The sequence below is a fragment of the Cryobacterium lyxosi genome (assembly GCF_004403345.1).
GTDB classification, from domain to species: domain Bacteria; phylum Actinomycetota; class Actinomycetes; order Actinomycetales; family Microbacteriaceae; genus Cryobacterium; species Cryobacterium lyxosi.
The window spans coordinates 57,672-114,588 of record NZ_SOGT01000004.1 but is presented as its reverse complement, the minus strand read 5'-3'; the positions used below and the strand labels follow the sequence as shown (position 1 = coordinate 114,588).

Here is a 56,917-nt window from a genome sequence, read left to right as displayed (position 1 = left end):
TCCGCCCTTCGACGCCCGGCAGAGTTCGTCGAACACCTCGCTCGCCTGGGAGCTGAAGGTTCCGGCCGAGCCGAGGCGTCGCGCGATCTCCTGCCAGATCCACAGTTCGCTGCGTATGCCCTCCGGCGCATCGACGGCGAGCCGGCGACGGATGACGCGGCCCTCGAGCGAGGTCATCGTGCCCTCTTCCTCGGCCCACTGCGTGACCGGCAGCACGACGTCGGCGAGCACCGCGGTGTCGGAGAAGAAGAAGTCGGCGACCACCAGAAAGTCGAGGGTTTTCAGGGCTGCCCGCACCCGTTCGGCGTTGGGCGCGGAGACGACGATGTTGGAGCCGTGCACGAGAAGACAGCGGATCCCGCCCGGCTCCCCCAGCGCGCCGAGAAGCTCGACCGCGGGCAGGCCAACGCCGGGCAGGCTGTCGGGATCGACTCCCCACACCCCGGCGACGTGCGTGCGAGCGGCGGGATCGTTGATCCTGCGGTAGCCCGGCAGCTGGTCGCACTTCTGCCCGTGCTCGCGACCGCCCTGACCGTTGCCCTGGCCGGTGAGGGTGCCGTAGCCGCTGTGCGTGGTTCCGACGAGGCCGAGCACGAGGCTCAGGTTGATGGCGGAAGTGGCCGTGTCGGTGCCGTCGGCGTGCTGCTCGACACCGCGCCCGGTGAGGATATACGTTCCGCTGCCGGTCGCGGCCCCCCGTGCCGCACCGGCCGCGAGACGGCGGGCCAGCTCCCGCAGCTGCCAGACCGGAACACCGGTCTGTTCCTGCACTCTGCTCGGCCACCAGCGGCTCACGCTGCGGCGCACCGCGTCAAACCCCGTGGTGCGATTGGCGAGGTAGCTCCGGTCGGTAAGTTTCTCGGCGATGACGATGTGGGTCAGGCCGAGTAGCAGCACGAGGTCGCTGCCCGGGGTGGGCTGCACGTGCATTCCCGCGCCATCGTCGGTGAGCCGCGCTGTCGCTGTGCGGCGCGGGTCGATGACCACGAGGCCCCCGGCGGCGCGAGCACCCTCGAGGTGACCGATGAACGGCGGCATGGTCTGCGCCACGTTGGAGCCGAGAATCAGAATGGTGTCGGCCGTGTCGAGCTCGTCAACCCGAAACGGCAGGCCTCGGTCCAGTCCGAAGGCCCGGTTGCCGGCCGCGGCGGCACTGGACATGCAGAACCGGCCGTTGTAATCGATGCGGCTGGAGCCAAGCGCCACCCGGGTGAACTTACCGAGCTGGTAGGCCTTCTCGTTGGTGAGGCCGCCGCCGCCGAACACGCCGACCGCGTCGGCCCCGTACTCAGCCCGGGTGACGCGCAGTTTCGCGGCAACGAGGTCGAGCGCGTCGCTCCAGGAGGCCGGTTCGAAGGTGCCATCAGCCTGCCGCACCATTGGTTCGAGGATGCGGTCTGGCGAGACGAGCAGTTCGGCGGCGGTCCAGCCCTTCTTGCACAGGCCGCCACGGTTGGTCGGGAACGCCCGGCCGGTCACCGTCAAGGAGGCGGCCGAAGCGGCCGGCGAAGCGGATGCGGCGACATCCGCTTCACCCGGCGTCGTTTCACCGGGACTGAGGTTCATGGCGCACTGCAGGGCACAGTACGGGCAGTGCGTGGCGGTGGGCAACGGGCGCCTAGATCTTCTGGCCGGCGACGGACGAACCGCGGCGCAGGTAGACGAAAGCGGTGACGCACATCATGACGACGTAGGCGATGGCGAAGGCGTAGATCGCGCGTGAGTAGTCGCCGGTGGTGGTCTTGGAGAAGCCGAGCACCTGCGGAATGATGAACCCGCCGTAGGCGCCGACGGCGGAGATGAGGCCGAGGGCCGCGGCGCTCGTGCGCTGGGTAGTGACATCACCCGAGTTCTCGTGGGCGTCTTTCACCCCGCTGCGCGCCGAGAACACGCTCGGGATCATGCGGTAGGTCGAGCCGTTGCCAATTCCGGTGGCAACGAAGATGAGCAGAAAGCTGCCAAGGAAAGCCCAGAAGTTACCGAGCGGCAGCATGGCCGCGACCACGAGGGCGCCGGCGCCCATCACGCCGAAGGCTGCAACGGTGACGAATGCCCCGCCAAAGCGATCGGCCAGGCGTCCGCCGGCCGGCCGGGCCAGCGACCCGACGAGGGCACCGATGAACGCGAGGGAGAGCGACGCTGAAGCGACCTGAAAGGTGGAGTAGGCCGGGAACTGGTCGGCGATGAGCTTGGGGAACACGCTCGCGAAGCCGATGAAGGAGCCGAAGGTACCGATGTAGAGCACGGCCAGAATCCAGAAATGTGGTTCTTTCACCGCGGCGATGGAACCGGCGAAGTCGGCTTTGGCGTTGGTGATGTTGTCCATGTACTTCCAGGCGCCCCACATGGCGAGGAGGATGAATGGAATCCAGAACCAGCCGGCGAGGCTGATGTTGAGCGTGCCGACGGCGCCGAGGGTGATCACGATCGGCACGATGAGCTGGGCCATCGCGGCGCCGAGGTTGCCGCCCGCAGCATTCAAACCGAGCGCGTAGCCCTTCTGGCTCTGCGGGTAGAAGTAGGTGATGTTTGACATCGAGCTGGCGAAGTTTCCCCCGCCGAAACCGGCGAGGGCTGCGACGAACAGCATGACACCGAACGGGGTATCCGGGTTGCCGACGCAGAAGCCCAGGGCGATGGAGGGGATCAGCAGCAGGCCGGCCGAAACGATGGTCCAGTTGCGGCCACCGAATTTGGGCACCATGAACGTGTAGGGAAACCGCAGGGTGGCGCCGACGAGGCTCGGCATCGAGATGAGCCAGAACACCTCGGCGGTCGAGTAGGTGAAGCCGACCGCCGGCAACGACACGACGACGATGCTCCAGAGCTGCCAGATGGCGAAGCCCAGGAACTCGGCCAAGATCGACCACTTGAGGTTGCGAGCGGCGATGAGCTTGCCGCCCTGTTCCCACTGCTTCGTGTTCTCGGGGTTCCACTTGTCGATCCACCGACCAGGACGGTGCACCAGCACCGCGTCGTCGATCGTGGATGCGGTGTGGCCGAGCGCTGATCCCACTGTGCTGGATGTCATCGAAGTCCCCCTCGGGATTGGAATGAAATGGCGGTGCAAAAATCTGCAGGCAGCCGGGGCGACTCCCCTGCTTTGACGTTAGCCAGCGCGTGTTTCCGGCAACGCTGGCACCGGTTACCTTTCGATCACCAGATGATCACACGCCGTTCGATGGGGTGTTGGGGCGCTGTTACACGACGGACACAATCGGCGCTCTGGCCCCAGCAATACAGGTACCGGATGGCGGGGGTGGCAGACTGGTAGACCCGCGCCCGCGCATCCGCTGTTTGAAAGGCCCCACATGACAATCACCGCTGCCGCCGACGGTTCTGCCCTCGGGAACCCCGGACCAGCCGGCTGGGCCTGGTACGTCGACGACTCCTGCTGGGCCGCCGGTGGGTGGAAGCACGCCACCAACAATCAAGGCGAATTGAAGGCCGTGCTCGAGCTGTTTCGCGCCACCGCGCACATCGACGACGACCTGCTCGTGCTGTGCGACAGCCAATACGTGATCAACTCCGTCACCAAGTGGATGAAGGGTTGGAAGGCCAAGGGCTGGCGTAAGGGTGACGGCAAACCGGTAATGAACCTCGACCTGCTCCAAGAGATCGACGAGGTTATCGCCGGGCGTCGGTACCGATTCGAGTGGGTGAAGGGACACGTGGGGCATCCGCTCAACGAGGCCGCCGACGTGCGCGCGCGCGGCGCGGCCGAGGCGTTTCAGCGCGGCCGGCCGGCCCCGGCCGGACCCGGTTTTGCCGGGCTGCAATCAGAAGCTCAACCGGTTGGACGGGCGAGCGCTGCGGTATCCGGCGGGCTGCGTACCGCGGGTTCGCCGATTGCTTCGCCCCTGAGCACTGGCCGAAGCACGGAACGAGCGGTCGCCTACGCGCACGACGAACTGTTCTCGTTCGACGATATTGGCGACGATATTGGCGACGATATCGGCGAGGATCGCCGCGATCTCATCGATCCGAACAGCCCCAACAGCATGCGCAGCGGCGATGAGTTGCACCGGGTGACGCTCACGCTCAGCGCCGAGGAGCATCGGCGTCTAATTTCGCGGTCACAACAGCGCGGCGAGACCGTCGAGGATTACCTGCGCGGCCTGATCATCTAGCCGACGCTGCCCACTGGTCCGCTCGCCCACCCGTGTCGACGTCTCAACACTGCGGCCCCGGCCCGGTCAGCGCACTCCGATGAGAGACCGCAGGCCGAATTCGGAGACGATCGGAATGCCGTAGTCGCGGGCCTTCCCGGTTTTGCCGGTGATCGACGCGGGGTTGGCGGCAACGAGCAGGCGCGTGCGCAGGGTGACCGCCGTGCCCAGGGACAGACCCCGAGCAACCAGTTCTCGGCCCCAGTCGGAACGGGCCCGGGCCATATCACCGGTGAGCACGACGATGTCGCCCTGTTCCAGCAGCACAGTGTCGATCGAGGCGAGTGGCAGCTGCACCACCGAGGCGGGTGCTGCCAGTGCGGCGGCAACGATTTTCGGAGCGACATCGAGCATGCGGGCGACCGCGATCAGGTCGGCAGAATCTGCGACGCTGAGAGCGCCGTTCAACCAGGCAACCTGCACAAGGTCCTCAAAATAGCGGCGATGCAGTGCGATGCCCTCGGCGACCGTTACACCGCTGAATTCCGCCAAAACCCGAAGTTCACGTGTTTCCTGCGGCGAGAGAACATGATCGAGCAGGCACAAATCGAGCAGGGCGAGGTAGTCGAGATGTTCTTCGGGACCGGTGTAGTCGGGGAGTTTTACAGCCGCGCGGGCCAGGAAGCTCGGTGCCGGTGCTTCGTCGCCCGGCGTTGACGGGTCGCGCTGCACCCACTCTGCGTCGGTGGCAGCGGTGATTCTCGGCCAGGCGGATCGCTCGGCACGGTCAAGAGCGTTGATCCACGGCGTGACGAGGGGCGAACCCTGCACGTAGGCGGCGAGAAGACTCGCGCAGGCCACGGCCTGCACCAGGGCCCCCGGTCCTGGCTCGATTTCAATGTCATAGGCGGCGCAACAATCGACCAGCAGCCGACCAGCGCCGGGCAAATAGGTGCGGGCCAGGTGCATGGTGCAGACGGCCTCGAGTCCGCGGCCGGGGGCATAACCCATCAGCTCGAACTCGCGCATGAGAAATCCGGTGACGAACTGGGCATTGTGCGTCACCAATACCCGGCCCCGGAGCAGGTCGACCAGGCGCGGTGCAATCTGCTCGAACGTCGGCGCGCGCAGGAGTTCGGCGGTGCTGACGCCGTGGTTCGCCACGTCCCCGGCGTTGCTCCCCGGGTTCACAACGGTTTGCCAACGCGCAGCAATGCGACCGCCCACGTCGAGGTGCACCACAGCGACCTCGACGACCCGATCCCGTTGATACGGGAACAGTCCGGTGGTTTTCAAACTTATAACGGCGTATCCACGTTCGGGCATGGCCACACTCCACAATCTTGTCCTGTGAAGTTATCCACAAACCGGCCGAATCGCGACAACCCGTTCGGGGGCTTGTGGGTATCGCCAAATACTACTTAGATGCCTACTTGACGGAAGCGGCCTTCCGTGCAGAGTTCTTCGGCGGGAGCAGCGTGTCAGCCTCCTCCAGCGACATTCCATTGGTTTCGGGCACCTTGCGCAGCACGAACCAGAATGATAGTCCGGCGAACAGGGCATACAGGGCATAGGTGATCGGCAGGGAGGCATCCGCCATCGGCGGAAAGCTGACCGTGATCAAGAAGTTCGCGATCCATTGGGCGGCTGCAGCCAGCCCGAGGGCCTTGGCACGAATCGAGTTGGGGAACATCTCGCCGAGGAGCACCCATACAACCGGGCCCCATGAAGCTCCGAATGAGATCACGAACAGGTTTGCGGCAACGAGCGCGATCGGCGCCCAGGCACCCGGCAGGCTGAGCGCGCCGTCGACCGTGACCGACTGGCTGAACGCCGCCGCCATTGTCGCCAGCGACACCGTCATGCCGATGGAGCCGGCCAACAGGATCGGTCGTCGGCCGATCCGGTCGACCAGGGCGATCGCCACCAGGGTGACCAGAATGTTGGTGACCGAGGTGATCACCGAGATGGTCAGCGAATTGGATTCCTCGAAGCCGACCGCGCTCCAGAGGGTGGTCGAATAGTAGAAGATCACGTTGATGCCGACGAACTGCTGGAACACCGACAAGATGATGCCGACCCAGACAATCGGTTTGAGACCGAAGGCACTGCCACGCAGAGACCCCGCCTTCTGTGACCGCGCATCGACCTCGATCGATTGACGCATGTCGCGAATCTCCCGGTCGACGTCCCCGCTCGGCCAGAGCCGGGTGAACACTGCGCGGGCATCCGCTTCTTTGTCTTTGAGAATCAGGAAACGCGGGGATTCTGGAAGGATGAACGCGATGCCGCCGTACACGACGGCCGGCACGGCGCCGACGAGGAACATCCAGCGCCAGGCTTCCAGCCCGAACCAGAACTCACCAGCTGCTCCGCCAGCACTCTCGGCGAACACGGCGTCGGAAAGCAGCGCGGTGAAGATGCCCAGCGTGATCGCAAGCTGTTGCAGGGAGCCGAGTCGTCCGCGCATATGCCGCGGTGAAATTTCGGCGATATAAGCCGGTGCGACAACGGACGCGAGGCCGATACCGAGCCCGCCGATGATTCGCCAGATGATCAGGTCGACCACGCCGAACGCGAAACCTGAGCCGATCGAGCTGACCAGAAAGACCACGCCGCCGACCACCATCATGGGGATGCGTCCGTAGCGGTCGGCGAAGCGACCGCCGAAGAACGCACCGGCCGCGGCGCCGAGCAGCGCGCAAGCCACCGCGAAACCGGTAAGGGTAGCGTTCAGTCCGAATTCCTGCTGCACCGCGTTGACGGCCCCGTTGATAACCGAGGAGTCGAACCCGAACAGAAATCCGCCGAGGGCGCCGGCGACGGCCAACACGATGACTTTTCTGTTCGATCCGGGTGCCAGGTCAGTTGCCTGAGTAGACGCGTTCATCGTGCTGGGTATCGATTGTTCACCTGATCAGCCTACTTCGGGTGTCCGCAGATGCCGCGCCGAGCAGCCGAATAAACTGGTGTGCGTCAGTTCCGAACCGGCGTACCAGCTTCGGAGGACCGGCTTTCCGCGCAGCCGAAACGCAATTCATCATCCGTTCAACCGTCGCGAACGGCGCACCCCGTAGACCTGGTCAGCTAGCGTCTCCGCGCGTCATCTGCGACGACGACCCGCTAACCTGGCAGCCGCTTACGGCGGTCGTCCAGCGAGGCAGGGCTACCATCCGGATATGGGCAGATTCACGGATAGCTGGCGCTCGCATCTCTTAGTGACCCTCTCGGGGAACAGCGAGGGGCGACCGAAATGGGTCGGCCAGATTGCCACGGGAGACAACGCTGGCTTCTTCGGCCCGGGAAGTGCTGCCTGGACCGTGCATGGTGGCATGGCAACCATGGTCGCCGGCATTCGCGCTCTCCTCATGCAAACCCTGCATCCGGGCGCCATGGCCGGCGTGCACGACTGGTCGCGGTACCACGAAGACCCGCTCGGCCGCCTCTCCGGCACCATCCAATGGCTCATCACGGTCACCTTCGCCGATACCGTTGTCGCTGAGCGGGAATCGGGACGGGTCGCACACTTTCACGACCGGGTGATCGGCACCTATCTCGATGCTCGCGGCGAGGAACGGCCCTATGCCGCCGACGACCCCGAGCTTCTGTCGTGGGTACACGTCGTCTTCACCGACGCTTTTCTGCAATCCCACCTGCTGTGGGGCACAGCTATTCCCGGGGGCGCCGATCGTTACGTCGACGAATGGGCGACTGCCGGCGAACTCGTCGGCGTGCGGAATGCCCCGCATTCGGCGGCCGAGCTTGCCGCGCAGCTCGAAGCCTTTCGCAGCGCCGGAACGCTCAAGAGCGACGCCCGTGTGGCCGAAGCGGTACGGTTCATCCGTTACCCACCGCTCAGCCGCGGGATGCTGCCGTTCTACCGCATCATGTTCGCTGGCGCCGTCGCGTCGATCCCCCGCGAGTATCGCGACATGCTCGGCCTGAAACGATCTTTCCTGCCCACGATTTGGGGGACCCGATTGGTCCTCGGTGTCGTGGGCGCTCTGCTTGGTCCCTCGTCAACCTCAGAGGATGCCGCCCGGACGCGGCTCGCACGCATCGCCGCAACGAAACAGCTGGAGCGCCCCAGCGCGCCGTAACTCCACCGGTCACTCAATCGACAGCGCGTCCTGCCGTCGCTGGGCGCGACGCCGCACTCCCAGCAGCAGAATCACCGTGATGGCCAACGCTGCGCTCAGGTACAGCGTGACGGCGACGGTGCGCGGTCGCCCAAGACGGGGCCCTGCACAGATCAGACCTCGGGTGCGAAGAAAGCTGCGGTCGCTGCTGCGAGCGACTGCGGATCGTTGACGTGGCACATTTCCCGGGCCGAGTGCATCGACAGAAGCGGCACGCCGACATCCACGACCCGGATGCCCAACCGGGTCGCCGTCAGCGGCCCGATGGTCGAACCGCAGGGAACGGTGTTGTTCGAGACGAACTCCTGATACTCCACGTTCGCCCGGGCACAGGTGCGCGCCCAGAGGGCCGCGCCATGGGCATCTGTCGCATAGCGCTGGTTCGCATTGATTTTCAGTAACGGGCCGCCGCCGAGAATGGGCTGGTTGGCCGGATCGTGGCGCTCGGGGTAGTTCGGGTGCACGGCATGGCCGGCATCAGCGGAGAGGCACCACGATTCGGCGTAGGCCTGCAGCCGCTCCGACCCGGTCGCGCCGAGGCCGTGACCGATGCGGGTGAGAATGTCATCCAGAAACGGCCCGCTGGCGCCGGAGCGGGACTGCGAACCGAGCTCTTCATGGTCGAAGGCGGCGAGCACATTGATCGAGCCCCCCATTGTCAGGTGGCTGGTCGCGATGAGCGCGTGCAGGCCCGCATAGACCGACGAGAGATTGTCGAGACGGCCGGCGGCGAACAGTTTGTCGCCGAGGCCGAAAGCGGTCGGCGGGTTGGTGTCGGCGGTGAGAATGTCGTAACCGGCGACATCCGCTGCCCGAAGCCCGGCCAGGCCCGCCAGGTGGGCTACCAGGTCTGCCTCGGATTCCCCGCCGACTCCGAAGACGGGCGTGAGGTGGCGTTGCCGGTCGAGGGTCAGGCCATTGTTCACGTCGCGGTCGAGGTGCACGGCGAGTTGTGGAATGCGCAAAAACGGTCCGGTACGCACGAGGTGCTCGGTGCCCTGCCGGGTGACCAGCCGACCGGCGAGTTCAAGCTCGCGATCAAGCCACGAATTCTGCAGCGGCCCGCCGTAGACCTCGACTCCGGCCTGCAACCAGCCGTGTGAGTTGATCGTGGGTTTGGGCTTGAGCTTGAAACCCGGGGAGTCGGTGTGGGCGCCGAGAATGCGAAACGGTGTCGTCGGCCCGGCCCCGGCCGGCTGCGACCAGGCGATGACAGCGCCATCACGAACGACGTAGTATCCAGCGGCCTCGTCGATCGTCCACTTCTCCGGCTCATCCAGCCGGATGAAGCCGGCCGCGTGCAGCCGCCGGGCCACTTCTGCAGCGGCGTGGTACGACGACGGTGACGCTTGCAGAAAGGCGGAAAAATCGGCGATGTAGTCGAGTGTTGCGTCCATGCATCCATCCAACCACCCGCGCAGGGGCAGCGGATGCCGCGGGCTTGCTCCTACTCGGCGGGCGCGTCGGCCTGCAACGCAGCGCGCGCGAAAGCGGCGCCGCCGACGGTGACCGTGCCGCGGTCGCCGTGCCACGCCTCGGTCTGCTCGAACACTCCGAGTCGGTCGAGTAGGCGCCATTTCGTGTCGACGAGGTGCCAGACCGACTGCGTCGTCGGTTCCTGGCCGTCGAACTGTACCCAGCCGAGCGAACCGAGCGAGCGCGACAGGGTTGTGAGGTAGTCCTCGCGTCGCGCCAGGCCGCGGGTCGCAACGAACAACAGCAACAGACGGGTGGCGTCACCCACGGCCGGTGCGCGGCTGTGGTGAATGGTGCTGGCGAGGTACCACCAGAGTTCACGGGGGGTGCCGGAGAGAGAGCGACCCTTCTTGGTGAGCACGAGCGTCCCCTTGCTGACCCGCAGCAGCCCGACGTCGCGCAGGTGGCCGCGCAGTTCCTGCAACGGACGCAGGTGCGCCTCGCGGTTCACGCTGATCGGCCAACCCCAGTCGAGCTCGGCCGATGCTTCAAGGACGACCGAAGGCGGCAGGTTTCCCGCCTTGGTCAAACGGATGCCGTCGGCCCCGACCCGGGTCAGGATCCACTGCGCCGGGGCCACCATGCGGGCCATGGCCCGCTCCTGCAGCAGGATCGGATCTTTCACTCGAGCCTGCCCGATGAGTCGGCGAAAACCGACAACGGCCTGTTCCGGCAGCCGCGTTTCGATCTCCTGAATCACGTTCACCCACCGAGCCTACTGAGCGATCCCGCTCGAAGGTGGCGAATGCCCTGCGACACGCGCTGCAGACCCAGCCCGCGCCGCCATGCGCCCAGAAAGCACCACATGTACGTTGTCGAGCAACGGCGTTTCGGTGGGTAGCGCCAGGCGAGTCGACCAGCGATCAGTATCGCGAGAATACGGAACGGGGTTGTCGGTGGCATCTGGCACCCTTGAAGGATGACCGACACCCGCAAATCCGCTCTGGCCATTCTGCGCACCCTGGTGGGGCGAGCCGACGCCGACTTCCATGACGGACAATTCGAGGCCATCGAAACCCTGGTCGACCACCGTCGCCGCGCGCTTGTCGTGCAGCGCACCGGGTGGGGCAAATCGGCCGTGTACTTTGTCGCGACCCTGCTGCTGCGACGCCAGGGCGCTGGCCCGACCATTTTGGTCTCGCCGCTGCTCGCCCTGATGCGTGACCAGGTCGCCGCCGCGGCCCGTGCCGGGGTGCGGGCGGTGTCGATTAACTCGTCGAACGCGCACGAGTGGAACGATGTGCGGCTCCTGCTCGACGCCGACGAGGTCGACGTGCTGTTGGTATCGCCCGAACGCCTGAACAATCCCTCTTTCCGCGATGAGCAGCTGCCCGCCCTGATTTCCCGCGTTGGACTGCTCGTGGTCGATGAGGCGCACTGCATCTCCGACTGGGGCCACGATTTTCGCCCGGACTACCGCCGCCTGCGTGACCTGATCGCCCAGATGCCGGCCGGCGTGCCCGTGCTCGCCACCACGGCCACCGCCAACAGCCGGGTCGTGCAGGATGTCGCGGAGCAGGTTGGCATGGTCGCCACCGGCTTCGATGGCGCCATCGCCGGAACCGCTGAAGTCGTCACCATTCGCGGTCCACTCGCTCGCTCGTCGCTGCGGCTCGGTGTGCTGCGCCTGCCCGATTCGCGGGCGCGCCTCGCCTGGCTGCTCAGCCACCTCGGCGACCTGCCCGGCAGCGGTATCATCTATACCCTCACCGTGGCGGCTGCCGAAGACACCGCCCGGCTGCTGCGGGAGGCCGGTCACGCGGTGCGCGCCTACACCGGCCAGACGGACACGGCCGAACGCGAAGAATCCGAGGAGTTACTCAAGACCAACCAGGTCAAAGCCCTCATCGCCACGAGCGCCCTCGGAATGGGATTCGACAAACCCGACCTTGGCTTCGTGCTGCACCTGGGCGCGCCGTCCTCCCCCGTTGCCTACTACCAGCAGGTTGGCCGCGCCGGCCGTGCCACCGCCTCGGCCGATGTATTGCTGCTGCCCGGCGCCGAAGATGAGGCCATCTGGCACTATTTCGCCACCGCCTCAATGCCCAATCAGGCCAAGGCCCTCGCCGTGGTCGGCGCACTCGAAGCCGCTGGCGCTCCCCTATCCACACCGGCGCTTGAAGCCCGGGTCGACCTGAAACGCACGCCGCTCGAGCTACTGCTCAAGGTGCTCGACGTCGACGGCGCGGTGCACCGGGTCACAGGCGGCTGGCAGTCCACCGGGCAGCCCTGGGTCTACGACAAGGAGCGTTACGAACGCATCGCTGCCGCCCGGCTCGGTGAGCAGCAGGCCATGCTCGAATTCGAAACCACCAGTGGATGCCGCATGGAGTTTCTGCAGCGCGCCCTCGACGATGAGACTGCGGTGGCGTGCGGTCGTTGTGATAATTGCCAGGGCGCCTGGTACCCGACTGATGTGGCCGAGGGGGCCGTGGTGACGGCCACGCAATCGCTCGATCGCGTCGGCGTCGCCATCGATGTGCGTGCGCAGTGGCCCACCGGCATGAGCAGCCTCGGTGTCGCGGCCTCCGGCAAGATTGCGCTCGGCGAACGCGCCGAGCCCGGCCGCGCGCTGGCCCGCCTGACCGACCTCGGCTGGGGTGGTCCGCTGCGGAACCTATTCGACGCCCAGGCAGCGGATGCCGCCGCCCCACCGGCACTTCTGGCCGCCTGTGTGCGGGTGCTCGCCGAGTGGGGGTGGGCAGAGCGTCCGGCAGCCATCGTCTCGATGCCGTCGCGGCGGCATCCGCTCCTCATCGATTCGGTGGCACGATCGTTATCCGACGTCGGTCGGTTGCCCCTGCTCGGCGCCCTGGACTGGGTGAACGGAGGCCCCACCGGGGAGCCGGGCGGCAACAGCGCCTACCGGCTATACAGCGTGTGGGACCGCTTCGCTGTTGGCGCCGAGCTGGCTGAGGCACTCGCTGCGTTCGACGGCCGCCCCATTTTGCTGATCGACGATCTCGCCGACAGCCGATGGACCGTGACCGTGGCAAGTCGGGTGCTGCGACGGCACGGCGCATCGGCAGTGCTCCCGTTCGCCCTGGCCCTGCGTTCGTAGCCCCTATATTAGATGTAGCCGGAATAACTGCGCCTTGCAGCTCCTTGACAACCTACAGAAGGCGCTACCCGCGACTTCCGCAACTCCGGGGCAGCACCCGCACGACTCGCGCTCCCCATCTAGCTCGTTAGGCGTACTTTTCATGAAGCTCAGACTCATTCCGGCTGCCCTGCTCAGTGTCGTTGCCCTCGCCCTCACCGGCTGCTCCGCGCCGAGCGCCACCGACGAGTCGCTGAGCAGTGTGCTCGACTCGGGCACCCTCACGATCGGCACCGAGGGCACCTATCGGCCGTTCTCGTTCCATGAAGGCGGTTCGGGTGAGCTCACTGGCTACGATGTCGAGGTGGCGCGAGCTGTCGCCGCCGAGCTCGGCGTCGACGCCGCGTTCGAAGAAACCCAGTGGGATGCCATTTTCGCTGGCCTCACCGCCGGCCGCTGGGACATGATCGCCAACCAGGTGTCGATCACCCCAGAACGCGTGGGCTCGTACGAGTTCTCCACGCCCTACACCTACTCCACCGGCGTCATCGTCGTTCCCGCCGACAATACGTCGATCACGTCGTTCGCCAGCCTCAAGGGCCTCACCACGGCGCAGTCGTTGACCAGCAACTGGAACACGCTGGCCACCGAGAGCGGCGCGACCGTCGAAGCCGTCGAGGGCTGGGCCCAATCGGTCACCCTGGTCGAGCAGGGTCGAGTGGATGCCACGGTCAACGACAAACTGACCTTCCTCGATTACCAGAAGTCCACCGGCGCCGACAACCTGAAAATCGCCGCCGAGACGACGGAACGTTCGGAGAGTGCCTTCGCCTTCGCGAAAGACGGCACCGCGCTGGCCGAGGCCGTGAGCGACGCGCTCGCGACCCTCACCGCCGACGGAACGCTCGCCGAGCTCTCCGGCAAGTACTTCGGCGCCGACGTCAGCCAATAGCTCGACTATTCGATGATTCAGCCTGATTGGGAGTTGTTCGTCGGCTCGCTCTGGCCACTGCTGGACGGCGCCGTGCGGGGCACGATCCCCCTTGCCCTGACGTCGTTCGCGATCGGCCTCGTGCTCGCTCTCGTTCTCGCTCTCATGCGGTTATCGGCGAAGCGTTGGGTGTCGGGCATCGCTCGCGGCTATATCTCGATCGTGCGCGGCACCCCCCTGCTCGTGCAGCTGTTCGTGATCTTCTACGGACTGCCGTCGGTCGGCGTGACCATCGAGCCGTGGCCAAGCGCTGTAATCGCCTTCTCCATCAACGTCGGCGGTTATGCCGCCGAAGTCATCCGCGCAGCGATTCTTTCCGTGCCGAAGGGCCAGTGGGAAGCCGCGTACATGATCGGCATGTCCCACCGTCGGGCCCTCGCCCGCATTATCCTGCCGCAGGCTGCCCGGGTTTCGGTGCCGCCCCTGTCGAATACGTTCATCAGCCTGGTTAAGGACACCTCACTCGCCTCCCTGATTCTGGTCACCGACCTATTCCGTGAGGCGCAACAGATCACGGCCTTCAGTCAGAAATTCATGCTGATCTACCTCGAAGCAGCCCTCATCTACTGGGTTATCTGCCTGGTGCTGTCCACCGGGCAGAGTTTTCTCGAGAAGCGATTGGACCGCTATGTCGCCCGCTGATCCCCCCACGACGACCGGCCAAACAGAGGCTGCGGCATCCGCTGCCCTGCTTCGTGTGCGCGGGCTACAGAAGAGTTTCGGCAGCAATCGGGTGCTGGAGTCGGTCGACCTCACCGTAGGCCGCGGCCGGGTGCTGGCCCTGATCGGTCCGTCCGGCTCCGGTAAGACCACAATTTTGCGGTGCCTGAACGGACTGGAGCTTCCCGACGGCGGCACCATCGAGGTCGCCGCTGCAGTAATTGTTGACCGGGCTGGTGGCGGCACCGCTAGCGGCAGGGGCCCCGCGTCGTCCGCGTCGTTGACCATTGACTTCGCCGCGAAGACCTCGCCGAAAGCGCTCGGCGCCCTGCGTGACAGGTCGGCCATGGTCTTTCAGCACTACAACCTTTTTCCGCATAAGACCGTGTTGCAGAACGTGATCGAAGGACCGGTCATCGTGCAACGCCGCCCGGTCGCCGAGGTTACGGCCGAGGCGCTCGCCCTTCTCGCACGGGTCGGCCTGACAGACAAGCAGGGCAGCTTTCCGTTCGAACTCTCCGGCGGCCAGCAGCAGCGGGTCGGCATTGTGCGGGCCCTCGCGCTGCGCCCGCAGCTGCTCTTGTTCGACGAGCCGACCTCGGCCCTCGATCCGGAGCTCGTGGGCGATGTGCTGCGCCTGATCAAGGAGCTGGCCGACGAAGGCTGGAGCATGGTCATCGTCACGCATGAACTCGAATTCGCCCGCGAGGTCGCGCATGAGATCGCCTTCGTGGACGGCGGCGTCATCGTCGAGCATGGCGAGCCGAAGCAGTTGCTGCGGCACCCGGAGCAGGAACGCACCCGCCAGTTTTTGCACCGGCTGCTCCACCCGTTCTAGGGCGCAACAGCCGACACGGAAAGATCTATGGGTGTGGCGTGATGATCACAACGGTGATGCGGTCAAGGCCGGGGCCGTAGTGCCAGTAGATGCGGCCGGCGGTCGGGGTGCGATGTTCGATATACGAGTCCCAGACCGCCTCGCCCTTCTTACCCGCTAGCGACACGTATCTGTGCGAGCGCAATGCGGGATCGTCGGGGTTGAGCTGCAGCCGTCCGAGAGCAGTGCGCACCCGCTTCAGCCGACCGACCAGTTGAGGTTTCGTTTCGAGGATGGATAATCCTGACGCCGCTTCCCGTGTGAGTAAGAGCGTAAAGCTCATGACTGGGGCTCGGCGGGAGCGACTGACTCATCGACCGCGTGCTCCTCACCGGCGAACCGGGTGAAGTCGCCACCCTCGCTGGTGTCTTCCTTGCTGCTGTGTTCGAGGCCGCGCACCAGGGCGGCACGGATGCCTTCGTCGTCCCAGACCAGAAGCTCACGACGCGGGATAGACACGAGCGGGGTGAGCAGAATCTCACCCTCGGCGTTCACTGCTACGGCATACCGGTCGTCGCGGTGGACACCCGCCTTGCCGAAAGCCATTCTCGAACGCTCATCGGCACACACCTCGCCCATCGGAATGAAATCCGATTTGAGTTCCGTCGTCTTCTTCAGTTCCACCATCGTCTTCACCCGATCACTTGGTGGCCCACACCGGCCCGAGTAAATCACCGAGACCGATCCATGCCTGTCTGTCTGAAAGTGAGATTACCCCATATTCACATGTGGGTAAACCCCTAATCAAAAGATCGCGACTTAGTTTGGTGAGCCGCGAAACGTGATCGCCGGTCGAAATCGTGCAAAGCAAGAAGGACCAGTCCGTTCGCAAGGACACCAGGTCTGGTCAGAACAATTGTAGTATACAACGCCGCAGGCGGTCGCTCAAGGGCCACGTCAACCTTTTCCGTTGCGGGATTCACTCAAGCGGGTTGTGACCGGTCGGACGGCATGAGGATAGCGAGACAATCGCGGTTATCGAGAAAAAGCGGCTCCGCCCCGTATCGCCGGTCGCTTTCCGGTCCGGCGCGCCACGTCCGGGTACGGCGAGTTGCCGGCCCGCTCCAGCATATAGCGCGTCACCGTGTTCCAGTCGGGAAACAGTGGGGTCAGAAACTTGATCAATTCGCCCTCAAACCGGTCAGCGCCAACGGCCGATCCGTCGTCGACGAGAAAGTCGCCGCGATTGAGATGCTTGTGGTGCGACAGAATGAGCCGTTTGTAGGCCGGCCCACCGGCCTCTGCTCCGAGGTGTTCCTGCACCCACTCAAGCTTGTGTTGCCAGGCACTCGCGTTACCCCACGGGGCCATCGAAAGAATATACGTATCGAACGATTGGGCGAGGGTGTGAAAAGCGTCGATGGCACCGCTGATCGGTTCCATCCGGGCGAAAATTCCCGGCACTTCGTCGAGTCTTTTCTCATAGCGCGAGTACTCGGCATTGGTGAGTCGATCGATTCCCGACTGCACATTGACGAGGGTGTTATCGAGATCGATATAGAGGATCTTTTTCATTCGGGCTCCCTGGCAGGCTCGCTTCGTTGCGGTCACGCTCCGATCGTGACAGGCTCACCACTGATCGGCAATGGCCAAAGCCCTCCATTTCCTCAGCTCGGCCGCCCCGCACGGCTATTGGACAGCCAGAGTACGGCCTGTGAAAAGTCATTCGATCGGGGTGTCGGCCTCGATCCGGCTGTATCCCTGATCGGTGACCGAGATGCGCAGCGTCGCCGGAATCTGCTCTTTCATTGAGTCAACGTGGCTGATCAGGCCGATCGTGCGTCCGCCGGCGCGCAGGGTGTCAAGGGTACTCATGGCCGTCTCGAGGGTCTCGCTGTCGAGCGAGCCGAAGCCCTCGTCGACGAACAGGGTATCGAGGGTGATACCACCCGCTTGCCCGGTGACCACCTCGGCTAGCCCGAGCGCGAGTGCGAGAGAAGCAAGGAATGTTTCACCCCCGGATAGCGAATGCGTTGGCCGGGCGCGACCGGTGAACTCATCTCGGATCGCCAGCCCCAGCCCGGACCGAGCGCCACCCTTCACGCGCGAGTCATCGTGTTCAAGGGTGTAGCGTTCGCTTGTCATCGTGCGCAGGCGCACGTTCGCCGCCACGACGATTTCTTCCAGCTGGGCGGCCAGGACATAGGTCTCCAGACGCATCCGTTTCGTGTTCGGTTCGTCGCCCTGCACGACATCGGCTAGCGCACGCACCTGAAAGTGCTGGTCTATCAGGTCAGCGGATGCCGCAAATCGTGTCGTGACTCTCTGCACGAGCGCTTGCAGCTGGCCGGCACGTTCGGCGAGCGAGCTGTGCGAGCTCACAGCGTCATCGCGCGCGCTGCTCGCCGCTTCGAAGGCTCGCAGGGACGGCTCGAGATCGATCGGATCTGAGGGAAGATCGACCAGCTCAGGATCGGCCACAGCCGCCAGGGCTGCTGCACGTTGGTCGTCATAGGACCGCACGGCGTTCGCCAGCTGGATGGCCTGGCCCTCGTCAAGCCGCGCCCCGGACGCCGTCTCCTCATCGTCGAAGTCTTCCTCCGCCAGCTGGTTCGCGAGGTCGAGAGTGGACGCATCACGGGCATCGGCGCGTTGCCGGCTGAGTATGAGGGCGTCACTTAGTGCGCGCGCGCAGTCCAGCTCGTGCTGCAGTGCGCGTACTTGATCGGTCACGGTATCGCTTGCACCACGCTGCGCGCCCACGCGGGCCGTGAGCAGGTCGCGCTGCCCAGATCGCTCGCTATGGGTATCGGCCGCCATATCGCGCGCTGCACGGAGGCTCACCAACGCAGCCGAAGCGGTGGTCTGGGACAGCCGAAGGTCGACTTGTTCGTGCCGAAGCCCGCCGATCAGGTCAGCAGCCGTGCGCGCAGTGGCCAACCGGGCACGGGCAGCAACGCACTCGGTTCGCAGTTCACCGACGCTTCGCTGCCCGGCCAGCGCCTGCGCCTGCCCGAGACGATTCGTCAGCGACGTCGAGGTCTCCTGGGCATCGGTCAGCTCCTGTTGGCGGCCCTGCATATTCAGGCGGGCCGTGGTGAGGTCGGCTGGGGTGACCAGCTCGCCCTCCGCTGCTGCCGGAGCAGGGTGTTCGATGGCCCCGCAGACCGCACAGGGATGACCTTCGACCAGACGGCTGGCTAGTTCAGACGCCTGCCCGGCGAACCGGCGGGTCACGAGCGCCTCGTAGTCGACAGCGGCTGCCGCGTTGTCACGACTGCGCTCCAACAGTTGCGTGTCTGCCGTGGCCAATTCCTGCAGCAAAACCCCCACGTCTTCGGCGGCCGCAAACCCGATTTCAGCGCGGCGCAAGGCCTCAGCGGCGTCTGTCGTTCCGGCTGCGGCGAGGGTTGCCGCCGTGAGTTGCTCGCCGACGAAATCGATCTGCTGGGGCAGCTCATCGATTCGCTGCTGGGCACGCGTCAGGCTATCGGTGTGGCCGGCAAGCGCGTCAAACAAGGCTGTGATCTCTCGGTTCAGCGCTGGGAGCTGTTTTTCTTCCGCGAGCACCTCTGCCAGCGCTCCGAGCCGTCCTACGAGGGCATCCATGATCGGACGAAGCGCCCGCTGCGAATCGCCACCGCTGTCCCTGGCACCGTTATCACTGGCACCGCTGTCACTGGCACCGCTATCGCCAAAAGGCAACCAAGCGATCCTGGCCGTGGTTTCATCGGCCAGGGCTGTCTGCCATTCACGAGTCGCGGCCCGGCTAGTCCGAATATGCGGCCAGACCCGTGCCGCACGGGCCGCGCGCAGCAGCGTGCCGCGTTGCTCCTCGACCGCGGCGTGGCGGCTCTCGAGGGTGGCAAGAGCGGTGTCGGCCAGAACGCGACGCGCCTGACGTCGCTGGGTCTCCGTTGCCGCTCTATGTTCCTCGCTTACAGCGGACAGCCGAGCAGCCGCACGGGTCGCCTCCGCCGAGGCGATGTCGACTGCGCTATTCAGGCCGGCCAGAGCGTCACGGAACCAGCCGAGGTCGGGCGCGACTGGTGCTTCGGCAAGTCGAAGCTGATGCAGGGCAGCGGTGGTCTGTTCCGCGACATCACGCTGGACGTCAGCGAGCCGGTCGTCGAGTGACTTGCGGCGCAGCACGAGCGCGGTTTCCAGTCGTTCGAACCGGGTGGTTCCGAACAGGCTGCGCAGCACGGCACGCCGTTCATCGGTTTTGGCCAGGAGAAAATATTGGAACCGGTTCTGGGCGAGCAGGATCACTTGGAGGAATTGGTCGGCCTTCAAGGGCAGGATCGCGCTCAGTTCAAGGCCGACGGCTTGTACCTTGGCCGCACTCGCCCGCCATTCGGTGCCGTGCAGAACATAAAGCACAGCAGTGGCGGCTGCCGTGGTGGTTCCAGTGCCCTTCTTCTTAGCTCGTTCATACTCCGGGGTGCGGAACAGACGGTAATCACGCCCGCGCAGGCTGAAGTCGAGTTCGACATAGGTGGGATCATCGGGCTCACAGTAGTCGCTGCGCAACGGCTGCTTTCCGTCGGGAAACCGCGGCACCTTGTCATACAGAGCGAAACAAATGGCGTCGAGGATACTGGATTTACCGGCGCCGGTTTTACCGGTGATGAGGAAGATTCCGTCGGCATCAAAGCGTTCAAAATCGACGACCTGTTCGTTCTTGAATGGTCCGAACCCGGCCAGACGCAGTCGCTTGATCTTCATGCGTTCACCTCCTTCGCATTCTGTTCGTTCAGCAGTTCTGAGATCAACGCCCTTTCAAACTCGCTGGGCCCGACCCCATTGCGCACGAACGCCAAGAAGCCCGCCACGATCTCGGGATCACCCGTGGCCGCGCGAATACGCTCGGCGTAGGTGGAGCCATCCGCTTCGACGGTGAACGCTGGCCGGTGCTCGAGCGCAACCGCGTGCGCAAATCGGGAGTGAAGTGCGCGCATGGCGTCAAGCGGGCGCACCTGGTCGGTGAGGATGGCTTTGACCCAATCGCCCTCGTTGTCGGCGTATGCCTCGTCAGCGAGCAGATCAGCGAGTTCACCGGAAAGAACGACGAGTCGGCGCGGAACGGGCAGGTCGACCCACTCGATCGGGCCGAGACCTCCGGCATCGAGTTCGACCAGCCAGGCGCCGCGCGCCTTGCCGGCCTCGGCGAAGGAGTAGTGCAGCGGCGCCCCGGAGTAGCGCACCCGCTCGGTCAGAGTGGCCCGCCCGTGGATGTGGCCGAGGGCGACGTAGTCGCACCCGTCGAAAACCTGAAGCGGTACGACGTCGAGTCCGCCGGCGGTGATGTCGCGCTCCACATCGCTCGACTCGGTGGCCGGGGCGACGCCGGCCGCAAAGCAGTGCGAGAGTACGACGCTGCGGCCGCCGCACTCAGTGAGGCGGCGCAGTGCCAGATCGTCGCGAATCCGCGTCATGGCGAAATCGAGAACCTGTTCGTGCGTTTTCAGCGATACACCCGGGTGCAGGTGGCGAATGAGTGCGGGCTCGAGATACGGGATGCCATAAAAATGTACTGGGCCATGCTCGTCGGTGATAGTGATGGGTGAGGCGTATTGATCGGGCCGGGTCACAACGTGAATGCCGGCCAGTGCCGCCCACTCCGACTGGAAGCCGAGCCGAGTCGCCGAATCATGATTGCCGCTCGTCATCACAACGGAGGCCCCTGCCTCCTTCAACCGCCGCAACGTGTCGGTCAGCAGCGCATAGCTCTCTTTGGAGGGCATCGCGGAATCGAACACATCACCCGCCACCGCCACCACGTCGACAGCGCGTTCCGCCACCACCGCAACGAGGGCATCCAGCACGAGTCCCAGGTGCTCGAGCGTGGAATGGGTATGGAAGGTGCGCCCGATGTGCCAGTCCGAGGTGTGCAGGATCTTCATGCTATTTACGCTACCGGGGCCCACCGACAGCGCCGACCGGCGGAATCCGCTGGGCGCTGCTCGCGCCGAGTCGACCCTGCGGCCCATCGGCGATTCTTTGTTTTTCTTCTTTTTTTTTGACAAACAGAAATAAACGCAGGTAAAGTCAATGAAACCAAATTCGTGACTTCGTCACTCATCGTCGAGGAGGCTTTCGTGTTCGCCGAAGAACGTCAACTCTTAATCGCCGCTCTCGTGGCAACCGAGGGGCGAGTCAGCGTGACCGACCTCGCCGCGCGGTTCGCCATCACCGCTGAGACCGTGCGGCGCGACCTCGACACCCTTGAGGCCGCCCGACAGTTACGTCGCGTGCACGGCGGCGCCGTGGCCATCGATCGCCTGAGCCTGTCGGAGCCGAGCCTCGATGAACGCCAGACGCAGCGCCTCGACCAGAAGTCGCGCATTGCCGACACCGCGATGCGCATGATCCCCACCAGTCGCACCGGGTCGATCCTGCTCGACGCCGGCAGCACCACGGAGCGCCTCGCTGACCGTCTGGGTGGCTTCACGCCCGCGGTTGCTGGTGATCAGCTGCTCGTGGTCACGAATGCGGTGCCGATCGCCGGCAAACTCTCCCGCAACGAAGCGATCCAACTGCATATACTCGGTGGCCTCGTACGCGGATTGACCCGTGCCATCGTCGGTGCCGGCACCGTGGCGCAGCTCGGGGCACTGCGTCCTGATATCGCCTTCATCGGCACCAACGGCATCAGCGCAAGCTTCGGCCTGAGTACCCCGGACTCGGTCGAAGCGGCCGTCAAATCGGCCATCGTGCGGTCGGCCCGCCGCGTCGTCGTGCTCGCCGACTCCAGCAAACTCGACCAAGAGACGCTGGTCTGCTTTGCCGCCCTCGCAGCGATCGATACCCTGGTAACGGATGCTGCGCCATCCGCTCACCTGGCCGCCGCACTCGCCGCAGCCGACGTCGACGTGGTAATCGCATGATCGTCACCCTGACCCCCAACCCGAGCCTCGACCGCACCATCGAACTGGCCGGCCCGCTCGCGCGCGGCGAGGTGCAACGGGCGGTCGCCGCCCACGGCGAACCCGGCGGCAAAGGCGTCAACATCTGCCGCGCCCTCGAAACGAGTGGCATCAGAAGCCTCGCCATTCTGCCGGGCGACCCCGACGACCCGGTGCTGATCGCCCTGACCAGCCACGGGGTACCGCACCTCGGCCTGCCGATCGGCCAGCCGCTCCGCAGCAACGTCGCGATCACCGAACCCGACGGCACGACGACCAAAGTCAATGAACCCGGCCCGAGGCTGAGCCCGGACCAGCAGCGTGCACTCATCGACCTGGTGCTGGAGCAGGCGGTCGGCGCGAGCTGGCTCGTGCTGGCCGGGTCGGTTCCGCCCGGTGTGCCCGACGATTTCTACGCCCAGATCATTCGTGAGCTGCGCGCTCGGCTCGGCAGTGACGCACCGAAGGTCGCCGTGGATTCCTCGGGCGGCCCGCTCGCCGCAGCCGCGCTGGCTCACCCTGATCTGCTCAAGCCCAACGCTGAGGAACTCGCCGAGCTCAGCGGACTCTTCGACGGCGACACGCTCGAGGCGAACCCCGCGCGAGTGGTGGACGCGGCTCGCGTGCTCATCGCGGGCGGTGTCGGTGCCGTGCTCGCGACGCTCGGAGCGAAGGGTGCCGTACTCGTCACCGCCGAGGGCAGCTGGCTCGCTACCACTCCCCCGATGCGCGCCGTCAGCACTGTCGGCGCCGGCGACTCCGCCCTGGCCGGCTACCTGCTGCAGAGCAATCTCGGCGCGAGCGCCCCCTCCTGCCTGCGCCAAGCCACCGCGCACGGCGCCGCCGCAGCCTCCCTACCCGGTTCCACTGTTCCTGCCCTGCACCAAACCAACCCCAGCGCCGTCACCGTGACGGACCTTGCCCCAGCACCGGCCCCCCGGCTGGTACTGGCCACACATCCAAAGGAGGATGACCAGTGAGTGCACTGATCACCCCGGAGCTTGTCGCTCTGGACACCTATCTCGGTACCGAGCCGAAGGACGTCATTCGGCACCTGGCCGAGCTCGTCGTCGCGTCGGGTCGGGCCACGGAAATCGAGGCTCTGTACGCGGATGCCCTCGCCCGCGAGGCGAAGACCGCCACCGGCATCCCGGGGGGCCTCGCTATCCCGCACTGCCGCTCCACCGCCGTGCTGGAACCCACGCTCGCGCTCGCCCGCCTGTCGACCCCGGTCGATTTCGGCTCGAAAGACGGCCCGGCCGACCTCGTCTTTCTCATTGCAGCACCCGACGGCGCCGACCAGGAGCACCTGCAGATTTTGGCCAAGCTCGCCCGGTCGCTCATGAAGAAGGACTTCACCGCCGCGCTGCGCGATGCATCCAACACGCAGCAGATCGTCGAACTCGTCAACAACGTCGTCGCCCCGGTGGCCGTAGCAGCCGGCGCCCACGCCGCCACTGACAGTGCGAACACCGGTACCGGTTCAGCACAGACCGGCATGAAGCGAATCGTCGCCGTCACCGCCTGCCCGACCGGAATCGCGCACACCTACATGGCCGCCGATTCCCTGGTTGCCGCGGCCAAAGCGGTTGGAGTCGACCTCCAGGTGGAAACCCAGGGGTCAGCCGGCCTCACCCCGCTCGACCCCGCGGTCATCGCTGCGGCCGACGCCGTCATCTTCGCCGTCGACGTCGACGTGCGCGGCCGGGAACGCTTCGCTGGCAAGCCCGTCATCAACGCCCCGGTCAAGCGCGGCATCGACGAACCCGGCCGGTTGATCGAAGAGGCCCTCGCTGCTGCCCTCAACCCGAATGCCCGTCGGGTGAGCGGAACCGTTGACCAGAATGACGCGACGGAGAAGAGCGAGCACCTGGGCCAGAAGCTCAAGCGCGCGCTGCTCACCGGTGTCAGCTACATGATTCCCTTCGTCGCCAGCGGAGGGCTGCTCATCGCCCTCGGCTTTGCACTCGGCGGCTACGCGATCACGGAGGTAGCCGACGAGGTCGTGCTGAACAACAGCTTGTTCAATCTCCCCGACGGCGGCATGCTTACCTACCTCGGCGCTGTCTTCTTCAAGATCGGCGCCCTATCGATGGGCTTCCTCGTTCCGGCACTGGCCGGATACATCTCCTTCGCCATCGCCGACCGCCCCGGTATCGCACCGGGCTTCGTCGCCGGCTCCGTCGCCGGTTTCATGGGCGCCGGATTCCTCGGCGGCATCGTCGGCGGTCTGCTCGCCGGTATCGTGGCCGCGAGCTTCGCCAAGCTCAACGTTCCGCGCTGGCTGCGTAGCCTGATGCCCGTCGTGATCATTCCCCTCATCGCGTCGATCGTCGCCTCCGGTTTGATGTTCATCGTTCTCGGTGGGCCGATTGCCCTGCTCACCGTGGGACTGGGCGACTGGCTGAACGGCATGACCGGGGCATCCGCTGTGATTCTCGGTGTCATCCTGGGCCTCATGATGGCCTTCGACCTCGGTGGCCCGGTCAACAAGGTCGCCTACGCCTTCGCCGTCGCCGGCCTCGGCGCGGCCACCCTCGCCAACCAGGCGCCGTGGCAGATCATGGCCGCGGTCATGGCCGCCGGCATGGTGCCGCCGCTCGCGATGGCCCTCGCCACCGTTCTCGACAGGAAGCTGTTCAGCGTGACTGAGCGCGAGAACGGCAAGGCGGCGTGGCTGCTCGGTGCCTCGTTCATCTCCGAGGGCGCCATTCCGTTCGCCGCCGCCGACGTCTTCCGGGTGATTCCGGCCGCGATGCTCGGCGCCGCCGTCACCGGCGGGCTGTCGATGGCCTGGAACATCACGAGCAAGGCGCCGCACGGTGGAGTATTCGTGTTCTTCGCGATCGACAACTTCCTGCTGTTCCTGCTCGCCGTTGCGATCGGTACTGTTGTATCGGCGTTTGCCGTCGTCGGACTCAAGCGTTACGCGGTGCGGAAGCGCGCGGTCGATGCCCCGGAAGCCGTTCTCGTGAACGCGTAACCCGACAAGCATCAGACACGCGCGCGGAACGGCACGCAGTACAGTAACGCCAGCCGCCCGCTGGGGAGAAAAGGAATGAGGACGATCGTGCAGACGCTCCCAGGCAGTGCCAGTACAGACCAGTCCGAAATCGGCCGCACCTTCACTGGAGTCGGAGTCAGCCCCGGACGCATCATCGGCTCCATTTTATTGATGCCCCAGGCCGTGCGCGAACCCGCTGTGGGCGAGCGTCTGGCTGAGGGAACGTCGCCGGAGGAAGCATCCACCGCTCTGCGTACCGCCGCGAAAGCTGTGCAGACCAACCTCACCGCCCGCTCGGTCGGCGCCTTCGGTGCCGGCCGGGAGGTGCTGGAGGCGACAGCTCTGATGGCGAATGACCCGATGCTGGTCAAGGCCGCTATCAAGCTCATTACCAACGGTGCCTCGCCGGAGCGGGCCATTTGGGACGCCGCTGCGTCGGTGGCCGAGATGCTGCACAACCTCGGGGGCTACATGGCCGAGCGGGCGACCGATGTGCTCGACGTGCGCGGGCGCATCGTCGCCGAGCTGCGCGGCGTTCCTGCCCCTGGCATTCCCTATTCTGACACCCCGTTCATTCTGATAGCCGAGGACCTCGCACCGGCCGACACCGCCACCCTCGACCCGGCTAAGGTGATCGCGCTCGTCACGTCGAGCGGCGGACCGCAGTCCCACACCGCTATCATCGCCCGGGCTCTCGGGCTGCCCGCGGTGGTCGCCGCTGTCGGGGTCACCGCCCTCGCCGATGGCACCCGCATTTTCGTCGACGGGGCTGCGGGCACCATTCTGGTCGACCCTGGTGTCGACGAGGTCGCCCTCGCCAAAGCGTGGGAGACCAGCACCGCCGCCCTAGCCGTGTTCGACGGCACCGGGCGGCTGCAAGACGGCCACCTGGTTCCCCTGCTCTCCAATGTCGGCGGCTCGAAGGATGCGGTCAAGGCCGCGGCAGCCGGCGCCGAGGGCGTTGGCTTGCTGCGCACCGAGTTCTGTTTTCTGGAACGCGACACCGAGCCTTCCATCGCTGAACAGGTGGAGGCTTACCGCGGGGTGTTCGATGCTTTTCCCGGTAAGAAGGTCGTCGTGCGCACCCTCGATGCCGGCGCCGACAAGCCGCTACCGTTTCTGACGGATGCCTCCGAACCGAACCCGGCGCTCGGCGTGCGCGGCTACCGCACCGATTTCACCTCGCCCGGCGTGCTCGAGCGTCAGCTCACCGCTATCGCCCAGGCCGCTGAGGGTACCCAGGCGCACGTATGGGTGATGGCCCCGATGATCTCCACGGCGGAGGAAGCCGAGCACTTCGCCTCACTCTGCTCAGCCGCCGGCCTCGCGACACCCGGCGTTATGATCGAAGTGCCCTCGGCCGCGCTGACCGCCGCGAGCATTCTCGAGCACGTCGATTTCGTGAGTCTCGGCACCAACGACCTCACCCAATACGCCATGGCCGCCGACCGCCAGCTCGGCCCGCTCGCCGCCCTCAACACGCCATGGCAGCCGGCCGTTCTGCAGCTGATTCGTCTCACCGTGAACGGCTCGCGTGACGAGGGGCACGACAAACCGGTCGGTGTCTGCGGCGAGGCCGCAGCCGATCCCGCCCTGGCAGTCGTACTCGTCGGACTCGGCGTGGCCACACTGTCGATGACCGCGCGGGCACTGTCATCCGTCGCCGCGGTACTCGCGAGTGTGACGCTCCCCGAGGCGCAGCAGCTCGCCAAGGTGGCGTTGACGGCGCACTCGGCGACGGACACGCGTCGTTTGGTTCGCGAGAAATTACCCATACTCAATACGCTGGGTCTCTAACCCGTCGAACCCTTTTCATCCCGCCGACTTTTCACACGCTTACTCAGGAGGATCCCATGTCTGAACGAACCGCCGTCATTGCCAGTCGCGTCGGCCTGCACGCCCGCCCGGCTGGTATTTTCGTCGCCGCCGTTGGCGAATTACCCATCGAGGTCACCATCGCCATGGCCGGCGAACCGGTCGACGACGCCATGGATGCCTCGAGCATTCTCTCGATCATGAGCCTGGGCGCCTCCAACGGCGACACCGTGGTGCTGCGAGCAGAGGGCGACGGCGCCGACGAGGCTCTCGACTCCCTCGTCAAGATTCTTGAGACCGACCTCGACGCCGAGTGATACCCGTTCCCGTTTACGTGGAATCCTTTACGCCGCACAACTAGGTAGCTAAAGTAGGGAATCTCGAGGTTCGTCCTCGTGACCGGCGCAGTTACCGGAACCGGCAACACTTCCCTGCGAGCGAAAAGGAACCTACCGTGACCGAACGACAGACGTACCTGGGTAATGTCGAAAGCTCCCCTGACAACGCCGAGCGCACCATCACAGACTGGACCGACCTCGGGCAGGAGATGTGGTCGTACCTTACGGGCAAAGGCGCCGCTATCAACTACAGTTTCGTAGATATGGTCGTCGAGGTTCCCCGTGACATCGGCCCCGACGCCCCGCGAGCAGTGTGGAAATTCAACGGAACCCTGCGCGTCACAACCAGCGACGAGAAGACAGCCGGCTCCGACCCCTTTCGGAGCTGATGTGAACGCCGCAGCGGGCTCCCCAACCGGAAACTCGAAAGCATCGACCGCCAAACGGACACCGTCCCGCGTCAAGCTGAACATCGATCTCGGCTTCTCCCTGGTGGAGCCCACCGGCGCAGTCGGCGCTTCGAAGGCTAATCCTGATAACGATTCGACCGGTTCGGAATTCGGTGATTCCTTCGGGGCCGAGGATGCCATGCACGGCACGGTCACTGCCAACGGTACGGAAATCACTGTCTTTACGAGCAACCCCGAAATGTTCGTGCAGGGCCGAGCACTCAACCTGGAACCGTTACGCGCGCTCGCCTCCGAGTTGGCCAGTCGTGGTCTGACTGTCTCCATCACCGGTCCCGTCGGGCTGATCGCCCGGCTGGGCGACGTGCAGGCATCCGTCACGCAACGTCTCGTGACGCGGTCGCCAAACATCGTACTCGGGTCCCGCACGGCTTTGGGCCCGCTGGTACAAGCGCGAATGCGGGGACAGTCGCGGATGCCCGTGGCGATTCCGCTTCCGCCATCAACCGTGTTCCCGCTCGTTCCGACCTTCGACCGGCACAGTCGCCGCCGCGTCACGACGACTCACTACACGCCCGGTAGCGGGCGTCCTCGCCTCATTTTCGTCGTGGGGTCACAGAACTGGAACGGGCAGATGCCCCGTGAATTCGATCTACTGCCGGGCATAACAACGATCGGCTCCTCGGCTGCGGCCGACCTGCAATTGCCGGGATTGAAACCCCTGCACGCCGAGATTCGCCACGATGACAACGACGAGTACCGTCTGTTTGCCAGCGGTGACGTCGCGGCCAGCTCTCGACCGTCCGACGACGGTCACAGCATCCGCAACGGGCAGATTTTGCGCACCGGTTCACGACTTGAAATGGGCCCGTGGCGGATGGGCTACTTTCGCGAGGAGTTCGCCGACCACGGCCGTCCGTTCGGCGGACGAGTGGGGGGCGAACTGGCCGTGCAGAAACCCCAGCCGCCCCGGCGTCGCGCCTGACCAGCAGACGAGACAGGGGTGCCGCACTTTTGGGCGGCACCCCTACGAGGTGAAGAGGTCGGTCCAGACTGCCCGTGATCCCGATTCTCCAATGAGCGCCACTGTGACCACCGCTCCGACCGCGCTCACCACAACCACGAGATCGATAATGACAGGGACAATCAGGCGCCCGGTACGGCTGCGGAGAACAGACGCGGAACGGGCGCCGTCACCGTTGCTGTAGCGATACCAGCCCCATTGCAGCGCAGCCACGAGGAACAAAGCGATCACCCACGGCAGCAAGGTGCCACCCAGGGACGTGTGCGCACCGAGCAATGGTGTGATGGTGACGAGGCGGGACTGCAGCCATTCGCCCGCCTGCACCGCGAGGGGAACCAACACAAGCGCGGCGAGGGCGATGAGCGGCGTCACAATGCCCAGCCGCCGCCGAACGGCCGGCCAGAATGCGGTGAGCACCGCGCACAGCGCGGCCAACGGCACCACGATCACGACCGCGTGCACGATCAGCACGTGCAACGGCAATCCGTTGAATTCCCAGTCAAAGTTCATTTATTGTCTTTCCTCGTCTCGGGTTTGCGCAGCTGTCGGGTATAGATCCTGAACACAGCCTGCGACGACAGGCCCGCACACTCTTGGCCTGATCATCGCATGAATCGAGCCGATTCGAGGCAGGTAATCGAAGACATCCGGCGGTCGGCATCCGATCACGCCGCAACGACCCCGTGGTGGGCTCCAGGGGCGCACCGTGCCACCACTCGTGCAAGGGTGGGGAAGTGACCTACACCGCACCGAACGTCTTCACCACCCGTCCAACCCTGCGTGGAACCTTCGGAATGACCGCCTCCACGCACTGGCTCGCTACGGCCTGCGCCCAGGCCGTGCTCGAACGGGGCGGCAACGCCTTCGACGCGGCCGTGGCCGGTGCCTTCGTTTTGCACATCGTGGAACCGCACCTAAACGGACCCGGCGGCGATATGACCGGCGTCTTCGTGACAGCGAGTGAACCGGATGCTCCGCGCGTGCTGATGGGGCAGGGGCCGGCCCCACAGGCAGCCACCATCGACCATTACCGGTCCGAAGGCCTCGACCTCGTTCCCGGATCGGGGGCGCTCGCCGCAGCCGTTCCCGGCGCAGTCGACGCCTGGCTCGTGCTGCTGCGCGACTTCGGCACCTGGGAGCTGCCCGAAGTGCTCGCGTTCGCCCGCGGCTACGCCCGCGATGGGCATCCTGTTCTGGGCCGGGTCGTCGCCACGATCAGCTCGGTCGCAGCCCTGTTCTCCAAGCACTGGCCTACCTCGGCAGCACAGTGGATGCCAAATGATATCCTGCCTGCAGCCGGTGACCTGGTGACCAATGAAGCCTGGACGAGGAGTCTCGACCGCCTGATCGCGGCCAGCGCCACAACGACCGTCGCGACGAGAGCGGGACGCATCGACGCGGCCCGGCAGGAGTGGCGGGAAGGATTCGTGGCCCGAGCCATCGTCGACTTCGGGCAGACCCCGCACCGGCATTCCTCCGGCACCGATCATGCCGGCGTCATGACACTGGCCGACCTGGCCGGCTTCGAAGCGAGCATCGAGGAAGCCACAACGGTCGTTTTTCGCGGCCACACGATCGCTAAAACCGGCGCCTGGGGGCAAGGACCGGCGTTGCTCCAGACCCTGATGATTCTGGAGGGGTTCAGCGACGCCGAGCTCGACCCCTCTACCGCGCTCGGCGCGCACACCATCCTGGAGGCCCAGAAGTTGGCGATCGCCGACCGGGAAGCGTACTACGGCGACGCCGAAGGACCGCTCGATACCGGACCGCTCGATTACCTCCTGTCGGCGGTCTACGCGGCTACCCGTCGCGCGCTCATCACGGAGACCGCCTCGCACGAGTTTCGCCCTGGCCTCGTACCCGGCTACACCCCGTATTACCCGGTGCTGCGCACCGCGTACACGACCGCGGCATTGACGAAGCAGGGTGCGGAGGCATCCGCTGCAGTCGGTGAACCGACGATCGATGCACCGGCCGGCACCGAAGCTGAGCCAGAAGCCCTCGCGACCGGTGAAATGCGCGGCGACACCTGCCACATCGACGTCGTCGATCGCTGGGGCAACATGGTCTCGGCGACACCGTCTGGTGGCTGGCTGCAGTCGTCGCCCACCATTCCCGAGTTGGGATTCTGCCTCGGTTCACGCCTGCAGATGACCTGGCTCGAGCCTGGCGCACCGTCGGCGCTGACCGGCGGTAAACGCCCACGCACGACCCTCACCCCGACGCTCGTGCTGAAAGACGGGCAGGCGGTGGCGGCGCTCGGCTCCCCCGGCGGTGACCAGCAGGACCAGTGGCAGTTGCTGTATCTGCTGCGCACGATCGTCGGCGGGTACACTCCGCAGCAGGCGATCGATGCGCCCGCCTTTCACAGCACCTCGTTTCCGGGCTCGTTCTGGCCGCGTACCTGGGAACCCGGCAGCGCCGTAGTCGAGGATCGGCTCGGCGAGACAGTCATCGCCGAGCTGGAAGGGCGCGGCCACCAAATCACCCGGGCCGGCGACTGGGCGCTCGGTCGCATCTCAGCGGTCACTCGCGACCCGCGGAGCGGGCTGCTGCAGGCGGCGGCGGATGCACGCGGGGCACAGGGATACGCGGCCGGTCGCTGACCTGGCCACAAAATACCACCGTTTCGCGTATTTTTCTGTCCCACGAATGGGGAGGACATTGACTTGTCTATCCCCACTAGATTGAAGTTATCGAACCGATTACCCGAGTCGGCGATGGAACGGACAATCGTGAAAATGTTGCAGACAGAGTGCCCAGAATGCGAACAGATGGTGTGGATCACGTCGGATACCCGGTTTGCGACCTATCACTCGCTGGCCAACTCAACCAAGGATTGCCCCGGCTCCCGAATGAATGTTCCAGTACCGCCCAAGCAGACCGCCGCGAGCCGTCGACGCGCGCAGGCTGAATTGCTCGCCTGGGCTCACTCCACGACCGCAGTTGGCGCCGACAAACACCAGGCTGCCTGAAGCCACTTCTTGTCCCCCGACCGATGCCATTGACTCACCCAAGCAACTGCTGCCGTCGGTAAACCAGACGAGGCGATGCCCCCGAACTACCGGGACGGCACCGCCTCGTCTGGGTTAACGCGGCCCCCGACCATCCCCCGTGGGCCCAGAGCAAGACGAATCGGTCGAGCGGCGGTTACAACGGGTGCATAACAAACCGACCGACCGGGAGGCGCCGGTCACGCACTGGGGGTAGACTCCCGGATCCATTTTTATCAGCCCCTTCTCAGGCCATCCCCCGTACCGTTGCATACGGAGTTCCCCCACTCCAACGATTGGCCCCGGCATATTTCTCACCTCCCCCCAGGCGAGAAGTGCCGGGGCTTTTTCGTAGTCGGTACCGGCCAGGTGGTCACCCCCAACACGTAACGTTTCAATTTGGACGCTGCGCCGGGTCTAGCGTGGAGGGATGACCTCTCGCACCGAACCGATCCCGGCACCACGGCCGAACAAGCACGATCCGGCCACGCTTGGCTTTCAGACCCAGTCGGTCCACGCCGGCAACACGATCGATGTCGGGTCGGGGGCGCTCCGTACACCGATCGTGATGGCCAACTCATACGCGCTGCCCGACGACCCGTCGATGATGAGCTGGTCGGGCGCGACGCCCGGTCTCTACACCCGCAACACCGGCACAAATCAACAGGGCCTGCAGCAGAAGCTCGCCGTGCTCGAGCGCGGCGAAGACGCCGTGGTTTTGGCCAGCGGTGTCGCGGCCCTGCACGCCGTGTTCTTCACACTGCTCAAGACCGGCGACCACGTCGTCGTCGCCAACGTCACCTACGAGGCCTCGTATCGGCTCTTCACCGAGCTTTTGCCCAACAAATACGGAATCGAGGCCACCTTTGTGGACGCGACGGATCTGGCTGCGGTGCGGTCCGCCATCCGCTCTACGACGCGTCTGATTCACATTGAGACGGTCGGTAACCCCACGACCGCGGTGACGGATGTCGCGGGCGTCGCACAGATCGCGCACGAAGCCGGCGCCCTGCTATCGATCGACAACACATTCACGCCGCCGCCGCTGTTTCGCCCCCTCGAGCACGGAGCCGACCTTGTCGTGCACTCGTTGACAAAGTACATCAACGGGCACGGCGACGCGATGGGTGGCGCCGTCATCGGTAGCGCGGCGCTGATTCGCCGGATCAAGGTTGACGCGATGGTCGACGTGGGCGGTGTGATCAGCCCGTTCAACGCCTGGCTGATCATGCGCGGCTCGGTTACGCTTCCCCTGCGCATCCGACAGCACTGCGAGTCGGCGCTCGCCATCGCCCGTTTTCTCGAGGCCGATCCGCGGGTCGCGTACGTCGCCTACCCGGGGTTAGCCTCGCATCCGCAGCACGCCGTGGCCCTGCGGCAGCTGCCGCACGGTTTCGGCGGGGTGCTCGCCTTCGCCGTCACTGGCGATAAGGCGGCGCAGAACCGGTTCGTCGCGAACCTGCGCGTGATCACGTCGGCCGTGTCGCTCGGGCACGATGAGTCGCTCATCGTGCACGTCGACAACTCCGGGCCGCGCGTCGCGGCGTACCCGGCACCGTTTCGCGAATTCGGGCACCTCCGCTTCTCGGTAGGCCTCGAAGACACCATTGACCTGGTGGCAGATCTCGCTGCGGCCCTCGATGCCACGTTCGACGCCGCCGTTCTCTAGTCCGTCGCGCAGCTAAGCGGCCAGGGCGCTTGTGATTCGGGCCTCGACCCGCGTGCGGGCGTCGTGCTGAGCGGCCAGTCCGGCCAGGAGCAGAGCCAGCTGATCGGCCGGGGAATCGGGCGCTTCGGGGTGCCACTGCACACCAACGATCGGAGCGCTCCCGTGCTCGAGCGCTTCGATCAGGCCGTCCGGGGCGTGGGCCGCGGCTACCAGCCCGGCGCCGAGACCGTCGACGATCTGGTGGTGGGCGCTCTGCACCGAGATGTCCACCCCGCCGAGGACGGCCGCGATAGTGCTGCCTGCGGCCAGTGTGACGTCATGGGTAGAAAGGATCTGGTCGATCGGCACGTCGATGTTCTTGTGAATGCCGTCGTCGATATGCTGCACGAGGGTGCCGCCGAGGGCGACGTTGATGATCTGCAGGCCGCGGCAGATGCCCAGCAGCGGTGTGCCGAGCGCGAGCGCACGCTGCACGAGAGCGATCTGGCCCTCGTCTGCGGAAGCGAAGTGCACCGTCTCACCCTCATAGCCGGTTGTGCCGCCGTAATAGTTGGGGGAGATATCTTCGCCGCCGACGATGACGACAGCGTCGGCATCCACGGTACGGCGCAACAGTTCGGCAGGGGTGACGTCGGCGGCGGCGACGCGGGTGACAGACCAGCCACCTGCCTTGGCTTCAGAGACGACGCGAGAGTTGAGCACCTGTACCTTGGCGTGGTAGACGGGCCGGTCGGGACGCGCGGTCGTGACCTCGACGACGGCGAGCATGCGGTTCGTGAGTTCTTCGTTCATGCGGGGCTCCCGTCGGTGTCGATCGCGCTGCGCTCAACCAAGGCGGCGTTCATCCCATTTTGGGCGGCGCGCGCGTAGTGTGCGAGCGGTCCTGTAACACGGGGCAACATCGCCCTCAGGCAGATTTTTGGAGGTTCCCAGACTCGGGTCTACCGGTCACCCTAAACTTTGCAACAGACACGCACTTCTCTGGCGAAATCCTTCGGCCAGGGTCACTCTTTGTGAAAGGACCTCCGAATGACCAAGCAGTCCATCTTCGGCCGTATCTCCCAGCTTGCGAAGGCGAACATCAACGCCATCCTGGACTCGGCGGAAGACCCGGCCAAAATGCTTGACCAGATGGTGCGCGACTTCTCGAGCAGCATCTCCGATGCCGAGAGCGCGATTGCCGAGACCATCGGCAACCTGCGTCTGCTCGAAGACGACCACCGTGAAGACCAGGAAGCCGCCGTGGAGTGGGGCGACAAGGCCCTCGCTGCGAGCCGCAAGGCCGACGAGCTGCGCCTGGTCGGCAACGCTGCCGACGCCGACAAGTTCGACAACCTCGCCAAGGTCGCGCTCGGTCGACAGCTCACCTCCGAGAAGGAGGTCAAGACCGCCGAACCACAGATTCAGGCGCAGACCGCCGTTGTCAACCAGCTCAAGACCGGCCTGAACGCCATGAAAGAGAAGCTGGTGCAGCTCACCAACAAGCGCGCTGAGCTGATCGCGCGCTCCAAGACCGCCAAAGCGCAGGCGCAGGTGATGGACGCCGTCAAGAGCATCGACATGATGGACCCGACGAGCGAGGTCAACCGCTTCGAAGACAAGATTCGGCGCGAGGAGGCCCGCGTGCGTGGCGCCCAGGAACTCGCCGCATCCAGCCTCGATGCGCAGTTCGAAAGCCTTGACGATCTCGGCGAACTCACCGAAGTAGATGCCCGCCTCGCCGCTCTGAAGGCCGGCAACACCGCCGCCATCGAGGGTTAGGCCTGCTCACTCGCCACGTGCGAGTCGTGACGATCCGGTGTGTACCCGACACATTCGTCGAGTGACGGCATGGCGGCATTCGTTCTCCGGTCGGCCGCAAGAATTTTGTTGTCGGCAAAGCGGATGCTGCCTGCACGGTCGCTGGGCCATACTGAGGTATGGCTCCCACCTTCGTTGTAGTACCGCAGTGGCAGGGTTCGACTTCTCCGCGCGCAATGCGCCTGATCGACGGGGCGGCGGCTATCCAGGGCGACCTCCCCTTTTCGGCCACGCGCCTGGTCGATGTGCCGGTCGAGGCCGGTGATTCGCTCGATACCGGCGTGCGTCGGTTCTCGGCGATCCAACAGGTACGCGAACGACACACCAGGATCTTGCAGGACACCACCGATTGGGCCCTCTCGATCGGTGGCGACTGCGGCATCGCGTTGGCCGCGGTCGAACACGCGGCGCGCACGCATCCGGGCGATCTGGCCGTGGTGTGGTTTGACGCCCACCCCGACCTGCACACGCCGGAATCCTCACCGTCGGGCGGATTTTGTGGCATGGTCTTGCGCGCGATCATTGGCGAAGGGCCGGCCGAACTCGAGCTGGCCGCTGCGAGCAGCGTGCGGCTGCAGAACGTCGTTCTCGCCGGCATTCGTGACATCGACGATGCTGAGGACGTACTGCTGAACGAGCACGGCCTGGTGAGCGTGTCGTGCTCCGAGCTGGCCGACCCCGCCGCGCTCATCGCCGCGGTTGCTGCAATCGGCGCCACGCACGTTTTCGTGCACATCGATCTTGACGTGCTCGATCCTTCGGCGCTCGATGGCCTCAGCGATCTCATTCCGTTCGGGCTGAGCGTGGCTGATCTCGGCGGCGCGATCACCGCCCTGCGCGCCGACTTCACCCTCGCCGGCGCGACCATCACCGGGTTCGCGCCCGCGTCCCCGGCAGCGGCGACCGATGACCTGCCGAGTATTCTGCGCATCATCGGCGCGCTCACCCGCTAGCTGGATGCCCCGTCACTGCGCCCCGAGCCGGCCACAGAGCATCCGCTCGCCACTTCCGCCTGCAACGTCACCTGTACCGATGGAGGCCCCATGACCGACGAGCCCCGCATTCTCACCGAGCGTCGCGGCCACATTCTGCTGATCGGGTTCAACCGGCCCGAAAAACGCAATGCCGCCGATTTCTCGCTGTTGCAGCAGCTCGCGCTCGCTTACGGTGAGCTCGACCGCGACCCCGAGCTGCGCGTCGGCCTGGTCTACGCGGTCGGGGAGCACTTCACGGCCGGACTCGACCTCGCCGATATCGGCCCACGACTCGGCCCGAACGGGCTCGAAATGGTACCGGAGGGCGGCATCAACCCGTGGCAAGTGGATGGCCGATCCCTCAGCAAACCGGTCGTCATCGCTGTGCAGGGCACCTGCCTCACCCTCGGCATCGAGCTGATGCTGGCGAGCGACATCGTGGTCGCTGCCGAATCCACTCGGTTCGGCCAGATCGAGGTCGCCAGGGGCATCCTGCCGTTCGGGGGCGCGACGATTCGGTTTCCACGAGCGGCCGGCTGGGGTAATGCCATGCGCTGGCTGCTCACCGGCGACCTGTTCGATGCCGCCGAGGCGCACCGCCTCGGCCTCGTGCAGGAAATCGTGCCCGACGGCGCCCAGTTCGACCGGGCGCTCGTGCTCGCCGAGAAGATCGCTGCCCAGGCCCCGCTCGCCATCCAAGCCACCCTGGCCAACGCGCGCCTGGCCGAGCGGAGCGGTCCGGCATCTGCTGAAGTAGCACTGCAGCCGGCTCTCGCCAGCCTGGTGGCCACCGAAGACTCCCGCATCGGAATGCAGTCGTTCCTGACCCGGATTCCCGCCGTCTTCCTCGGCCGCTAGTACCCCACGCCCCATCCCGTGTGGACGTGGCCTGGGCCCGGAACGCGGGCCCAGCTTATAAACTGGGCCCGCGTTCATAAGGTGGGCCCGGGGTCACAGCGCTCGTTGAAAGCCAGATAATCGAATCCCAGTCGTTCGCGCAGGCGGCAACGTCGCAAACAAACTCACACACTGAATAAGAACGTCAGGGTAGGCTGCATTTAGCTCTCCATGTCCCGGCCAGCGACCACCAGCCCGAACAGCCGTGGCCAGTTTTTCGTCACCAGGCCGGTACACCCCGATTCAAGGAGATTCAATGTCGAGTCAGATCTACGACGTCATCGTCATCGGCGGCGGCGCTGTCGGGGAGAACGTTGCCGACCGCACCGCCCAGGGCGGACTGCGCACGGTCCTCGTCGAGAGCGATCTGGTCGGCGGCGAGTGTTCGTATTGGGCCTGCATGCCGTCGAAAGTGCTGCTGCGAAGCGGCGCCGCCCTCGCTGCGGCCCGCCGGGTTCCGGGCGCCGCCGAGGCCGTCACGGGAAGCATCGACGTGCGGGCGACCCTCAAGCAACGCGACTCCATTACGAGCAACTATAAGGACGACGGCCAGGCAAAATGGCTGGAGTCGGCTGGTATCGGCCTCGTGCGTGGCCATGCCCGTCTCACTGGCGTCAAAGAGGTCACCGTGACCGCACCGGATGGCGCGGTCACCGTTCTGACCGCCACCCATGCAGTCGTCGTCAGCACTGGGTCAGCGGCGTTGCTGCCCGACATTGACGGTCTGAAAGAGATCGAGCCGTGGACCAGCCGCGATGCGACAAGCGCCCAGCAAATTCCGGAGCGTCTCGCCGTGATCGGCGGCGGCGTCGTCGCCGCCGAGATGGCTGCAGCGTACTCCTCACTCGGCTCGACGGTGACCGTGATCGCCCGCAGTGCACTGCTCGGCAAGCAGGAACCCTTTGCGGGCGAACTCATCACCGCCGCGCTCGAGGAGAATGGGGTGACCGTGCTCGTCGGCCCGTCTACCACGACCGCGCACCGGGATGAAACCGGTACGGTCACGCTCACGCTCGATAACGGCACCACCGTCGCGGCCGACCAGGTGCTCGTGGCCATCGGTCGCACCGCGCACACCCAAGACCTCGGCCTCGGCACGGTCGGCCTCAACCCGGGTGACTGGCTCATGGTAGACGACTCGCTGCTCGTGCAGGGCGACTCCCCCGCGCTGGCCGGCGACTGGCTCTATGCCACCGGCGACGTCAACCACCGGGCACTCCTCACACACCAAGGCAAATACCAGGCCCGCGCGGCCGGCGACGCGATCGTGACCCGTGCAGCCGGCACCCCGGTGGATGACGCGCCCTGGGGCGCGCACGTGGCGACGGCCGACCACGCCGCCGTTCCGCAGGTGACCTTCACCGACCCGGAGGTTGCCTCGGTGGGGCTGACCGCCGCGTCCGCCGTGAAGGCGGGGTATCGCATCCGCATACTGGATTACGACCTCGCCAACCTGGGCGGCGCCTCGGTACTCGCGGTCGGCTACGTCGGCAAGGCCCGGGCGATCGTCGATCTCGACCGGGAGGTCCTCCTCGGCGTTACTTTTGTCGGCCAAGACGTCGCCGAGCTGCTGCACTCGGCCACGGTCGCGATTGTCGGCGAAGTTCCCATCAGCCGGTTATGGCACGCGGTACCGAGTTTCCCTACCCTCAGCGAGGTGTGGCTGCGCCTGCTCGAAGCCTACGGACGCCCGGGGTTCACCGACGAAGCTTCACAGTAAGGCATGCGTCGCATCCTCTTTGATTCACCTGTCAGCCGGGCCGGCTACCTCTACGCCACCGCAGTCGGGCTGGTCTGGGGGGCGATCTGGAGCACCGGGCGGGTCGAGAAGAGGGCAGGGTTGTTCGTGTTTCGCGGAATGCCACCATGGACCTTCGGTCGCGGCGGCTCCTGCGTTGGCGGCTGCTACCTCACCAACCAGAACATCACAGCCGGTGTGCTCGAGCATGAAGCCGTGCACAAACGCCAGTGGCAACGGTTCGGCATGGTCTTTCCGCTGCTGTACGCGGTCGCCGGGCGCAATCCGCTGAAGAACCGTTTTGAGATCGAGGCCGGCCTGAAAAAGGGTGGCTACCTGCGTTAGAGCAGCGGCTGGCCAGCGCGGCGGCCACCCATCCCTCGTGTGAGGTTCACCCACCGACCAGAGCCGGCCCCCGACGGTCGATTTGCGCCCCCTCGCGAGCGGAAGAGCACACAAAACCGCCCGGCCTGCGATCAGGCCGGGCGGTTTCTGTCGTGCGGGTGTTACTACTGGCCGGCGACGTATGCCGCGTCGACCGCTGCAGCCTCGGCGAAAACGGCGAGGTTCGCGCGCAGCTTTGCGCCGAGGTCGGCGTCAACGCTGGTCCAGTACCAGATTGCTCGCTCGGTGACCTCGGGGCGAGTCACGCCGCTGATGGCACCGGTGATGGTGTCGAGAAGACGCGCCTTGGCGCCATCGTCGTAGACCTCGCGGTAGAGCGTTCCAGCCTGGCCGAAGTCGCTGTCCTCGCTGCGCAGGGTCGCGGCGGCACGCAGCAGCGTCCCGTCATCCTCCCATGCACCCTCACCAGCAGCCGCCGGGTCGGCGACGGGGCCGCCGAGGGAGTTCGGCGCGTAGTTCGGTACGCTCGGTGCGTTGAAGTGGTGGCGCTGCGAGCCATCCTGCGAGTAGCTGTTGACCGGGCTCTTGGGAGCATTGATCGGCAGCTGCGCGTAGTTGGTACCCACGCGGTAGCGCTGAGCGTCGGGGTAGGAGAAGATACGCGCCATGAGCATCTTGTCAGGGCTCGCCGCTATGCCGGGCACGAAGTTGGCCGGCGAGAACGCCGCCTGCTCGATCTCGGCGAAGAAGTTCTCCGGGTTGCGGTTGAGGGTGTGGGTGCCGACCGGGATCAGCGGGAAGTCGGCGTGCGGCCAGACCTTGGTCACGTCGAACGGGTTGAACCGGTAGGTGTTGCCCTGCTCGTACGGCATGACCTGCACAGACACGTTCCACGACGGGAAGTTGCCGGCAGCGATCGCGTCGGACAGGTCCCGGCGGTAGTAGTCGGCATCCGCTCCGGCGAGGAGTTCGGCCTCTGACCCGTCCATCTCGACGTTGCCCTGGTTGGATTCGAAGTGGTACTTCACCCAGAAACGCTCGCCCGCGGCGTTGATCCACTGGTAGGTGTGCGAACCGAAGCCGGGCATCTCACGCCACGAGCGCGGCAGGCCGCGGTCACCCATGAGGTAGGTGACCTGGTGGGCTGACTCCGGAGACAGGGTCCAGAAGTCCCACTGCATGGTCGCGTCGCGCAGGCCGGTGCCCGGCAGTCGCTTCTGCGAGTGGATGAAGTCGGGAAACTTGATGCCGTCGCGGACGAAGAATACCGGGGTGTTATTGCCGACGATGTCGTAGTTGCCCTCGGTCGTGTAGAACTTGACCGAGAAACCGCGCACGTCGCGCCAGGTGTCTGGACTGCCCTGCTCGCCGGCAACGCTGGAGAAACGCTGCAGGGTCGGTGTGACCGTGCCCGGCTGGAACACGGCCGCGCGGGTGTACTTCGAGACGTCGCCGGTGACGACGAACTCGCCGTGCGCTCCGCCGCCCTTGGCATGCACGATGCGCTCCGGAATGCGCTCGCGGTTGAACTGGGCGAGCTTCTCGACCAGGTAGCGGTCGTGCAACGCGATGACGCCGTCGGCGCCAGTGGTGAGGGAGTGCGCGTCGCTCGCGACGGGCGTTCCCGTCTGGTCAGTAGTGGGCTTGATAGTCATAGTGCTCCTTGAGAGTGGATCAGCAACGCGTCGTTACGGTGGAAGGTTAGGGGAGAGCGGTTTCGGATTGGCACTGGGCGCACAGGCCCCAGTAGATGACCTCGGCGGCGCGCACGTCGAAGCCGAGCGCGTCCACCGGGGTGAGGCAGGGAGAGTGACCGACGGCGCAGTCCACGTCGTGCACTACGCCACAGCGGGTGCAGACGATGTGGTGGTGATTGTCACCGACCCGGCGTTCAAACAGCGCGGGCGAGCCGGCCGGTTCGATCTTGCGTACGATCCCTGCGGTGGTGAACGAGGACAGCACTCCATAGACCGCCTGAAGTGACGTGCCCGGAAGGTCTGCGCGCACAGCGCCGAACAGTGCGTCGGCGGTCGCGTGGGGTCGGTCGCTAAGGGCCCGCAGCACGGCCAGACGCGGTGCGGTCACCTTGAGCCCAGCCGAGCGGATACCGTCCTCGAGCAACCCGGCGTCGGCTACAGCCGAACGCACGTCTGCGCCGTCGCTCAATTCGGGTATCGTCATGCCCCGATCCTAGCATCTTGTTTTGAGTAATTCAAAACAATGGTGCAATCGTTTAGCTAGCTAGGATAGCGATCAGGGACATTCTGGGAGGAACAGTGCTCGCGATCACCCGCTTTATCTCCGGCAAACGCACCGCCTGGGCGGTACTGCTCGGAACAATCGTTGCCGTGGGATTACTGTTCACCCTGCTTCCGGCCAATGACTCAACGGATTTTCCAGCTGCGGGGTTACCGGAAAGCAGCCAGGCTGCCCGGGTCACCGAGCTGCTCACTACGTTTCCTTCCGCCGATCAGACGGCTGCGATCGTGGTGTGGTCCCGGGACAGCGCCAGCCTGACCGCAGCCGACAAGACGGCCATCACCGCCGCGGCGGCTCAGCTCGGGGCCGCGTCGATCGCCCCGCGCGCAGCAACGCCGCAGTTCAGCGACGACGGTCAGGCTGCGCTGAGCGTGGTGCCACTGGAGGCCCTCGGGGCGACGGCCGATATTGAGAAGGCGGCCACCGCTATCCGCTCGACGGCGTCGACCGCGCTGCCCGGCGGGCTGACCGCCTACGTCACCGGGCCGGTCGGTTTTCAGGCCGACATCACCAATGCCTTCGCCGGAGCCGACTTTCGCCTGCTGCTGGTGACCGTGATCGTCGTTGCGGTGCTGCTCATCGTGACCTATCGCAGCCCGGTGCTGTGGATCGTGCCGCTCGTCGTTGTCGGCCTCGCCGACGGCCTGGCCGGCAAGGTAGCCGGCGCGCTGGCCGAACCGCTCGGTTTTGCCCTCGATGCCTCGATCTCGGGAATTCTCTCCGTGCTCGTGTTCGGCGCCGGCACCAACTACGCCCTGCTGCTCGTGGCGCGCTACCGCGAAGAACTGCTGCACACCGAGAATCGCAACGTCGCGATGCGTACCGCAGTGACGAGCGCCGGCCCGGCCATCGCGGCCAGCGGCGGCACGGTCGCGCTGAGCCTTCTCACCTTGATGTTCGCGGAACTCGCCGGCAACCGGGCCCTCGGTATCGCGTGCGCCATCGGTGTGATCATCGCCATCCTGTTCGCCCTGCTCGTGCTGCCGGCAGCCCTCGTGGTGTGCGGGCGCGGCCTGTTCTGGCCGTTCATTCCGCGCGTGCGGGCTCAGGCAGCGCCGGCGCGCACCGGTTTCTGGACACGGCTCGGCCGGGGCGTGTCCAAGCACCCGGTGATCATCACGGTCATTTCCGTTCTGGCGATCGGCGCTCTCGCCTTCGGGCTGAACGGCGCCGCGGTCGGGCTGTCCCAGGCCGACCAGCTGCTCGGCAACCCGGAATCGGTCGTTGCGCAGCGCATCGTGGACGCGTCGTTTTCGGCGGGGCTGACCAGCCAGACCGTTGTGTTGGCGCCGGAGGCGGCATCCGCTGACACCGTGGCGGTCGCTCTGGCGACCCCCGGAGTTTCTGCGGCGGTCGCCGGTGAGAACGCCGGCGGCCTGACCCGCATCGACGTCACACTCGACAGTGAACCAGGCAGCGACGCAACGTTCGCGACCATCGTCGCCCTGCGCACCGATGTAGCGGATGCCCCCGGCGCCGTTTCGCAATCACTGGTCGGTGGCAGCGATGCCACGGCCCTCGACACGAAGACCAGCGCCGAGCGCGATCAACGTCTGATCCTGCCGCTGATCCTCGGCATCGTCTTTCTGATTCTGGCGCTGTTACTGCGCTCGATCGTGGCACCGGTCCTGCTCATTGCCACGGTGCTCGCCACCTTCTTCGCCAGCCTGGGTGCCTCCAACCTGATCTTTCAAAACCTGCTCGGGTTTGCCGCATTCGACACCAGCGTCGTTTTATTTGCGTTCCTGTTCCTGGTGGCGCTCGGCGTGGACTACAACATCTTCCTGACGACGCGTGCCCGCGAAGAGGCGCGGCGCTACGGCACCCGCGAGGGAATGGTGCGGGCGCTGTCCTCGACCGGCGCCGTGATCACGAGCGCCGGCATTTTGATCGCCGCCGTATTCGCCGTGCTCGGAGTGCTACCCGTTGTTGCTCTTACCCAGATCGGCGTGATCGTCTGCATCGGCGTGTTGCTGGACACCCTGGTCGTGCGCACCGTGCTCGTGCCGGCCCTGGTCTTTCTGGTCGATGACCGGTTCTGGTGGCCGTCCAACCCCGTGGCGACGCGTCAGTAGGTTGACGCCGGCTCGGGCGGTACTCGCTCCTGCCAGCGGATGCGCCGCTCCAGTTGCGCGCCGAGCGCGAGCAGCGTGGCCTCGCCGCCCGGCCGGCCGATGAGCTGCACCCCCATCGGCAGGCCGTTCTCGGTTTGGTGCACCGGAAGCACGATCGCCGGCAGTCCGCTCACGTTGATCATCGAGGTGAACGGCGTGTACTGAACCTGCTGGGCGAAGTTCGCCTCGGCGTCGTGCGCGTCGTACCATCCGACCGGCCGCGGGGTCAGGGCCATGGCCGGGGTCAGCACGGCATCGAATTTCGACAGTTGCTGAATGAACGACCGCTCGAACGCGGTCAGCGCGGCGAGCGCCTGCGCAAGGTCGCGGGCACTGAGATTTCGGCCCCGGGCGAGCAGCCACTGGGTCAACGGTTCGAGTATGGCGATCTCGGCCTCGGTCTCGGCCGGGATGCTCGCCGCGCCAGCCTGCCAGATGGTGCGAAACGCCGGCCCGTAGCTCGGGTCGGGCAGGAGCGCCGTCTCTTCGAGTCCGTGGTGCAGCGCGGCGAATCCCGCAACGGCCAGGTCGAGCGCCTCCTGCGCTTCGGGGGCGATTTCGATGGAGTAGTCGTTGTCCCAGGCCGAGGTCGTCATGACGCCGAGCTGAAACCGGCCCTCGCCGCGCACGGCCGCTGCCAGCAGCGGCGTCTGATCATCGGGGGCCCGCAGTGCGTAGTAGTGGTTGGGGTGACTGTCCCGGGGCACGATCATGGCATCGAGCAGGAGGGCGGCATCCGCTACAGTGCGAGCGAGCGGGCCACCAACGGAGAGGCCGCCGAGCTTGTCGATGCCGGAAGCGGCGGGCACACGCCCGCGACTGGGCTTGAGGCCGACGAGGCCGCAGGCGGCCGCCGGAATGCGGATAGACCCGCCGCCGTCGGAGCCGGGCGCGAACGGGAGCAAGCGCGCTGCGACCGCGACAGCGGCGCCGCCGCTGGATCCGCCGGCACCGAGCGCGAGATTCCACGGGGTGCGGGCGGGCGGGGAGGCCAGGCTTTCGGTGTACGAGGCGAGTCCGAATTCGGGCGTGTTGGTTTTACCGAGGCTGACTCCCCCTGCGTCATCGAGTACCTGCACCAGATCGTCGGACCGGTCGGGCACATAGTCGGCGAACAGGCGCGACCCGAACCCGGCGTGCACCCCCGCACGCTGGTACAGGTCTTTGTCGGCGAAGGGGAGGCCCCAAAGCGGCGCGGTGAGCGGCATCCGCTCTTCAACGAAGCGGGCCCGGGCCCTGGCGGCATCCGCGGTCACGGTGACGAAGGCGCCGAGCGCTGGATTGAATTTCTCGATGCGGGCCAGGTAGTGCTCGGTGAGCTCGCTCGGGCTGATCTCCCTCCGCTGCAGGGCCTGCCATTGTTCCAGGGCGGTCAGTTCGTGTGGATCAGCCATGATCCGAGCCTAGTTCGAGCGGGCTCGGTGACCGGCCACCTCTGGTCATGTTCGTTCCGGGAGGCTAACCTCAAGCCATGGCCAGCGCTTTGTACAATCCCATCGGCACTACCGCGCTCATCACCGGAGCGTCGAGCGGACTCGGCGTCGGCTACGCGCACGAACTCGCCCAGCGCGGCGCGGATCTCGTGCTGGTCGCCCGCCGTCAGGCCCGTCTAGAGGCGCTCGCGGTCGACCTGGCCGAGAAATACGGCACCGTCTCCACCGTGATTCCGCTTGATCTCAGCGAAGCGGATGCCGTCCCCGAGCTGGTCTCCGACCTGCGCGAGCGGGCGATCACCATTGGCACCCTCGTCAACAACGCCGGCTTCGCTACCTTCGGCACCGTACTCGACTCCGACCAGGTGCGGGAAGCGGAGCAGGTCGCCCTCAATGTGCACGCACTGACCGCGCTGACCCATGCCTTTCTGCCCGATCTGGTCGAGACGGCCTCGCTGCATCCGCACACGGCAGCGCTGGTGAACTTGGCGAGCACGGCGGCATTCCAGCCGGTGCCGCGCATGGCCGTCTACGCGGCGACCAAGGCCTATGTGCTCAGCTACACCGAAGCGGTCAGCTACGAGACCCGCCTGAGCGGCCTCAAGGTCACCGCGATCTGTCCGGGCCCCGCCGACACCGAGTTCTTCGAGATCGCCCAGACGAGCTCCGGTAAGAAGGGAACGCCACTGACGGTCGACGAGGTCATGCGTGCCTCCTTCGCCGCGCTCGACCGGTCGGTGACGCCGTCGGTCGTGTTGGTCGGCGCGCGCAACGCGCTGCTCGCCCGGATGGTCAGCATCTCCCCTCGGCGCGCCGTGCTGAATGCGGTGGGGCGCATGAACACGCCACGCGTCGCCAGGTAACGACCTCGATCCCTGGCAGAAAACCGACGGCTGCTACCCCGGCCCCGGGCGCTTCTTCCGCTGCACCGGGCGCCGATCACCCGGATGCGCGAGACTGGACGTATGCCCGATCTCACTTTGCACGGCGGCGTCGGCAGCCGTGTCGACGCCGAGATCGAAGTAAAGCGATCCAAATTTCTGTGCCGCCTGGTCAGAACCGAGACAGAGGATGCGGCGCGCGCTGCGATCGACGATGCACGGAAGGCGCACTGGGGTGCTCGCCACCACTGCTCGGCATTCGTGCTCGGGTCATCCGGTGCTCCCGATCAGGTGCGTCGTTCGAATGACGACGGTGAACCATCGGGAACTGCGGGGCGGCCCATGCTCGAGGCACTGTCCGGGCGAGGTTTCGTCGACTGCGTGGCCGTCGTCACCCGCTACTTCGGTGGCACCCTCCTCGGCGCTGGCGGCCTGGTGCGCGCGTACTCAGAGGCCGTTCTCACGGCGATCGACGCGGCCCAGTCCCTGGGGCTGGTCGTGGAGCGCGAACGCCGTGAATTGTTCACGCTCGCCTTGCCCCACGCGGATGCCGGCCGCATCGAGGCCGAGTTACGCCAGCGCGGAGTGCTCATCCTGGGTACGCAGTATGGGCTCGACGCGGTGCTGAAGATTGCCGATGACGACGCGACGCGGCTCGCCGCGATCGTCGCCCGAGTCACGGCCGGAACCGCGGAATTGGAGGCCCTCGGCCACGAATGGGTCGACGTCGAACGGTAACCCACGACAAAAAGTCCTGGAGCGCGCGGGTTGCGCGCTTGGCTATTCGTCGGCAGTGGCGGTCAGGCGCGCAGATCGCTGGGCACTTGCTCGCACCCGTGACTGGACTATTTCAGGCTTTTTTGCAGCAGAATCGTGCCGAGCCAGCGCTCGAACTTGAACCCGACCTTGCCCATGCGGCCGATCTCGTCGAAGCCGAAGTCACGGTGCAGCTTGATCGAGGCATCCGCTCCCTGATCGGCGATGACGGCGATGATCTCCTTCAGGCCAGCTGCTTTAGACCGCTTGATCAGCTCGCCGAGCAGCTCGCGGCCGAGCCCCTTACCCGTCGACGCTGCGCCGAGGTAGATCGAATTCTCCACCGTGAACCGGAAGGCCTTCTTCTGTTTCCACGGGCTGACCAGGGCGTAACCGAGAATTTGGCCGGCCGGCGAGACAGCGACGATGAACGGCATGCCCTGCTTGTTCAGGTAATAGAACTTGTCGCGCCACTCGGCGAGCGTCATCGCGTCTTCGTCAAAGGTGACGGTACTGTTCGCGACGTAGTAGTTATAGATCTCGCGAATGTGCGGCAGATCCGTTGCTCGAACCTCGCGCATCGTGTATTCGAACGGCGCCTCGACCGCGATTTCCGGTCGCAGGTGGCGGGGCAGTCGACGACGAGGCTCGTATTCTTCCTCAAGCACCCGGCACTCCCCTTTCTGGTTGGTTCCAGATTACCGGAAGAGCCCACTGCACCGGTGCCGCCCCCTGCGCGGTGAGCAGCCGGTTGGCGCCGCTGAACGGCCGGGAGCCGACAAAGCCGCGACGGGTTGAGAGTGGGCTCGGATGCGACGATGCGATGACGGGGGTATCGCCGAGCAGGGGCCGAAGCGCGCCGGCATCCTGGCCCCACAAAATCGCGACGAGCGGATGCTTGCGTTGTACGAGTGCACGGATCGCCTGGTCAGTCACGCTTTCCCAACCGTGGCGACGATGCGATCCGGCTGCACCGGCCCGCACGCTGAGCACCCGATTGAGCAGCAATACCCCCTGATCGGACCACGCCGAGAGGTCGCCGTGCTCGGGGCGCGGCAGGCCCAGGTCGGCCGCGAGCTCGGTGTAGATGTTGCCCAGGCTCCGCGGCACCGGCCGCACGTCGGCGTTGACGGCGAAGGCCAAACCGATCGGATGCCCCGGAGTGGGGTACGGGTCCTGCCCGACGATGAGCACCCGTACGGCGTCGAACGGTTGTTGAAACGCGCGCAGCAGATGCTCCGACGCGGGCAACACTACGTGGCCGGCCGCCCGTTCGCTCGCCAGAAAATCACCCAGCCGGGCCAGATCGTCGGCCACGGGAGCGAGCACTCGCGCCCAGCCCGGGTCGATCTGCCCGGTTGCCGCGAGCGCATCGAGGTTCATGAGCCGCTCAGGCGCCGATGGTGCTCACGAGAACGCCACCGTCGGCCTGACTGATCCGCCAGACGCTGCCGGCTCCGAGCACGCCGAGGGCGCCCTCACCGACCACGAGCACGGTATTCTCGTCGATGGCCAGGCCGCCGTCGATCAGTCCCGCCTCGGTTGCCGCGATCAGTCGGGACAGGCTGCCGGACTGGGCAGCATGCACATCGACCGTGACGTCGAGCAGGCCGATCCCCTGGGCCAGGGTGATTTCATCGAGGCCCTCCGAGACGTGTTCCGGAGTGACCTCGACGCCGCCGATACGCCAGCCGCCGATGAGGGCGCGTTCGGCCGCGATCATGGCGCCGGCCGAGAAACCAAGGTAGGGCACACCACTAGATACCTGGCGGCGAATCTCGCCGGCAATCGGCAGCAGAGCGGCCAAATAGTCGGGCGTCACCCCGCCGCCGATGATGATGCCATCGACGGCGCCCAAAGCGGCCAGAGTGGCCGTGTCGCCGGGCGCGAGCACGGTGCGGCGGGTCTCCACGCCGGTGCCGAGCGATGCGGCGAGCTCTTCGGCGTGCGCACTGCCCGGGCCGACAGTGATGATCGCCACGACCGGTTCATCGCGACCAGCCTGGCCGGCATGAGCGATCACCTCGGACCGAAAGGTCGCGAAGACCGGAACGTCGTGTACGGGGTCTCCCCCGCCGCCGACCAGGTGCACGCTCACGCGGCGACCTCAGCCGTCACGTCAACAGGCAGGTCGGCAGGCAGATCGGCCGTCACATCGGCAGGCAGGTCAGCGAGCGTTTCCGGCGCGCTGCTGTCGGGGGCTCCCGCAACCGGCGCCAGCGCCGACCAGGGGAACACGATCCATTTGTCGGTCTCGCGCCAGGTGAAATCGGGCACGTGCACCGTGCGCGGCTTGGTATACAGGGTCGCGGTGCGCACCTCCATCGCGGTCTCGCCGAGCAGGCGCATGACCAATGCGAGGGTGTGGCCAGAGTCAGAGACGTCGTCGACGAGCAGAACCCGCTTGCCGGCGAGGGCCGGGGCGTCGAGCATCGGCGCCGATAGCACGGGCTCGGGCAGTCGTTCGTCGATGCCGGTGTAGAACTCCACATTGATGCTGCCGCAGTTCTTCGTGCCGAGCGCGTACGACACAGCGCCGGCCAGCAGTAGTCCGCCGCGGGCGATGGCGATCACCACATCGGGATGAAAGCCACTGCCTCGCACTCGAGTCGCCAGCTCACGCGACGCCGCGGCGAAGTCGGTCCACTGCAGAATTTCGCGTTCAATCACGAGCGGAGGGGACGCATCCTGGGCATCTAGTGTCATCCGTCAATGCTAGCTATGTCTGAGCGCGCACGAAGCGGATGCCGCGCTGCCAGCGGGCAACGGGGCATCCGTTTCGCAAGATGAGAACGCTATGAAACCTGACGCTGGTCGACGCCGTTGTAGGCAGACAGCGGGCGAATGAGCGCGTTGCTCTTCTTCTGCTCCATGATGTGCGCGGTCCACCCGGTGATGCGCGCCGCGACGAAGATCGGCGTGAAGGTGAGGGTATCGAAGCCCATCAGGTGGTAGGCCGGGCCCGACGGATAGTCGAGGTTGGGCAGAATCGCCTTGCGTGTCGTCATGGCCGTCTCAAGGGCTTCGTACAGTTCGAGCAGTTCCGGCTTCTGGTAATGGTCGACCAGGGAGACGAGCGAGGCACGCATCGTCGGAACCCGCGAGTCACCGTTCTTGTAGACGCGGTGCCCGAAACCCATGATCTTGCGCTTCTCGGCGAGCGCCTGGGCCAGCCACGGTTCGGCCCGCTCGGCCGCGCCGCTGCCGAGGCCGATCTCGGTGAAGGTGTGCATGACGGCTTCATTGGCGCCGCCGTGCAGGGCTCCCTTGAGCGCCCCGACCGCACCGGTCACGGCCGAATACAAATCGGACAGGGTCGAGGTGATGACCCGTGCGGTGAACGTGGACGCGTTGAAGGAGTGCTCGGCGTAGAGAATCATCGACACGTCGAAGGCGTTGACGACGACAAGCTCCGGCACCTCGCCGAAGGCCATGTGCAGAAAGTTCGCCGAATAGCCGAGGTCATCGCGCGGTTCGACCAGATCGAGCCCGTGGCGGCGGCGTTGGTCGTAGGAGACGATCGCGGGCAGCTGGGCGAACAGGCGAATCGACTTGGCGAGGTCGGATTCCGGCGACGGATTCTCGGCCTCCGGATCGCTCGCGCCCATGACGCTCACCGCGGTGCGCACGACATCCATCGGGTGTGCGGTGAGCGGCAGCTCGTCGATGATGCGCTTGATCACCGGGCTGAGGTGGCGCACCGACCGCTCGAGCGCCTCGAAGTCGGCGAGCTGCTGCTCTGTGGGTAGTTCGCCGTGCCAGAGCAGGTAGGCGACCTCTTCGAAGCTCTTCTTGGCCGCGAGCTCCTGCACCGGATAGCCCCGGTAGAGCAGTGAGTTGGTCTCCGGATTGACCTTGGAGACCGCGGTCGTGTCGACGACGACACCGGTCAGGCCCTTGTAAATGTGCGGAGTGACGTGTGGCAGTGTTTCGGTGTCAGACATTGTGCTCCTTCAGACCTTGCGCCGAACTGGGCGTGGAAATGTGCGGGTTCAGGGTGAAATCGAAGATACCCGAATCGAATTGACTGTACGAGGCATAATCGAGCAACTCGTACAGCTCGGCCCGGTGCTGCATCTCGGGCAGCATCGTGGTGAGCGAGCCTGTCTGCTCGATCGCGTCGAGTCCACGCGCCGCCGCCCCCATCGCCAGGCGCAGCAACGACACCGGAAAGATCACCAGGTTCATGCCCACATTCTCGAGCTGCTGCACCGTGTACAACTCGCCCTTGCCGAACTCGGTCATGTTCGCCAGGATCGGCACCGACACGGCTGCCCGAATTGTTTCGAACTCGGCCAGGCTGCCCATCGCCTCGGGGAAGATCGCGTCGGCCCCGGCATCCTGCAGCTGCTTGGCCCTGGTGACGGCGGCGGCCAACCCGTCAACGGCACGGATATCGGTGCGCGCCATCACGAGAAAGTTCGCGTCCCGGCGCGCATCGACGGCGGCGCGGATGCGCTTGATCGCGGTATCGGCGTCCACGACCTGCTTGCCATCGAGGTGGCCGCAACGTTTCGGGTTGATCTGGTCCTCGATGTGCATGCCGGCAAGTCCCGCGTCTTCGAGGGTCTGAATCGTGCGCGCGACATTCATCGGCTCGCCGAAACCGGTGTCGGCATCGACGATGGCCGGCAGGTCGGTCATGCGGGCGATCTGCTGCGACCGGCCGGCCACCTCGGTAAGAGTGGTCAGGCCGATGTCGGGCAGGCCGAGGTCGGCCGAGAGCACCGCGCCCGAAATGTAGACGCCCTCGAAACCCTTCTGCTGGATGAGCTTGGCCGAGAGCGGGTTGAACGCGCCGGGGTAGCGCAGAATCTTTCCGCTGGTCAGGCCCCCTCGCAGGGCAATGCGCTTATCAGCGGCGGTCGTGCCCGCATAGAGCATTAGAAGATTCCGTTCGGGGTGGTAATCGACGCCAGCAGTCCCGGCTTGGCCACGATGGTCAGCCCTCCGAGGTCTGCGGCACCAAGCTCAGGCAGGCGCTGGGCCAGGGCGAGGAATCGTTCGATCTCGAACTCCTCCATTACCGGCGCGGCCAGCGTGCGGAACTTGTTGATGTACTCCGAGCGAGCGAAGGGACGAGCGCCGAGCGGATGCGCGTCAGCGACGGCGATCTCGTCGACCAGGCGGGTTCCATCGGTGAGTTCGATTTCGACGCGACCGCCGAATGCCTTTTCGGCCGGATCGAGGGAGTGGTAGCGACGCGTCCATTCCTTGTCTTCAGTCGTCGTGACGGTGTTCCACAGCGCGATGGTGTCGGGGCGGCCGGCACGCTCGGGGCTGTAGGAGTCGACGTGGTTCCAGGTTCCGTCCTGCAGGGCCACCGTGAAAATATAGGGAATGGAGTGGTCGAGGGTTTCGCGGCTCGCGGTGGGGTCGTACTTCTGCGGGTCGTTGGCGCCGGAGCCGATCACATAGTGCGTGTGGTGGCTGGTGTGGATGACGATGCTCTTGATCGCGCCGGCCACGAGCAATTCGGGGTGCTCGTTGTGCAGTCTGCGGGCGAGGTCGATCCAGGCCTGCGCCTGGTACTCGGCCGAGTGCTCCTTGGTGTAGCTGTCGAGAATGGCGCGTTTGATGCTGCCGGCGGCTGGCAGCGACACGTCGTAGGAGCCGTCTGGTCCGTCGAGCAGCCAGGCGATGACACCGTCTTCGCCCTCGTAGATCGGGGTCGGACTGGTCTCACCGCGCAGCGCTCGGTCGACGGCTTCGACGGCCATCTTTCCGGCGAATGCCGGCGCGTGGGCCTTCCAGGAGGAGATTTCGCCCTTGCGCGACTGACGGGTGGCGGTCGTGGTGTGCAGCGCCTGGCCGACGGCCTGAAAGATGATCTCCTTGTCGAGGCCGAGCAGGGTGCCGATGCCGGCAGCGACCGACGGGCCGAGATGGGCAACGTGGTCGATCTTGTGCTCGTGCAGGCTGATCGATTTCACCAGGTCGATCTGGATCTCGTAGCCGGTAGCGATGCCGCGAATCAGGTCGCTGCCGGTCAGGCCGCGCGGCGTGGCGAGGTGCTGGGCGACGGCCGTGATCGGGGGGATGTTGTCGCCCGGGTGGGAATATTCGGCGGCCAGAAAAGTGTCGTGGTAGTCGAGTTCACGAACGGCGACGCCATTGGCCCAGGCGGCCCACTCCGGGGAAACCCGGCGTGCCGGCGCGAGGCCGAATACGGTTGCGCCATCACCACCGTTGGAACGCGGGTGTGCCAGCGCCTGCGAGCGAGCAGCGATCACCGGGCGCCGGGTCAGGCTGGCCGCAGCCACGGAGGCATTATCGATCACCCGGTTGATGACCATTTCGGTTACTTCCTCAGAGACTGCGGCGGGGTCGGCGGCGACCTCGGCGATCTTCCAAGCCAGCTGGTCCTCGCGGGCCAGATTCTCGTCGCTCCTGTGAACTCGAACATGGTGCTGCTGCACGGTGGGTCCCTTCGTTGGTCGGCCGGAGTCGTTGATCGACTACCGTTCCGAGTCCTCTTCGATCGCCGCGAGGACGCTCAAGAGGCTTTGGTGAAGATGAATATGGGTGGCATGGGCTGCCAGCGACGGATCGCCGGCAATAATGGCGTCAATAATCAGCAGGTGCTCGGTGGCTGCGGCACGAAGCCGCCGCGGATTACTTCGGGCCAGCCGACGGATTCGGGCCAGGTGGGTGCGTACGGCGCGCAGGGCGCCGACCAGAAAAGGATTTTCAACGGCCGCATCGACGGCGTCTTCGAGTTCGTCGATGAGCGCGTAGTAGCGGTGCACACCAATATCGCCCTGATCCAGAAGCTCAGGGGCAGTCACAAATGCATCGCGGAGTTCTTGAAAAGGTGCGGGCTCGCGCCGAGTGGCAGCCAGGCGAATGGCCTGCACCTCGAGCGCCTGGCGCAGTTCGTATAGTTCGGAGATACTGTCAACGGAGATGTCGGTCACTTCGAAGCCACGACCACGGCGTCCCACGACAAGACCGTCGGCGATCAATCGGGCCACCGCTTCGCGCAGCGGAGTGCGGGATACGCCAATGCGCTCAGCCTGTTCGACTTCGAGAAGGGCGGCACCGGGGGCGAGGAGGCCATTGAGAATCTCTCCGCGCAGCTGACGGTACGCCCGCTCGCTAGCCCGAAGCGGTGCGCCCAACCCCAACATTGCGGTTTCTGTATACACAAGAGTGATCCTATTCCACCTTGCTGGGTTATATGCAATACTTCAAGCACTCTTTGTATACAGAGAAACTTCGATGGAGAAGGTTTACATGAACGGCGAATCAGGTGCGAGCTACCGGGAAGCTTGGCGACGCAGCATTTCGTCGCCAGAGGATTTCTGGCTGGAGGCTGCCGCTGGCATCGAGTGGATCACGCAACCGACGAGTGCCCTCGCCGTTGACGGTACGGCGACCGGAAGCTGGTTTCCGGGGGGCACACTCAACACGAGCTACAACGCTCTCGATCGACACGTTCTCGCCGGGCGAGGCGCCCACACGGCATTGATCTACGACTCCGCAATGACCGGCACCCGCATACAGCTCAGCTACCTCGACCTGCTCGGTCGGGTCGCCAAATTCGCCGGAGCCCTGCGCGCCAATGGTGTCGGTACCGGCGACCGGGTCATCATCTATTTGCCGATGATCCCCGAAGCCGTCGTCGCCATGCTCGCCTGCGCTCGCATCGGAGCGGTGCACTCCGTTGTGTTCGGCGGTTTCGCCGCGACGGAACTCGCCGTGCGCATCGATGACGCCCGTCCCAGTGTCATCGTGACGGCATCCGGTGGTCTCGAACCCGGCCGCATCGTTGAATACCTGCCACTCGTCGAGAAGGCCATCTCCCTGAGCCAGGGCTCGGTGCACACGGTCATCGTTCGGGACCGAGAGAGTGTTCCCGGCTCGGCTGCAAATTACCACGACGGTTCCACGGATACCGTGTGGCTGGACTGGGCCGACGAGGAGGCCAAAGCCGCGCCGGCTGACCCGGTCGCCCTGCGGTCCGAGGATCCGCTGTACATTCTCTATACATCCGGCACGACCGGAAAGCCCAAGGGCATCATTCGCGACAACGGCGGCCACGCTGTCGCCCTGAACTGGTCGATGCGCAATGTGTACAACGTGGGCTACGGCGACGTGTATTGGACCGCTTCCGATGTCGGCTGGGTGGTCGGCCACTCCTACATCGTCTATGCACCCCTTCTGGCCGGCGCTACCACGGTGATTTACGAGGGCAAGCCCATCGGCACCCCCGATGCCGGGGCTTTCTGGCGTGTCGTCGACGAGTACAAAGTGAAGGTGCTGTTCACCGCTCCAACGGCCATTCGAGCCATCCGTCGCGTCGACCCTGACCTGCTCGAACTGAAGAACCACGACGTGTCCAGCCTGACCAGCCTGTTCCTGGCCGGGGAACGCCTCGACCCCGAAACCTTCCACTGGGCCAACGATGGGTTGCACTGCCCGGTCGTCGACCACTGGTGGCAGACCGAGACAGGGTGGCCAATCTGCGCCAACCTGCTCGGCATCGAAGAGTTGCCGACCAAACCGGGCTCGGCCACGGTTCCGGTGCCCGGGTACGACATCGCCATCCTCGATTCCCAGGGCCGACCGATCGAGAAGATCGGCAAGGACGGCAACATCGCCATTCGACTTCCGCTGCCACCCGGCACACTTCTCGGGGTCTGGGGCAGCGAGGACCGTTTCACGAGTTCTTACCTGACCGCTTTTCCCGGCTACTACGCCACCGGTGACTCCGGACATTTCGATACCGACGGCTACCTGTTCGTGATGGGTCGCACCGACGACGTGATCAACGTTGCCGGGCACCGGCTCTCGACCGGTTCCCTCGAAGAGGTCCTCACGCTGCACCCTGCCGTCGCCGAGTGCGCCGTACTCGGCGTGCACGACCCGCTCAAGGGTCAGCGTGCCGCTGGTTTCGTCACCCTCAAAGCGGGCAGTATTGTCGATCACGACGTACTTGCCGCAGAACTCGTCGCCCTCGTTCGGGAAAACGTCGGCCCGGTCGCAGCTTTTCGCGACGTCACCATCCTCGACCGGCTGCCCAAAACGCGGTCGGGCAAGATTCTTCGTAAGACCATTCGGCAAATCGTCGATGGAGAAGAATATTCCATCCCTCCCACCATCGAAGACCCCACCGTTCTCGACGATCTGAAACGGGCGCTGTCGGCATCCGTTTCCTAACCCGGTCACGAGCATTCCGCCCCCACCGGGAGCCCACACTCTTTTCCACACGCGCATTTTCCATCCCCGCATTTTCCATCTTTGAGGCAAGGAGGCCCCATGAGTGAAGCAGTGAAAAACGCCCCACCGAAGTCCACAATCGATTACGAGGCGTACGAGAAGACGCCTCAGTTCCTGCATATGAAGAAGACCCGCAACCGATTCGTCGTGCCGCTCTCGATCTTCTTCCTGGTCTGGTACATCGCCTACGTTCTCGCCGCGGCGTATTTGCACGATTTCATGGCGACGCCGGTCTTTGGCAGCATCAACATCGGTCTGCTCCTCGGCCTCGGCCAGTTCGTCACCACCTTCGTCATCACGATGAGCTATGTGACCTTCGCCAACCGCAAGATCGATCCCCTGACCGAAGAACTTCGCGGCGAACTTGAGCGGATGGAACAGCGATGAACGCTTTGCAGATCTTGGCCGAAACCGTCAAACCGGTCGAAAACAATCCGGTACTGAACATCTCGATCTTCCTCGCCTTCGTGGCGGTGACGCTGATCATCGTGATCCGTTCGGGACGCAACAACAAGACCGCCGCAGATTATTACGCGGGTGGCCGCTCCTTCACCGGGCCGCAGAATGGTTTCGCCATCGCCGGAGACTACCTCTCAGCAGCGTCGTTCCTCGGCATCGTCGGCGCGATCGCCGTCACCGGCTACGACGGTTTCATGTATTCCATCGGATTCCTCGTGGCCTGGCTTGTCGCCCTCTTGCTCGTCGCCGAACTCATGCGCAACACGGCCAAGTTCACCATGGCCGACGTGCTCTCCTTCCGGTTGAAGCAGGGCCCCGTGCGCATGGCAGCAGCAACGACCACCCTGGCGGTCTGCTTCTTCTACCTGCTCGCCCAGATGGCCGGTGCCGGCGGACTCGTCTCACTGCTTCTCGGCATCAATGACAAGCTCGGCCAGTCCATCGTGGTGACCGTCGTGGGCGGCCTGATGATCGTCTACGTGCTCGTGGGCGGCATGAAGGGCACCACCTGGGTGCAGATCGTCAAGGCATTCCTGCTCATCATCGGTGCGTTCGCCATGACCATCTGGGTACTCGCGATCAACGGCTTCAGCCTGTCGAACCTGCTTGACAGCGCGGTTGCCGTCTCCGCCGCCGGCGCAGACATCCT

51 protein-coding genes (2 of these 51 only partly in view) are annotated in these 56,917 nt (G+C 65.5%); 27 read left to right on the top strand and 24 right to left on the bottom strand.

What is annotated here, in order from left to right; all coding sequences use genetic code 11:
• Positions 1 to 1,566 carry the 5' portion of a molybdopterin oxidoreductase family protein gene (locus E3T27_RS03540; protein ID WP_241992099.1) on the bottom strand. It extends 555 nt beyond the left edge of the window, so the window shows 1,566 of its 2,121 coding nt (coding positions 1-1,566); the start codon lies at positions 1,564 to 1,566; its stop codon lies off the left edge, out of view.
• Between the two features lie 52 nt (positions 1,567 to 1,618).
• On the bottom strand, positions 1,619 to 3,031 hold the full coding sequence (locus E3T27_RS03535; protein ID WP_134571608.1) for an MFS transporter: 1,413 nt from the start codon (positions 3,029 to 3,031) through the stop codon (positions 1,619 to 1,621).
• Between the two features lie 280 nt (positions 3,032 to 3,311).
• Between E3T27_RS03535 and E3T27_RS03530 the strand changes: the two genes are divergently transcribed.
• Positions 3,312 to 4,130, top strand: a complete 819-nt coding sequence (locus E3T27_RS03530) for an RNase H family protein (protein WP_134571607.1) — start codon at positions 3,312 to 3,314, stop codon at positions 4,128 to 4,130.
• 66 nt (positions 4,131 to 4,196) lie between these two features.
• On the opposite strand, the gene E3T27_RS03525 is transcribed toward E3T27_RS03530, so the two are convergent.
• Together E3T27_RS03525 and E3T27_RS03520 are read right to left on the bottom strand one after the other, a co-directional pair.
• Complete coding sequence (locus E3T27_RS03525) at positions 4,197 to 5,435, bottom strand: exonuclease domain-containing protein (protein WP_104196678.1); 1,239 nt, start codon at positions 5,433 to 5,435, stop codon at positions 4,197 to 4,199.
• Between the two features lie 103 nt (positions 5,436 to 5,538).
• Positions 5,539 to 6,999: a sugar porter family MFS transporter gene (locus tag E3T27_RS03520; RefSeq protein ID WP_104196677.1), complete on the bottom strand. Its 1,461-nt coding sequence runs from the start codon at positions 6,997 to 6,999 to the stop codon at positions 5,539 to 5,541.
• Between the two features lie 328 nt (positions 7,000 to 7,327).
• Here E3T27_RS03520 and E3T27_RS03515 point away from each other — a divergent pair, with 328 nt between their 5' ends.
• Positions 7,328 to 8,209 carry an oxygenase MpaB family protein gene (locus E3T27_RS03515; protein WP_420898035.1) on the top strand — a complete coding sequence of 294 codons (882 nt, stop codon included), beginning with the start codon at positions 7,328 to 7,330 and terminating at the stop codon, positions 8,207 to 8,209.
• 152 nt (positions 8,210 to 8,361) lie between these two features.
• Here the strand turns inward: E3T27_RS03515 and E3T27_RS03510 are convergent, their stop codons facing one another.
• Together E3T27_RS03510 and E3T27_RS03505 are read right to left on the bottom strand one after the other, a co-directional pair.
• Complete coding sequence (locus E3T27_RS03510) at positions 8,362 to 9,645, bottom strand: M18 family aminopeptidase (RefSeq protein WP_134571605.1); 1,284 nt, start codon at positions 9,643 to 9,645, stop codon at positions 8,362 to 8,364.
• Between the two features lie 50 nt (positions 9,646 to 9,695).
• Positions 9,696 to 10,430: a hypothetical protein gene (locus E3T27_RS03505; protein ID WP_134571604.1), complete on the bottom strand. Its 735-nt coding sequence runs from the start codon at positions 10,428 to 10,430 to the stop codon at positions 9,696 to 9,698.
• Between the two features lie 213 nt (positions 10,431 to 10,643).
• On the opposite strand from E3T27_RS03505, the gene E3T27_RS03500 reads away from it, so the two are divergent.
• From E3T27_RS03500 to E3T27_RS03485, 4 genes are all read left to right on the top strand, one after another.
• The gene (locus tag E3T27_RS03500) at positions 10,644 to 12,785 is read left to right on the top strand and encodes a RecQ family ATP-dependent DNA helicase (protein ID WP_134571603.1); all 2,142 of its coding nucleotides are present in this window, start codon (positions 10,644 to 10,646) and stop codon (positions 12,783 to 12,785) included.
• A 142-nt stretch (positions 12,786 to 12,927) separates the two neighbouring features.
• Positions 12,928 to 13,716, top strand: coding sequence for an amino acid ABC transporter substrate-binding protein (locus tag E3T27_RS03495; RefSeq protein ID WP_104196672.1), 789 nt, complete (start codon positions 12,928 to 12,930; stop codon positions 13,714 to 13,716).
• Positions 13,717 to 13,728: 12 nt separating this feature from the next.
• On the top strand, positions 13,729 to 14,397 hold the full coding sequence (locus tag E3T27_RS03490) for an amino acid ABC transporter permease (protein WP_104196671.1): 669 nt from the start codon (positions 13,729 to 13,731) through the stop codon (positions 14,395 to 14,397).
• Positions 14,384 to 15,253: an amino acid ABC transporter ATP-binding protein gene (locus E3T27_RS03485; protein WP_134571602.1), complete on the top strand. Its 870-nt coding sequence runs from the start codon at positions 14,384 to 14,386 to the stop codon at positions 15,251 to 15,253. The genes E3T27_RS03490 and E3T27_RS03485 overlap by 14 nt, the downstream gene beginning before the upstream one ends.
• 25 nt (positions 15,254 to 15,278) lie before the next feature.
• Here the strand turns inward: E3T27_RS03485 and E3T27_RS03480 are convergent, their stop codons facing one another.
• The 5 genes from E3T27_RS03480 to E3T27_RS03460 form a co-directional block, all read right to left on the bottom strand.
• Positions 15,279 to 15,575, bottom strand: a complete 297-nt coding sequence (locus tag E3T27_RS03480; protein WP_104196669.1) for a hypothetical protein — start codon at positions 15,573 to 15,575, stop codon at positions 15,279 to 15,281.
• On the bottom strand, positions 15,572 to 15,919 hold the full coding sequence (locus E3T27_RS03475; RefSeq protein ID WP_104196668.1) for a hypothetical protein: 348 nt from the start codon (positions 15,917 to 15,919) through the stop codon (positions 15,572 to 15,574). The genes E3T27_RS03480 and E3T27_RS03475 overlap by 4 nt, the downstream gene beginning before the upstream one ends.
• A 348-nt stretch (positions 15,920 to 16,267) precedes the next feature.
• Positions 16,268 to 16,807 (bottom strand): 5' nucleotidase, NT5C type, encoded by a 540-nt coding sequence (locus E3T27_RS03470; RefSeq protein WP_134571601.1) that lies wholly within the window; start codon positions 16,805 to 16,807, stop codon positions 16,268 to 16,270.
• Between the two features lie 147 nt (positions 16,808 to 16,954).
• Entirely contained in the window at positions 16,955 to 19,960 is a 3,006-nt protein-coding gene (locus tag E3T27_RS03465) for an AAA family ATPase (protein WP_134571600.1), read from the bottom strand.
• Positions 19,957 to 21,138: an exonuclease SbcCD subunit D gene (locus tag E3T27_RS03460; RefSeq protein ID WP_134571599.1), complete on the bottom strand. Its 1,182-nt coding sequence runs from the start codon at positions 21,136 to 21,138 to the stop codon at positions 19,957 to 19,959. The genes E3T27_RS03465 and E3T27_RS03460 overlap by 4 nt, the downstream gene beginning before the upstream one ends.
• A 195-nt stretch (positions 21,139 to 21,333) precedes the next feature.
• On the opposite strand from E3T27_RS03460, the gene E3T27_RS03455 reads away from it, so the two are divergent.
• From E3T27_RS03455 to E3T27_RS03425, 7 genes are all read left to right on the top strand, one after another.
• Positions 21,334 to 22,122, top strand: a complete 789-nt coding sequence (locus E3T27_RS03455; protein WP_134571650.1) for a DeoR/GlpR family DNA-binding transcription regulator — start codon at positions 21,334 to 21,336, stop codon at positions 22,120 to 22,122.
• Positions 22,119 to 23,120, top strand: a complete 1,002-nt coding sequence (locus E3T27_RS03450; RefSeq protein ID WP_104196664.1) for a 1-phosphofructokinase family hexose kinase — start codon at positions 22,119 to 22,121, stop codon at positions 23,118 to 23,120. The genes E3T27_RS03455 and E3T27_RS03450 overlap by 4 nt, the downstream gene beginning before the upstream one ends.
• Entirely contained in the window at positions 23,117 to 25,123 is a 2,007-nt protein-coding gene (locus tag E3T27_RS03445; RefSeq protein ID WP_134571598.1) for a PTS fructose transporter subunit IIABC, read from the top strand. Before E3T27_RS03450 ends, E3T27_RS03445 begins: the two co-directional genes overlap by 4 nt.
• 75 nt (positions 25,124 to 25,198) lie before the next feature.
• The gene (gene ptsP, locus E3T27_RS03440) at positions 25,199 to 26,941 is read left to right on the top strand and encodes a phosphoenolpyruvate--protein phosphotransferase (RefSeq protein ID WP_134571597.1); all 1,743 of its coding nucleotides are present in this window, start codon (positions 25,199 to 25,201) and stop codon (positions 26,939 to 26,941) included.
• Between the two features lie 56 nt (positions 26,942 to 26,997).
• Positions 26,998 to 27,276 (top strand): HPr family phosphocarrier protein, encoded by a 279-nt coding sequence (locus E3T27_RS03435; protein ID WP_104196661.1) that lies wholly within the window; start codon positions 26,998 to 27,000, stop codon positions 27,274 to 27,276.
• 137 nt (positions 27,277 to 27,413) lie between these two features.
• The gene (locus E3T27_RS03430; RefSeq protein WP_369831134.1) at positions 27,414 to 27,686 is read left to right on the top strand and encodes a hypothetical protein; all 273 of its coding nucleotides are present in this window, start codon (positions 27,414 to 27,416) and stop codon (positions 27,684 to 27,686) included.
• Position 27,687: 1 nt separating this feature from the next.
• Positions 27,688 to 28,689 carry an FHA domain-containing protein gene (locus tag E3T27_RS03425; protein WP_241992098.1) on the top strand — a complete coding sequence of 334 codons (1,002 nt, stop codon included), beginning with the start codon at positions 27,688 to 27,690 and terminating at the stop codon, positions 28,687 to 28,689.
• 42 nt (positions 28,690 to 28,731) lie between these two features.
• Here E3T27_RS03425 and E3T27_RS03420 read toward each other — a convergent pair whose 3' ends face one another.
• Positions 28,732 to 29,238 carry a hypothetical protein gene (locus tag E3T27_RS03420; protein WP_134571596.1) on the bottom strand — a complete coding sequence of 169 codons (507 nt, stop codon included), beginning with the start codon at positions 29,236 to 29,238 and terminating at the stop codon, positions 28,732 to 28,734.
• 224 nt (positions 29,239 to 29,462) lie between these two features.
• On the opposite strand from E3T27_RS03420, the gene E3T27_RS03415 reads away from it, so the two are divergent.
• The 3 genes from E3T27_RS03415 (at position 29,463) to E3T27_RS03405 (ending at position 33,390) form a co-directional block, all read left to right on the top strand.
• A complete protein-coding gene (locus tag E3T27_RS03415) occupies positions 29,463 to 31,334 on the top strand; it encodes a gamma-glutamyltransferase family protein (protein ID WP_134571595.1) in 1,872 nt (623 codons plus the stop codon).
• A 168-nt stretch (positions 31,335 to 31,502) separates the two neighbouring features.
• Positions 31,503 to 31,703 carry a hypothetical protein gene (locus E3T27_RS03410; protein WP_104196658.1) on the top strand — a complete coding sequence of 67 codons (201 nt, stop codon included), beginning with the start codon at positions 31,503 to 31,505 and terminating at the stop codon, positions 31,701 to 31,703.
• A gap of 448 nt (positions 31,704 to 32,151) precedes the next feature.
• Positions 32,152 to 33,390, top strand: coding sequence for a trans-sulfuration enzyme family protein (locus tag E3T27_RS03405; RefSeq protein ID WP_104196657.1), 1,239 nt, complete (start codon positions 32,152 to 32,154; stop codon positions 33,388 to 33,390).
• 12 nt (positions 33,391 to 33,402) lie between these two features.
• On the opposite strand, the gene E3T27_RS03400 is transcribed toward E3T27_RS03405, so the two are convergent.
• Positions 33,403 to 34,182 (bottom strand): gamma-glutamyl-gamma-aminobutyrate hydrolase family protein, encoded by a 780-nt coding sequence (locus E3T27_RS03400; RefSeq protein ID WP_134571594.1) that lies wholly within the window; start codon positions 34,180 to 34,182, stop codon positions 33,403 to 33,405.
• A gap of 237 nt (positions 34,183 to 34,419) precedes the next feature.
• On the opposite strand from E3T27_RS03400, the gene E3T27_RS03395 reads away from it, so the two are divergent.
• The 5 genes from E3T27_RS03395 to E3T27_RS03375 all read left to right on the top strand — a co-directional run bounded on the left by E3T27_RS03395 (position 34,420) and on the right by E3T27_RS03375 (position 39,144).
• Complete coding sequence (locus E3T27_RS03395; RefSeq protein WP_104196655.1) at positions 34,420 to 35,151, top strand: PspA/IM30 family protein; 732 nt, start codon at positions 34,420 to 34,422, stop codon at positions 35,149 to 35,151.
• A 158-nt stretch (positions 35,152 to 35,309) separates the two neighbouring features.
• On the top strand, positions 35,310 to 36,143 hold the full coding sequence (locus E3T27_RS03390; protein WP_134571593.1) for an arginase family protein: 834 nt from the start codon (positions 35,310 to 35,312) through the stop codon (positions 36,141 to 36,143).
• A 90-nt stretch (positions 36,144 to 36,233) separates the two neighbouring features.
• On the top strand, positions 36,234 to 37,022 hold the full coding sequence (locus tag E3T27_RS03385) for a crotonase/enoyl-CoA hydratase family protein (protein WP_134571592.1): 789 nt from the start codon (positions 36,234 to 36,236) through the stop codon (positions 37,020 to 37,022).
• Positions 37,023 to 37,317: 295 nt separating this feature from the next.
• Positions 37,318 to 38,781 (top strand): dihydrolipoyl dehydrogenase family protein, encoded by a 1,464-nt coding sequence (locus tag E3T27_RS03380; protein ID WP_134571591.1) that lies wholly within the window; start codon positions 37,318 to 37,320, stop codon positions 38,779 to 38,781.
• 3 nt (positions 38,782 to 38,784) lie between these two features.
• Positions 38,785 to 39,144 (top strand): Fe-S oxidoreductase, encoded by a 360-nt coding sequence (locus E3T27_RS03375; RefSeq protein ID WP_104196651.1) that lies wholly within the window; start codon positions 38,785 to 38,787, stop codon positions 39,142 to 39,144.
• A 164-nt stretch (positions 39,145 to 39,308) separates the two neighbouring features.
• Here E3T27_RS03375 and E3T27_RS03370 read toward each other — a convergent pair whose 3' ends face one another.
• On the bottom strand, positions 39,309 to 40,799 hold the full coding sequence (locus E3T27_RS03370) for a catalase (protein WP_104196650.1): 1,491 nt from the start codon (positions 40,797 to 40,799) through the stop codon (positions 39,309 to 39,311).
• Positions 40,800 to 40,845: 46 nt separating this feature from the next.
• Entirely contained in the window at positions 40,846 to 41,325 is a 480-nt protein-coding gene (locus E3T27_RS03365; RefSeq protein ID WP_134571590.1) for a Fur family transcriptional regulator, read from the bottom strand.
• A gap of 95 nt (positions 41,326 to 41,420) precedes the next feature.
• Between E3T27_RS03365 and E3T27_RS03360 the strand changes: the two genes are divergently transcribed.
• Positions 41,421 to 43,478 (top strand): MMPL family transporter, encoded by a 2,058-nt coding sequence (locus tag E3T27_RS03360; RefSeq protein ID WP_134571589.1) that lies wholly within the window; start codon positions 41,421 to 41,423, stop codon positions 43,476 to 43,478.
• Here E3T27_RS03360 and E3T27_RS03355 read toward each other — a convergent pair.
• A complete protein-coding gene (locus E3T27_RS03355) occupies positions 43,472 to 44,911 on the bottom strand; it encodes an amidase (RefSeq protein WP_134571588.1) in 1,440 nt (479 codons plus the stop codon). The two genes, E3T27_RS03360 and E3T27_RS03355, sit on opposite strands and share 7 nt — an antisense overlap.
• A gap of 77 nt (positions 44,912 to 44,988) precedes the next feature.
• Between E3T27_RS03355 and E3T27_RS03350 the strand changes: the two genes are divergently transcribed.
• The gene (locus E3T27_RS03350; protein ID WP_134571587.1) at positions 44,989 to 45,813 is read left to right on the top strand and encodes an SDR family NAD(P)-dependent oxidoreductase; all 825 of its coding nucleotides are present in this window, start codon (positions 44,989 to 44,991) and stop codon (positions 45,811 to 45,813) included.
• Between the two features lie 102 nt (positions 45,814 to 45,915).
• Positions 45,916 to 46,569: an IMPACT family protein gene (locus tag E3T27_RS03345; protein ID WP_134571586.1), complete on the top strand. Its 654-nt coding sequence runs from the start codon at positions 45,916 to 45,918 to the stop codon at positions 46,567 to 46,569.
• A 107-nt stretch (positions 46,570 to 46,676) separates the two neighbouring features.
• On the opposite strand, the gene E3T27_RS03340 is transcribed toward E3T27_RS03345, so the two are convergent.
• The 8 genes from E3T27_RS03340 to E3T27_RS03305 form a co-directional block, all read right to left on the bottom strand.
• On the bottom strand, positions 46,677 to 47,255 hold the full coding sequence (locus E3T27_RS03340) for a GNAT family N-acetyltransferase (protein WP_174722174.1): 579 nt from the start codon (positions 47,253 to 47,255) through the stop codon (positions 46,677 to 46,679).
• Positions 47,248 to 47,970: a uracil-DNA glycosylase gene (locus E3T27_RS03335; protein ID WP_134571585.1), complete on the bottom strand. Its 723-nt coding sequence runs from the start codon at positions 47,968 to 47,970 to the stop codon at positions 47,248 to 47,250. The genes E3T27_RS03340 and E3T27_RS03335 overlap by 8 nt, the downstream gene beginning before the upstream one ends.
• 7 nt (positions 47,971 to 47,977) lie before the next feature.
• Positions 47,978 to 48,685, bottom strand: coding sequence for a Type 1 glutamine amidotransferase-like domain-containing protein (locus E3T27_RS03330; protein WP_134571584.1), 708 nt, complete (start codon positions 48,683 to 48,685; stop codon positions 47,978 to 47,980).
• Positions 48,682 to 49,293, bottom strand: a complete 612-nt coding sequence (locus tag E3T27_RS03325) for a phosphoribosyltransferase (protein ID WP_134571583.1) — start codon at positions 49,291 to 49,293, stop codon at positions 48,682 to 48,684. Before E3T27_RS03325 ends, E3T27_RS03330 begins: the two co-directional genes overlap by 4 nt.
• An 89-nt stretch (positions 49,294 to 49,382) precedes the next feature.
• Positions 49,383 to 50,531, bottom strand: coding sequence for a bifunctional 2-methylcitrate synthase/citrate synthase (locus tag E3T27_RS03320; protein WP_134571582.1), 1,149 nt, complete (start codon positions 50,529 to 50,531; stop codon positions 49,383 to 49,385).
• Positions 50,524 to 51,471, bottom strand: coding sequence for a methylisocitrate lyase (prpB, locus tag E3T27_RS03315; protein ID WP_134571581.1), 948 nt, complete (start codon positions 51,469 to 51,471; stop codon positions 50,524 to 50,526). Before prpB ends, E3T27_RS03320 begins: the two co-directional genes overlap by 8 nt.
• Entirely contained in the window at positions 51,471 to 53,006 is a 1,536-nt protein-coding gene (locus E3T27_RS03310) for an MmgE/PrpD family protein (RefSeq protein WP_134571580.1), read from the bottom strand. The genes prpB and E3T27_RS03310 overlap by 1 nt, the downstream gene beginning before the upstream one ends.
• Before the next feature lie 39 nt (positions 53,007 to 53,045).
• Entirely contained in the window at positions 53,046 to 53,735 is a 690-nt protein-coding gene (locus E3T27_RS03305; protein WP_338144884.1) for a GntR family transcriptional regulator, read from the bottom strand.
• 88 nt (positions 53,736 to 53,823) lie between these two features.
• Here E3T27_RS03305 and E3T27_RS03300 point away from each other — a divergent pair, with 88 nt between their 5' ends.
• The 3 genes from E3T27_RS03300 to E3T27_RS03290 form a co-directional block, all read left to right on the top strand.
• On the top strand, positions 53,824 to 55,749 hold the full coding sequence (locus E3T27_RS03300; protein WP_134571579.1) for an AMP-binding protein: 1,926 nt from the start codon (positions 53,824 to 53,826) through the stop codon (positions 55,747 to 55,749).
• A gap of 99 nt (positions 55,750 to 55,848) precedes the next feature.
• Positions 55,849 to 56,196 (top strand): DUF485 domain-containing protein, encoded by a 348-nt coding sequence (locus tag E3T27_RS03295; protein ID WP_104196637.1) that lies wholly within the window; start codon positions 55,849 to 55,851, stop codon positions 56,194 to 56,196.
• On the top strand, positions 56,193 to 56,917 hold the 5' end (the start) of the coding sequence (locus E3T27_RS03290) for a solute symporter family protein (protein ID WP_104196636.1). It continues 892 nt past the right edge of the window; the window shows 725 of its 1,617 coding nt (coding positions 1-725); its start codon is at positions 56,193 to 56,195; the stop codon falls past the right edge of the window. Before E3T27_RS03295 ends, E3T27_RS03290 begins: the two co-directional genes overlap by 4 nt.

Bases quoted from the DNA above. Each gene is read 5' to 3' on its own strand.
- E3T27_RS03535 (WP_134571608.1), bottom strand. From the start codon at position 3,031: ATGACATCCAGCACAGTGGGATCAGCGCTCGGCCACACCGCATCCACG.
- E3T27_RS03530 (WP_134571607.1), top strand. From the start codon at position 3,312: ATGACAATCACCGCTGCCGCCGACGGTTCTGCCCTCGGGAACCCCGGA.
- E3T27_RS03525 (WP_104196678.1), bottom strand. From the start codon at position 5,435: ATGCCCGAACGTGGATACGCCGTTATAAGTTTGAAAACCACCGGACTG.
- E3T27_RS03520 (WP_104196677.1), bottom strand. From the start codon at position 6,999: ATGAACGCGTCTACTCAGGCAACTGACCTGGCACCCGGATCGAACAGA.
- E3T27_RS03510 (WP_134571605.1), bottom strand. From the start codon at position 9,645: ATGGACGCAACACTCGACTACATCGCCGATTTTTCCGCCTTTCTGCAA.
- E3T27_RS03500 (WP_134571603.1), top strand. From the start codon at position 10,644: ATGACCGACACCCGCAAATCCGCTCTGGCCATTCTGCGCACCCTGGTG.
- E3T27_RS03495 (WP_104196672.1), top strand. From the start codon at position 12,928: ATGAAGCTCAGACTCATTCCGGCTGCCCTGCTCAGTGTCGTTGCCCTC.
- E3T27_RS03490 (WP_104196671.1), top strand. From the start codon at position 13,729: ATGATTCAGCCTGATTGGGAGTTGTTCGTCGGCTCGCTCTGGCCACTG.
- E3T27_RS03485 (WP_134571602.1), top strand. From the start codon at position 14,384: ATGTCGCCCGCTGATCCCCCCACGACGACCGGCCAAACAGAGGCTGCG.
- E3T27_RS03480 (WP_104196669.1), bottom strand. From the start codon at position 15,575: ATGAGCTTTACGCTCTTACTCACACGGGAAGCGGCGTCAGGATTATCC.
- E3T27_RS03475 (WP_104196668.1), bottom strand. From the start codon at position 15,919: ATGGTGGAACTGAAGAAGACGACGGAACTCAAATCGGATTTCATTCCG.
- E3T27_RS03470 (WP_134571601.1), bottom strand. From the start codon at position 16,807: ATGAAAAAGATCCTCTATATCGATCTCGATAACACCCTCGTCAATGTG.
- E3T27_RS03465 (WP_134571600.1), bottom strand. From the start codon at position 19,960: ATGAAGATCAAGCGACTGCGTCTGGCCGGGTTCGGACCATTCAAGAAC.
- E3T27_RS03460 (WP_134571599.1), bottom strand. From the start codon at position 21,138: ATGAAGATCCTGCACACCTCGGACTGGCACATCGGGCGCACCTTCCAT.
- E3T27_RS03450 (WP_104196664.1), top strand. From the start codon at position 22,119: ATGATCGTCACCCTGACCCCCAACCCGAGCCTCGACCGCACCATCGAA.
- ptsP (WP_134571597.1), top strand. From the start codon at position 25,199: ATGAGGACGATCGTGCAGACGCTCCCAGGCAGTGCCAGTACAGACCAG.
- E3T27_RS03435 (WP_104196661.1), top strand. From the start codon at position 26,998: ATGTCTGAACGAACCGCCGTCATTGCCAGTCGCGTCGGCCTGCACGCC.
- E3T27_RS03420 (WP_134571596.1), bottom strand. From the start codon at position 29,238: ATGAACTTTGACTGGGAATTCAACGGATTGCCGTTGCACGTGCTGATC.
- E3T27_RS03410 (WP_104196658.1), top strand. From the start codon at position 31,503: ATGGTGTGGATCACGTCGGATACCCGGTTTGCGACCTATCACTCGCTG.
- E3T27_RS03405 (WP_104196657.1), top strand. From the start codon at position 32,152: ATGACCTCTCGCACCGAACCGATCCCGGCACCACGGCCGAACAAGCAC.
- E3T27_RS03400 (WP_134571594.1), bottom strand. From the start codon at position 34,182: ATGAACGAAGAACTCACGAACCGCATGCTCGCCGTCGTCGAGGTCACG.
- E3T27_RS03395 (WP_104196655.1), top strand. From the start codon at position 34,420: ATGACCAAGCAGTCCATCTTCGGCCGTATCTCCCAGCTTGCGAAGGCG.
- E3T27_RS03390 (WP_134571593.1), top strand. From the start codon at position 35,310: ATGGCTCCCACCTTCGTTGTAGTACCGCAGTGGCAGGGTTCGACTTCT.
- E3T27_RS03385 (WP_134571592.1), top strand. From the start codon at position 36,234: ATGACCGACGAGCCCCGCATTCTCACCGAGCGTCGCGGCCACATTCTG.
- E3T27_RS03380 (WP_134571591.1), top strand. From the start codon at position 37,318: ATGTCGAGTCAGATCTACGACGTCATCGTCATCGGCGGCGGCGCTGTC.
- E3T27_RS03375 (WP_104196651.1), top strand. From the start codon at position 38,785: ATGCGTCGCATCCTCTTTGATTCACCTGTCAGCCGGGCCGGCTACCTC.
- E3T27_RS03370 (WP_104196650.1), bottom strand. From the start codon at position 40,799: ATGACTATCAAGCCCACTACTGACCAGACGGGAACGCCCGTCGCGAGC.
- E3T27_RS03365 (WP_134571590.1), bottom strand. From the start codon at position 41,325: ATGACGATACCCGAATTGAGCGACGGCGCAGACGTGCGTTCGGCTGTA.
- E3T27_RS03355 (WP_134571588.1), bottom strand. From the start codon at position 44,911: ATGGCTGATCCACACGAACTGACCGCCCTGGAACAATGGCAGGCCCTG.
- E3T27_RS03350 (WP_134571587.1), top strand. From the start codon at position 44,989: ATGGCCAGCGCTTTGTACAATCCCATCGGCACTACCGCGCTCATCACC.
- E3T27_RS03345 (WP_134571586.1), top strand. From the start codon at position 45,916: ATGCCCGATCTCACTTTGCACGGCGGCGTCGGCAGCCGTGTCGACGCC.
- E3T27_RS03335 (WP_134571585.1), bottom strand. From the start codon at position 47,970: ATGAACCTCGATGCGCTCGCGGCAACCGGGCAGATCGACCCGGGCTGG.
- E3T27_RS03325 (WP_134571583.1), bottom strand. From the start codon at position 49,293: ATGACACTAGATGCCCAGGATGCGTCCCCTCCGCTCGTGATTGAACGC.
- E3T27_RS03320 (WP_134571582.1), bottom strand. From the start codon at position 50,531: ATGTCTGACACCGAAACACTGCCACACGTCACTCCGCACATTTACAAG.
- prpB (WP_134571581.1), bottom strand. From the start codon at position 51,471: ATGCTCTATGCGGGCACGACCGCCGCTGATAAGCGCATTGCCCTGCGA.
- E3T27_RS03300 (WP_134571579.1), top strand. From the start codon at position 53,824: ATGAACGGCGAATCAGGTGCGAGCTACCGGGAAGCTTGGCGACGCAGC.
- E3T27_RS03295 (WP_104196637.1), top strand. From the start codon at position 55,849: ATGAGTGAAGCAGTGAAAAACGCCCCACCGAAGTCCACAATCGATTAC.